At 72.4% G+C, this 43,842-nt stretch carries 39 protein-coding genes; 28 read left to right on the forward strand and 11 right to left on the reverse strand.

The genetic code is table 11. The features are described 5' to 3' along the window. Positions 1 to 150 precede the first annotated feature (150 nt). Positions 151 to 816, reverse strand: coding sequence for a DedA family protein (locus CR470_RS08800; RefSeq protein WP_097867005.1), 666 nt, complete (start codon positions 814 to 816; stop codon positions 151 to 153). A 14-nt stretch (positions 817 to 830) separates the two neighbouring features. Continuing rightward, the gene (locus CR470_RS08805; RefSeq protein WP_097867006.1) at positions 831 to 1,718 is read right to left on the reverse strand and encodes an SIS domain-containing protein; all 888 of its coding nucleotides are present in this window, start codon (positions 1,716 to 1,718) and stop codon (positions 831 to 833) included. A 228-nt stretch (positions 1,719 to 1,946) separates the two neighbouring features. Here CR470_RS08805 and CR470_RS08810 point away from each other — a divergent pair, with 228 nt between their 5' ends. From CR470_RS08810 to CR470_RS08860, 11 genes are all read left to right on the forward strand, one after another. After that, positions 1,947 to 2,744 carry a DeoR/GlpR family DNA-binding transcription regulator gene (locus tag CR470_RS08810; RefSeq protein ID WP_097867007.1) on the forward strand — a complete coding sequence of 266 codons (798 nt, stop codon included), beginning with the start codon at positions 1,947 to 1,949 and terminating at the stop codon, positions 2,742 to 2,744. Between the two features lie 196 nt (positions 2,745 to 2,940). After that, a complete protein-coding gene (locus tag CR470_RS08815; RefSeq protein WP_006128240.1) occupies positions 2,941 to 3,345 on the forward strand; it encodes a cell division protein SepF in 405 nt (134 codons plus the stop codon). 175 nt (positions 3,346 to 3,520) lie between these two features. Beyond that, a complete protein-coding gene (locus CR470_RS08820; protein ID WP_179892187.1) occupies positions 3,521 to 3,880 on the forward strand; it encodes a nucleotide pyrophosphohydrolase in 360 nt (119 codons plus the stop codon). A 124-nt stretch (positions 3,881 to 4,004) separates the two neighbouring features. Continuing rightward, the gene (locus CR470_RS08825; protein ID WP_097867008.1) at positions 4,005 to 4,505 is read left to right on the forward strand and encodes a DUF6099 family protein; all 501 of its coding nucleotides are present in this window, start codon (positions 4,005 to 4,007) and stop codon (positions 4,503 to 4,505) included. Positions 4,506 to 4,695: 190 nt separating this feature from the next. Next, positions 4,696 to 5,619 (forward strand): LLM class F420-dependent oxidoreductase, encoded by a 924-nt coding sequence (locus CR470_RS08830; RefSeq protein ID WP_097867040.1) that lies wholly within the window; start codon positions 4,696 to 4,698, stop codon positions 5,617 to 5,619. Between the two features lie 41 nt (positions 5,620 to 5,660). Beyond that, on the forward strand, positions 5,661 to 6,590 hold the full coding sequence (gene mmuM / locus CR470_RS08835; protein WP_097867009.1) for a homocysteine S-methyltransferase: 930 nt from the start codon (positions 5,661 to 5,663) through the stop codon (positions 6,588 to 6,590). A gap of 95 nt (positions 6,591 to 6,685) precedes the next feature. After that, entirely contained in the window at positions 6,686 to 8,194 is a 1,509-nt protein-coding gene (locus CR470_RS08840) for a 3' terminal RNA ribose 2'-O-methyltransferase Hen1 (RefSeq protein WP_097867010.1), read from the forward strand. Then, positions 8,191 to 10,773, forward strand: a complete 2,583-nt coding sequence (locus CR470_RS08845; RefSeq protein WP_097867011.1) for a polynucleotide kinase-phosphatase — start codon at positions 8,191 to 8,193, stop codon at positions 10,771 to 10,773. The genes CR470_RS08840 and CR470_RS08845 overlap by 4 nt, the downstream gene beginning before the upstream one ends. Before the next feature lie 88 nt (positions 10,774 to 10,861). Further along, positions 10,862 to 12,097 carry an arginine deiminase gene (locus tag CR470_RS08850; protein WP_097867012.1) on the forward strand — a complete coding sequence of 412 codons (1,236 nt, stop codon included), beginning with the start codon at positions 10,862 to 10,864 and terminating at the stop codon, positions 12,095 to 12,097. Between the two features lie 114 nt (positions 12,098 to 12,211). Further along, positions 12,212 to 13,216: an ornithine carbamoyltransferase gene (gene argF, locus CR470_RS08855; protein WP_097867013.1), complete on the forward strand. Its 1,005-nt coding sequence runs from the start codon at positions 12,212 to 12,214 to the stop codon at positions 13,214 to 13,216. A gap of 204 nt (positions 13,217 to 13,420) precedes the next feature. Next, positions 13,421 to 14,908 (forward strand): amino acid permease, encoded by a 1,488-nt coding sequence (locus CR470_RS08860; protein ID WP_097867014.1) that lies wholly within the window; start codon positions 13,421 to 13,423, stop codon positions 14,906 to 14,908. Here CR470_RS08860 and CR470_RS08865 read toward each other — a convergent pair. After that, entirely contained in the window at positions 14,859 to 15,308 is a 450-nt protein-coding gene (locus tag CR470_RS08865; RefSeq protein ID WP_097867015.1) for an ATP-binding protein, read from the reverse strand. The genes CR470_RS08860 and CR470_RS08865 overlap by 50 nt on opposite strands. Before the next feature lie 283 nt (positions 15,309 to 15,591). On the opposite strand from CR470_RS08865, the gene CR470_RS08870 reads away from it, so the two are divergent. Both CR470_RS08870 and CR470_RS08875 read left to right on the forward strand, forming a co-directional pair. Continuing rightward, a complete protein-coding gene (locus CR470_RS08870) occupies positions 15,592 to 16,419 on the forward strand; it encodes an enoyl-CoA hydratase family protein (protein ID WP_097867016.1) in 828 nt (275 codons plus the stop codon). An 80-nt stretch (positions 16,420 to 16,499) separates the two neighbouring features. Beyond that, on the forward strand, positions 16,500 to 18,761 hold the full coding sequence (locus CR470_RS08875) for a bifunctional salicylyl-CoA 5-hydroxylase/oxidoreductase (protein ID WP_097867041.1): 2,262 nt from the start codon (positions 16,500 to 16,502) through the stop codon (positions 18,759 to 18,761). Here the strand turns inward: CR470_RS08875 and CR470_RS08880 are convergent. The 3 genes from CR470_RS08880 to CR470_RS08890 all read right to left on the reverse strand — a co-directional run bounded on the left by CR470_RS08880 (position 18,748) and on the right by CR470_RS08890 (position 21,851). Next, entirely contained in the window at positions 18,748 to 19,206 is a 459-nt protein-coding gene (locus tag CR470_RS08880; RefSeq protein ID WP_097867042.1) for a hypothetical protein, read from the reverse strand. The genes CR470_RS08875 and CR470_RS08880 overlap by 14 nt on opposite strands. Before the next feature lie 125 nt (positions 19,207 to 19,331). Next, complete coding sequence (locus CR470_RS08885) at positions 19,332 to 20,153, reverse strand: PaaX family transcriptional regulator (protein WP_097867017.1); 822 nt, start codon at positions 20,151 to 20,153, stop codon at positions 19,332 to 19,334. A 9-nt stretch (positions 20,154 to 20,162) separates the two neighbouring features. Further along, positions 20,163 to 21,851 carry an AMP-binding protein gene (locus CR470_RS08890; RefSeq protein ID WP_097867018.1) on the reverse strand — a complete coding sequence of 563 codons (1,689 nt, stop codon included), beginning with the start codon at positions 21,849 to 21,851 and terminating at the stop codon, positions 20,163 to 20,165. A 150-nt stretch (positions 21,852 to 22,001) separates the two neighbouring features. Here CR470_RS08890 and CR470_RS08895 point away from each other — a divergent pair, with 150 nt between their 5' ends. The 11 genes from CR470_RS08895 to CR470_RS08945 all read left to right on the forward strand — a co-directional run bounded on the left by CR470_RS08895 (position 22,002) and on the right by CR470_RS08945 (position 32,181). Further along, positions 22,002 to 23,216, forward strand: coding sequence for an acyl-CoA dehydrogenase family protein (locus CR470_RS08895; protein ID WP_097867019.1), 1,215 nt, complete (start codon positions 22,002 to 22,004; stop codon positions 23,214 to 23,216). Continuing rightward, positions 23,213 to 23,614, forward strand: coding sequence for a RidA family protein (locus CR470_RS08900; RefSeq protein ID WP_097867020.1), 402 nt, complete (start codon positions 23,213 to 23,215; stop codon positions 23,612 to 23,614). Before CR470_RS08895 ends, CR470_RS08900 begins: the two co-directional genes overlap by 4 nt. 55 nt (positions 23,615 to 23,669) lie before the next feature. Then, positions 23,670 to 24,128 carry a (4Fe-4S)-binding protein gene (locus CR470_RS08905; protein ID WP_179892188.1) on the forward strand — a complete coding sequence of 153 codons (459 nt, stop codon included), beginning with the start codon at positions 23,670 to 23,672 and terminating at the stop codon, positions 24,126 to 24,128. Positions 24,129 to 24,257: 129 nt separating this feature from the next. Further along, positions 24,258 to 27,161, forward strand: a complete 2,904-nt coding sequence (locus CR470_RS08910; protein ID WP_097867022.1) for a Na+/H+ antiporter subunit A — start codon at positions 24,258 to 24,260, stop codon at positions 27,159 to 27,161. Beyond that, entirely contained in the window at positions 27,158 to 27,775 is a 618-nt protein-coding gene (locus CR470_RS08915) for a Na(+)/H(+) antiporter subunit C (RefSeq protein ID WP_097867023.1), read from the forward strand. The genes CR470_RS08910 and CR470_RS08915 overlap by 4 nt, the downstream gene beginning before the upstream one ends. Next, the gene (locus CR470_RS08920; RefSeq protein WP_097867024.1) at positions 27,772 to 29,424 is read left to right on the forward strand and encodes a Na+/H+ antiporter subunit D; all 1,653 of its coding nucleotides are present in this window, start codon (positions 27,772 to 27,774) and stop codon (positions 29,422 to 29,424) included. The genes CR470_RS08915 and CR470_RS08920 overlap by 4 nt, the downstream gene beginning before the upstream one ends. Beyond that, positions 29,421 to 30,047 carry a Na+/H+ antiporter subunit E gene (locus CR470_RS08925; protein ID WP_097867025.1) on the forward strand — a complete coding sequence of 209 codons (627 nt, stop codon included), beginning with the start codon at positions 29,421 to 29,423 and terminating at the stop codon, positions 30,045 to 30,047. Before CR470_RS08920 ends, CR470_RS08925 begins: the two co-directional genes overlap by 4 nt. Beyond that, a complete protein-coding gene (locus CR470_RS08930; protein ID WP_097867026.1) occupies positions 30,044 to 30,367 on the forward strand; it encodes a monovalent cation/H+ antiporter complex subunit F in 324 nt (107 codons plus the stop codon). Before CR470_RS08925 ends, CR470_RS08930 begins: the two co-directional genes overlap by 4 nt. Further along, positions 30,364 to 30,717, forward strand: a complete 354-nt coding sequence (mnhG, locus tag CR470_RS08935; RefSeq protein WP_097867027.1) for a monovalent cation/H(+) antiporter subunit G — start codon at positions 30,364 to 30,366, stop codon at positions 30,715 to 30,717. The genes CR470_RS08930 and mnhG overlap by 4 nt, the downstream gene beginning before the upstream one ends. A gap of 89 nt (positions 30,718 to 30,806) precedes the next feature. After that, positions 30,807 to 31,352 (forward strand): MOSC domain-containing protein, encoded by a 546-nt coding sequence (locus CR470_RS08940; protein ID WP_097867028.1) that lies wholly within the window; start codon positions 30,807 to 30,809, stop codon positions 31,350 to 31,352. An 88-nt stretch (positions 31,353 to 31,440) separates the two neighbouring features. Beyond that, positions 31,441 to 32,181: a CDP-alcohol phosphatidyltransferase family protein gene (locus CR470_RS08945; protein WP_097867029.1), complete on the forward strand. Its 741-nt coding sequence runs from the start codon at positions 31,441 to 31,443 to the stop codon at positions 32,179 to 32,181. Here CR470_RS08945 and CR470_RS08950 read toward each other — a convergent pair. Then, complete coding sequence (locus CR470_RS08950) at positions 32,150 to 32,599, reverse strand: adenylyltransferase/cytidyltransferase family protein (RefSeq protein WP_097867030.1); 450 nt, start codon at positions 32,597 to 32,599, stop codon at positions 32,150 to 32,152. The genes CR470_RS08945 and CR470_RS08950 overlap by 32 nt on opposite strands. A 150-nt stretch (positions 32,600 to 32,749) precedes the next feature. Here CR470_RS08950 and CR470_RS08955 point away from each other — a divergent pair, with 150 nt between their 5' ends. The 3 genes from CR470_RS08955 to CR470_RS08965 are packed head-to-tail and all read left to right on the forward strand — an operon-like array spanning position 32,750 to position 36,947. Continuing rightward, positions 32,750 to 34,012, forward strand: a complete 1,263-nt coding sequence (locus CR470_RS08955) for a glycosyltransferase (RefSeq protein ID WP_097867031.1) — start codon at positions 32,750 to 32,752, stop codon at positions 34,010 to 34,012. Then, on the forward strand, positions 34,009 to 35,706 hold the full coding sequence (locus tag CR470_RS08960) for a lipopolysaccharide biosynthesis protein (RefSeq protein ID WP_097867032.1): 1,698 nt from the start codon (positions 34,009 to 34,011) through the stop codon (positions 35,704 to 35,706). The genes CR470_RS08955 and CR470_RS08960 overlap by 4 nt, the downstream gene beginning before the upstream one ends. Then, positions 35,703 to 36,947, forward strand: coding sequence for a hypothetical protein (locus CR470_RS08965; RefSeq protein WP_097867033.1), 1,245 nt, complete (start codon positions 35,703 to 35,705; stop codon positions 36,945 to 36,947). Before CR470_RS08960 ends, CR470_RS08965 begins: the two co-directional genes overlap by 4 nt. On the opposite strand, the gene CR470_RS08970 is transcribed toward CR470_RS08965, so the two are convergent. Continuing rightward, the gene (locus CR470_RS08970; RefSeq protein ID WP_097867034.1) at positions 36,916 to 38,424 is read right to left on the reverse strand and encodes a hypothetical protein; all 1,509 of its coding nucleotides are present in this window, start codon (positions 38,422 to 38,424) and stop codon (positions 36,916 to 36,918) included. The two genes, CR470_RS08965 and CR470_RS08970, sit on opposite strands and share 32 nt — an antisense overlap. Positions 38,425 to 38,529: 105 nt before the next feature. On the opposite strand from CR470_RS08970, the gene CR470_RS08975 reads away from it, so the two are divergent. Next, positions 38,530 to 39,693 carry a glycosyltransferase gene (locus CR470_RS08975; RefSeq protein WP_097867035.1) on the forward strand — a complete coding sequence of 388 codons (1,164 nt, stop codon included), beginning with the start codon at positions 38,530 to 38,532 and terminating at the stop codon, positions 39,691 to 39,693. 11 nt (positions 39,694 to 39,704) lie between these two features. Here the strand turns inward: CR470_RS08975 and CR470_RS08980 are convergent, their stop codons facing one another. From CR470_RS08980 to CR470_RS08990, 3 genes are read right to left on the reverse strand one after another with little or no spacing between them, the layout of a single operon-like run. After that, the gene (locus tag CR470_RS08980) at positions 39,705 to 40,544 is read right to left on the reverse strand and encodes a glycosyltransferase family 2 protein (protein WP_097867036.1); all 840 of its coding nucleotides are present in this window, start codon (positions 40,542 to 40,544) and stop codon (positions 39,705 to 39,707) included. Next, the gene (locus tag CR470_RS08985) at positions 40,541 to 41,266 is read right to left on the reverse strand and encodes a hypothetical protein (RefSeq protein ID WP_097867037.1); all 726 of its coding nucleotides are present in this window, start codon (positions 41,264 to 41,266) and stop codon (positions 40,541 to 40,543) included. The genes CR470_RS08980 and CR470_RS08985 overlap by 4 nt, the downstream gene beginning before the upstream one ends. Before the next feature lie 4 nt (positions 41,267 to 41,270). After that, positions 41,271 to 43,529, reverse strand: coding sequence for a LamG domain-containing protein (locus tag CR470_RS08990; RefSeq protein WP_097867038.1), 2,259 nt, complete (start codon positions 43,527 to 43,529; stop codon positions 41,271 to 41,273). Between the last annotated feature and the right edge of the window lie 313 nt (positions 43,530 to 43,842).

Below are 43,842 nucleotides of genomic sequence, written 5' to 3' on the forward strand. Positions count from 1 at the left end.
GGTTCCGGCCGCGCCGCGCGGCGCTGGGGCGCGCGGCGCGGAGTCCTGCCGTACGGGGCCCGCGTCGGGCCGCACGGGGTCGCGTCGCGCAGAGTCGCACCCCTTCGGCTTCCCTTCGTGCCGCGTCGGTCCTTGCCCGGTCGCGCGTCGTCAGGGCCGCCCGCGGCTGCGGCCCCGGACGCGCATCGCGACGTAACCGACCAGGGTGACGGCGGCCAGCGCGAGCACGATCCTGGACACGACGCCGACGTACGCCCCGACCACCTCCCACTGGTCGCCGAGCCAGTATCCGGCCATCACGAGCACGGTGTTCCACACCAGGCTGCCCGCCGTCGTCAGCCCGACGAACACCGGCAGCGGCATGCGCTCCACGCCCGCGGGAACCGAGATCAGGCTCCGGAACACCGGCACCATGCGGCCCAGCAGCACCGCCTTGGTGCCGTGCCGGGCGAACCACTCCTCCGTCCGCACCAGGTCGGAGGCCTTGACCAGGGGGAGCTTCGCCCACCAGGCGTGCATCCGCTCCCGGCCGAACACGGCTCCGATCCCGTACAGGACCACGGCGCCGACGACCGAGCCGAGCGTCGTCCAGAACAGGGCCGAGGCGATGCTGAGCACCCCCTGCGAGGCGGCGAACCCGGTCAGCGGCAGGATGACCTCGCTGGGCAGCGGCGGGAACACGTTCTCCAGCGCGATGGCGGCGCCCGCGCCGGGACCGCCGAACGTCTCGACCAGCCCGGTGGCCCAGCCGACGACGCCCCCCTGCGACTCCGGGGCACCGAGCGGTTCCCGGGCGGCTGACAGGGTCAGGTGCATGTGTCCATGGTCCCTCAGGCGCCGTCGAGCACCACCGAACGGCTCAGGTGGCGCGGCAGGTCCGGGTCGAGTCCCCGCGCGGCCGCACGGGCCAGGGCGAGGCGCTGTACGCGTACGAGGTCGGCCAGCGGGTCGAGGGTGCTGTCCACCCACTGGGCGCCCGTCGCGCGCACCTGCTCGGGCAGGCCCTCGGGGGCCTCGCCGAACATCCAGGTCGCGGTGGAGACGGTGGAGATGCTGATGGGACCGTGGCGGTACTCCATGGCGGGATAGGACTCGGTCCAGGACAGCGACGCCTCCTTCATCTTCAGCGCCGCCTCGTGGGCCAGCCCGACCGTCCACCCCCGGCCGAGGAAGGAGAACTGGGTGCTCCGCAGCAGCCCGTCGGGCAGTGGCTCGGCCAGCGCCGTCTCCGCGTCGGCGACCACGGACTCGGAGTGCAGGCCGAGGTGGGCCCGCAGCAGGGTGAGGGCGGTCGTGGCGAAGCGCGTCTGGACGACGGACCGTTCGTCGGCGAAGTCCAGGACGACGAGATCGTCGGCCGCCGCCCTGACCGGGGTCTGCGGATCCGCCGTGACGGCCACCGTGCGGGTGGTCCCGCGCAGCCGGTTCAGCAGTTCCAGCACCTCGGTCGTGGTCCCCGAGCGGGTCAGTGCGACGACGCGGTCGTAGCCGCGGCCGAAGGGGAACTCGGAGGCGGCGAAGGCGTCCGACTCGCCCTGGCCGGAACCCTCGCGGAGCCCGGCGTAGGCCTGCGCCATGTAGAAGGAGGTACCGCAGCCGACGACCGCGATCCGCTCGCCCGCGACGGGCAGGGCGGCGGCCTCGGGGCCGCCCGCCAGGGCGGCGGCGCGCCGCCAGCAGGCGGGCTGACTGGCTGTCTCGGTCTCGGCATACGACACGTCTGCACTCCACGGGAACGAAAGGGACCACGGGAACGGGGCTGAGCGGCGCTGATCGCCCGCATGTAGAATTCTGCACGCTACATGCAGTTATTGAGCAAAAACAAGCAAGGTGCAGGTGGGTGAAGAGCTCCCGAGCGGCCCTGTGCGACGCTTGCGGCGGTCCGGCCACCGGCGACCGCGTTCCCGCGAAACGCGGTGCCCGCGCCGGACGGTGAGGAGACGCACTTGTCCAGGGACGCCCGGTGGGACGCGCTGCTGGAACTGGTCGGCAAGCACGGCAGGGTGGACGTCGAGGAGGCGGCGACGGCGCTCGATGTCTCGGCCGCGACCATCCGCCGCGACCTGGACCAGCTGGCGGAACAGCACCTGCTCACCCGCACCAGGGGCGGCGCGGTCGCGCACGGGGTCTCCTACGAACTGGCGCTCCGCTACAAGACGGGCCGTCACGCGCCGGAGAAGCAGGCCATCGGCCGCGCCGTGTCCGCTCTCGTGGCCGTCGGCGAAGTCGTCGGCCTGACCGGTGGGACGACCGTGACCGAGGTCGCCAGGGCTCTGGCGGTACGCCCGGACATCGTGGGCGAGACGGCGGCGGCAGGCGGGCAGCCGACGCTGACCGTGGTGACCAACGCCCTCAACATCGCGAGTGAGCTGGCGATCCGGCCGCAGATCAAGATGGTCGTGACCGGCGGGGTCGCGAGGCCCCAGTCGTACGAGCTGACGGGCCCGCTCGCCGTCGGCGTGATGAACGAGATCACCCTGGACGTCGCCGTCCTCGGAGTGAACGCCATCGACATCGAACGCGGTGCGTACGTCCACCACGAGGGCGAGGCCAGCGTCAACCGGCTGCTCGCGGAGCGGGCCCAGCGGGTGGTGGTGGCGGCCGACTCGTCGAAGATCGGCAAGCGGGCGTTCGCCCGGGTCTGCGATCTCGGACTGGTCGACGTTCTGGTCACCGACTCGCACATCTGCGCGGAGGCGAAGGACCGGTTCGGCGATGCGGGCGTCCAGGTCATCACGGTCTGATCCGCGGGGGGCGGCTCACCGCAGTCCGAACGGTGCGGGGCGTAATGAACCGATGTCCGTCGGGTACCGGAAGCGACACGGACGGAGACTTCACCGTGTCGCTGGTACGCCGAACGGGTGAGGGGCGAGAGGATTGCCCGATGAACAGTGAGTGCAGCCGGCGGGAACCCGACCGGCTCGATGACGGGGTGGCCCTGTGAGCAGGTACGACAGGTATGACAGATACGACGCCACCGACGAACAGTGGGAGGGGCTCGCCCAGGTCGTACCGCTGCGCGGCCGCGACGAGTGGCCGTCCCGGATCGACCACCGCACCGTCCCGGACGAGCGCGCGGCCGAACAGCGGCGCCTCGTCGTGCTGCGGGTACAGGTCTTCGCGGACGCGCGCGAGGTCGCCGAGTACTTGGTCGCCCAGGTTCCTGTGCTGCTCGACCTGACGGCGGCGGAAACGGACGTGGCGAAGCGGATTCTCGACTTCAGCAGCGGTGTGGTCTTCGGTCTCGGCAGCGGCATGCACCGCGTCGACCGCAATGTCTTCCTGCTCGCGCCGGTCGGCATGGAGGTCGAGGGGGTCACGCCCGCGGGCCTCGCCCAGTCGTAGGAAGCGGCAGTCGGGGCGGCAGCCGGACCGGACCGCCGCCCCCGGCCGCGCCGCCCCCGTGTTCCGGGCCGGTCTCCGCCTTCCGCGCCGTCCCCGTTCTGCGCGTCGGACCGTCCCCTCGTGCGGAGTGGCGTGCGGGGAGGCGCTGTCGGTGGCCGGTGATAGACCTGAGGCCGTGACAGACATCGATGTGGCAGAACTCCAGCGGCGGCTGGCCGCGTTCGCGGCGGCGCGCGACTGGGGGCGGTATCACACCCCGAAGAACCTGGCGGCCGCGCTCAGCGTCGAGGCCTCCGAACTGCTGGAGATCTTCCAGTGGCTGACGCCCGAACAGTCGGCGCGGGTCATGGAGAACCCCGAATCGGCCCACCGGGTCGCCGACGAGGTGGCGGATGTGCTCGCCTATCTCCTGCAGTTCTGCGCGGTATTGGGCATCGATCCGACGGCGGCGCTGGTGGCCAAGTTGGAGCGGAACGAACAGCGCTTCCCCGTGCCGAGCGCTCCGGAACCTCACGATCGTCACTCTTCGGAGTGAGTGAGATATCCACAGTCGACTTCCTGTCCACAGATTTCCGATTTCCTCTGGCTTTACGGTGCCGTCTACCTCACTGTGGGTAATGAATGAGGTGAGCGGGTTTTCGTACGGACGGGGGAGACACATGGAAGCGGAGCGACTCATCGAGGCGGGACGGCGGGCGCTGGCGGGCAGCCGGGGTGCGCTGGACGTCATGGCGGAGGCCTGGCAGGCACAGGCGGTCGCCCGGGCGATCGGCAGTCGGCTGGCGCTGTACGGCCCGGTGGAGTTACGGAGCGAGGCGCGGGCGCTGGGGGAGATCGGCGCCGGGTGCTCGGCGCTGAATCACCCGACGGTGCTCTCCGGCGGAGCCAGGGCGGCCCAGTTGTCCGGGATCGCCGATGTGCGGCCGGCCTTGGCCGGGCTGGCGCTGCTGCTCGGTGAGGCCGGGATCGCCCTGGTCGGAGTGGCCTGCGACACGGGGGAGGACGGTCTGTACTGGCAGTGCATCGAGGCCATGGACGCGGCCGACGAATCACTGGACCGCGTGCACGGGATGCTGAGACGACTGGCGGAGCGGGAGAGGGAACGCGACGGTCCCTACGGCGGTATACGCGGCCCCGCGGCGTCGGCGGCGGGTCCCTGAGGGAAGGCGGTGGGGCGTCGAGAGGGGGTACGGACAGCTGAGGGGAGGGGGTGGGGCGTCGAGAGAGGGGACGGGCAGCACTGAGGGGAGGCAGCGGCTGGCGGAGGCAGGGGCAGACAGGGGCAGATGCGGGGGAGGTCCGGCCTGGCCGGTGGGCGGGAGCGGGCACCGGAGAGGCAGGATGGAGGGCATGGATCTCCGCATCTTCACCGAGCCCCAGCAAGGGGCCGACTACGACACCCTGCTCACCGTCGCCAAGGCCGCCGAGGACCTGGGCTTCGACGCTTTCTACCGCTCCGACCACTATCTCCGCATGGGCTCCGGCGACGGTCTGCCCGGACCGACGGACGCCTGGATCACCCTGGCCGGACTGGCGCGCGAGACCCGGCGGATCCGGCTCGGCACGCTGATGACCGCCGGCACGTTCCGGCTGCCGGGCGTGCTGGCCATCCAGGTGGCCCAGGTCGACCAGATGTCCGGTGGCCGGGTCGAACTGGGCCTGGGGGCAGGTTGGTTCGAGGAGGAACACAAGGCCTACGGCATTCCGTTCCCGAAGGAGAAGTTCGGCCGCCTGGAGGAGCAGCTCGCGATCATCACGGGCCTGTGGGCGACAGAGGTCGGCAGGACCTTCAGCTATGACGGGACGTACTACCAGCTCACCGATTCGCCCGCGCTGCCCAAGCCCGCCCAGGCCAAGGTGCCCGTCCTGATCGGCGGCCACGGTGCGACGCGCACCCCGCGGCTCGCCGCGCAGTACGCGGACGAGTTCAACATCCCGTTCGCCTCGCTGGAGGACAGTGAGAGGCAGTTCGGTCGGGTCCGGGCCGCCGCGCAAGCGCACGGGCGCGCGCCGGACGACCTCGTGTACTCCAACGCGCTGATCGTCTGCACGGGCAAGGACGACGCGGAGGTCGCCAGGCGCGCGGCGGCCATCGGCCGGGACGTGGAGGAGCTCAAGGCGAACGGGCTGGCGGGATCGCCCGCGGAGGTGGTCGACAAGATCGGCAGCTACGGGGCGATCGGCTCGTCGAGGATCTACCTCCAGGTCCTCGATCTGGACGACCTGGACCATCTGGAACTGATCTCCTCGCAGATCCAGTCCCAGCTGACCTGACCTGACCTGACCTGACCTGACCTGACGAGGAGGAGGCGGCTGTGAGCACCGGCACCACACTTGCCGACGCGCTGGACGCCGGGCCCGTCCTGCTGGACGGCGGGCTGTCCAACCAACTGGAGGCGCAGGGCTGCGATCTGTCCGACGCGCTGTGGTCGGCCCGGTTGCTGACCGACGCGCCGGAACAGATCGAGGCCGCTCACCTCGCCTACCTCCGGGCGGGCGCGCGGGTGCTCATCACGGCCAGCTATCAGGCCACCTTCGAGGGATTCGGGCGGTACGGGCTCGACCGGGCCGGGACAGAGGCCCTGCTCGCCCGCAGCGTGGAGCTGGCCCGGGGCGCCGCCGACGCGGCGCGCCGGGCCGACCCCGGGCGGCAGACCTGGGTCGCCGCGTCGGTCGGACCGTACGGGGCGATGCTCGCGGACGGCAGTGAGTACCGGGGCCGTTACGGGCTGAGCGTCCGGGAGCTGGAGCGCTTCCACCGCCCCCGGGTGGCGGCGCTGGCCGCTGCCGGGCCGGACGTCCTGGCGCTGGAGACGGTGCCGGACCTGGACGAGGCCGAAGCCCTGGTCCGGGTGGCCGAGGAGACCGGACTGCCGTACTGGCTCTCGTACAGCGTGGCGGGCGGCCGGACCCGGGCCGGTCAGCCGCTGGAGGAGGCGTTCGCGGTGGCGGCGGGGCAAGACTCCGCCCTCGCGGTCGGCGTCAACTGCTGCGATCCGGAGGAGGCGCGGGCGGCGGTGGAGCAGGCGGTGGCGGTCACGGGCCGGCCCGCCGTGGTCTACCCGAACAGCGGGGAGGGGTGGGACGCCGGAGCGCGGGGATGGACCGGGTGCGGCACCTTCGACCCCGGGCGGGTGCGGGCCTGGACGCGGGCCGGGGCCAGGCTCGTCGGAGGCTGCTGCCGGGTGGGGCCGGAACTCATCACGGAGCTGGCGGGGAGGCTGGAGAGCCAGGGACCGCCGTAGGGGTGTCGCCGGGGTCGTCCCGGAGGTCATCCCCGTCCCGGGACGGGGATGAAATTACCTGGTGGGGGCGGGGGGCGAGGATCATACTCGGACAGGTGTTCCTGACAATCGGTACGACCGGCACCCTTGAACGTCCCGCCACGGACCTGGGCTTCCTGCTGCACAAGCATCCCGACAAGGCGCAGACGTTCTCCACCTCGCACGGCTCCGCGCACGTCTTCTATCCCGAGGCGTCCCCCGAGCGCTGCACGGCCGCACTCCTGCTGGAGGTGGATCCGGTGGTGCTGGTGCGGCGCGGCAAGGGCAAGGGCCGGGGAGGCGCGCCCGACGCGGCGCTCGCGCAGTACGTCAACGACCGCCCCTACGCGGCGTCCTCGCTGTTGTCGGTCGCCCTCGCAGCCGTGTTCAAGTCCGCGCTGGGCGGTGTCTGCCGGGCCATGCCCGAGCGGGCCGGGGGCCCGTTGCCGCTGCGGATCGAGGTGCCCGCCCTGCCCGCCAGGGGCGGCGCCGAGCTGGTGCGCAAGCTGTTCGCGCCGCTCGGCTGGTCGCGGGTCGACGTCACGGCCGTACCGCTGGACGAGGAGTTCCCCGCGTGGGGCGACTCCCGGTACGTACGGCTGGTGCTGGAGGGCGAGTTGCGGCTCGCCGACGCGCTGCGGCAGCTCTACGTCCTGCTCCCGGTGCTCGACGACGCCAAGCACTACTGGGTCGCGCCCGACGAGGTGGACAAGCTGCTGCGCGCGGGGGAGGGCTGGCTGGCCGACCACCCCGAGCGGCCGCTGATCACCCGGCGTTATCTGTCCCACCGCTGGGGGCTCACCCGCCAGGCCGACCAGGCCCTGGAGCTGGTACGGCTCGCCGAGTCGGATGACCTCGACGTGGGATGCGTCGACAACGCCGTGGACGAGAGCACCGACACCGAGGAGAAGCCTGTTCCGCTCGCCGAGCACCGACGCACCGCGATCCTCGACGCGCTGCGCGCCGCCGGGGCGCGTCGGGTGCTCGACCTCGGCTGCGGACAGGGCCAGTTGGTGCAGGCCCTTCTCAAGGACGTGCGCTTCTCCGAGATCGTGGGCGTCGACGTCTCGATGCGCGCCCTCACCATCGCCTCGCGGCGGCTGAAGCTGGACCGGATGGGGGAGCGCCAGGCCGACCGGGTCACCCTGCGTCAGGGGTCGCTGACCTACACGGACAAGCGGCTGGCGGGATACGACGCCGCCGTGCTCAGCGAGGTCGTCGAGCACCTCGACCTGCCCCGGCTGCCCGCCCTGGAGTACGCGGTGTTCGGCGCGGCGCGGCCTGGGACGGTGCTCGTGACCACGCCGAACGTCGAGTACAACGTCCGCTGGGAGACCCTCCCGGCCGGGCACGTCCGGCACGGGGACCACCGTTTCGAGTGGACCCGGGCCGAATTCCGGGACTGGGCCGGGCAGGTCGCCGAGCGGCACGGATACACCGTCCGCTACGTGCCGGTCGGGCCGGACGACCCCGAGGTGGGGCCGCCGACCCAGATGACCGTGTTCACCCGGACCACGGAAACCACCGGCAGCCGCGACCGGAACACCGAGAAGAAGACCGACACGAGGGAGGCGGAAGCCGCATGAACAGCGACCACAGCACCACCGGCGCGGAAACCGCCACGACCGCCGCCGCGCGCGTCCTGCCGGTGACCGACCTCTCCCTCGTCGTCCTCATCGGCGCCAGCGGATCGGGCAAGTCCACCTTCGCCCACAAGCACTTCAAGCCGACCGAGGTTCTCTCCTCGGACTTCTGCCGGGGCCTGGTCGCCGACGACGAGAACGACCAGAGCGCCAGCCGCGACGCCTTCGACGTGCTGCACTACATCGCCGGCAAGCGCCTGGAGGCCGGGCGGCTCACCGTGATCGACGCCACCAGCGTCCAGTCCGAGAGCCGCAAGCAGCTCGTCCAGCTGGCCCGCAGGTACGACGTCCTGCCCATCGCCATCGTCCTCGACCTCCCCGAAGAGGTCTGCGCCGCCCGCAACGCGGCCCGCCCGGACCGCGCCTCCATGCCGCGCCACGTCATCCAGCGGCACCGCCGCGAGCTGCGGCGTTCCCTGCGCGGCCTGGAGCGCGAGGGCTTCCGCAAGGTGCACGTCCTGCGCACCGAGGAGGAGGCCGAGAGCGCCGAAGTGGTCCTGGAGCGCCGTTACAACGACCTGCGGCACCTCACCGGCCCGTTCGACATCATCGGGGACATCCACGGCTGCCGCTCCGAGCTGGACACCCTGCTCGGCAAGCTCGGTTACGTGGACGGCGCCCACCCCGAAGGACGGACGGCCGTGTTCGTCGGCGACCTCGTCGACCGGGGCCCCGACAGCCCCGGCGTGCTGCGCCGCGTCATGTCCATGGTGTCGGCGGGCACCGCCCTGTGCGTCCCCGGCAACCACGAGAACAAGCTCGGCCGCTACCTCGCGGGCCGCAAGGTCCAGCTCACCCACGGGCTCGCCGAGACCGTCGAGCAGCTGGAGCGCGAGGACGCCGAGCACCCCGAGTTCCGGGCACAGGTGCGCAGGTTCATCGACGGGCTGGTCAGCCACTACGTCCTGGACGACGGCAAGCTGGTGGTCTGCCACGCCGGGCTGCCCGAGAAGTACCACGGCCGCACCTCCGGCCGGGTCCGCTCGCACGCGCTGTACGGGGACACGACGGGGGAGACCGACGAGTTCGGCCTGCCCGTGCGCTACCCGTGGGCCGAGGAGTACCGGGGCCGCGCCACCGTGGTCTACGGCCACACCCCGGTGCCCACCACCTCCTGGATCAACAACACCATCTGCCTGGACACCGGGGCCGTGTTCGGCGGGAGGATGACCGCGCTGCGCTGGCCGGAGCGCGAACTCGTCGACGTACCCGCCGAGAAGGTCTGGTACGAGCCCGTCAAACCGCTGACCACCGAGGCTCCCGGGGGCCGGGAGGGCCGGCCGCTGGACATCGCCGACGTCCAGGGCCGCCGGATCGTGGAGACCCGGCACCTGGGCCGCGTCGCCGTGCGCGAGGAGAACGCCGCCGCCGCGCTCGAAGTGATGAGCCGGTTCGCCGTCGACCCGCAGCTCCTCGCCTACCTCCCGCCCACCATGGCGCCCACCGCCACCTCCCGCGAGGACGGTTTCCTGGAGCACCCGGCCGAGGCCTTCGCGCAGTACGCCGGCGACGGTGTCGAGCGGGTGGTGTGCGAGGAGAAGCACATGGGCTCCCGGGCCGTCGCCCTGGTCTGCAAGGACGCCGGGGCCGCGACCGCGCGGTTCGGCACGGCGGGCCCCACCGGTGCGCTGTACACCCGCACCGGACGCCCGTTCCTGGACGACACGGCCATGACCGAGATGGTCCTGGGCAGGCTCCGCACCGCCGTCACCGCCGCCGGGCTCTGGGAGGAGTGGGACACCGACTGGGTGCTCCTGGACGCCGAACTGATGCCGTGGTCGCTCAAGGCCGGCGGGCTGCTGCGCTCGCAGTACGCCGCCGTCGGCGCCGCGTCCGGCGCGGTCTTCCCGCCGGCCGTCGCCGCCCTGGACCAGGCGGTCGCCCGGGGCGTCGAGGTGGCGGGCCTCGCCGGACTCCAGCGGGCCCGCGCCAGGGACGCGGCCGCGTTCACCGAGGCGTACCGGCGCTACTGCTGGCCCACCGAGGGGCTGGACGGGGTGCGGCTCGCGCCGTTCCAGATCCTCGCCGTCCAGGGCCGCTCCCTGGCCTCCGTGCCGCACGACGAGCAGCTCGCCTGGCTGGACCGGCTCGTGGAGCACGACCCGACCGGGCTCCTCCAGATCACCCGGCGGCTCGTCGTCGACACCGGGGACGAGGCCTCCGTGCGCGCGGGCGTGGACTGGTGGCTGGAGATGACCGGGCGGGGCGGCGAGGGCATGGTCGTCAAGCCGCTCGGCGCCGTTGTCCGGGACGCCAAGGGCCGGCTCGTCCAGCCCGGCGTCAAGGTGCGCGGCCGGGAGTATCTCCGCATCATCTACGGCCCCGAGTACACCCGCCCGGAGAACCTGGAGCGCCTGCGCTCCCGGTTCCTCGGCCACAAGCGCTCGCTGGCGCTGCGGGAGTACGCGCTCGGCCTGGAGGCCCTGGACCGGCTGGCGGAGGGCGAGCCGCTCTGGCGGGTCCACGAGGCGGTGTTCGCCGTCCTCGCCCTGGAGTCGGAGCCGGTGGACCCCCGCCTCTGACCGGCGGAACCCCCCGGCGCGGACAACCACGCCGAACCGGTGGGCGGTTCGCCGGGTGAACGGCGCTCCGCGCGGTGAGGATGAAGGCATGGGATTCCAAGTCGACTCCGAAGCCGGGCGGCTGCGCCGCGTCATACTGCACCGCCCCGATCTGGAGCTGAAGCGGCTCACCCCCAGGAACAAGGACGCGCTCCTGTTCGACGACGTCCTGTGGGTGCGCCGCGCCCGGGAGGAGCACGACGGCTTCGCCGATGTGCTGCGCGACCGAGGTGTCGCCGTGCACCTCTTCGGCGATCTCCTGCGCGAGTCGCTCGACATCCCGGTCGCCCGGCGGATCGTGCTCGACCGGGTCTTCGACGAGAAGGAGTACGGTCCGCTCGCCACCGAGCATCTGCGGGCCGCCTTCGAGGAGTTGTCCTCGGACGAGCTGGCGGAGGCGCTGGTCGGCGGTATGACCAAGCGGGAGTTCCTGGAGCGGCACAACGAGCCGACCTCCGTCCGCTTCCACGTGATGGACCTGGACGACTTCCTGCTCGGCCCGCTGCCCAACCACCTCTTCACCCGGGACACCTCGGCATGGATCTACGACGGGGTCTCCATCAACGCGATGCGCTGGCCCGCCCGGCAGCGCGAGACCGTCCACTTCGAGGCGATCTACCGGCACCATCCCCTGTTCACCGGACCGGAGGCGGGGGTCTTCCACCACTGGTCGGAGGGTCAGGACGACTATCCCTCCACCATCGAGGGTGGTGACGTCCTGGTCATCGGGCAGGGAGCGGTCCTCATCGGGATGAGCGAGCGCACCACACCGCAGGCCGTGGAGATGCTGGCCCGGGGCCTCTTCGACACCGGCTCCGCGCGCACCATCGTGGCGCTCGACATGCCCAAGGCCCGGGCGTTCATGCACCTGGACACGGTGATGACGATGATCGACGGCGACACGTTCACCCAGTACGCCGGTCTCGGCATGCTCCGCTCGTACACCATCGAGCCCGGAAGCGGCCCCCGCGAGCTGAAGGTCACCGACCATCCGCCCGAGCACATGCACCGCGCCATCGCCGCCGCTCTCGGCCTCGACTCCATCCGGGTGCTCACCGCCACCCAGGACGTGCACGCGGCCGAGCGCGAGCAGTGGGACGACGGCTGCAACGTGCTCGCGGTCGAGCCCGGGGTCGTCGTCGCGTATGAGCGCAACGCCACGACCAACACCTACTTGCGCAAGCAGGGCATCGAGGTGATCGAGATCCGGGGCAGCGAGCTGGGCCGGGGACGGGGCGGGCCGCGCTGTATGAGCTGCCCGGTGGAGCGGGACCCGGTGGCCTGAGAGGCGTGCGACCGCTACCCCAGTCTCTGTATAGGGATGCGGGTCATCGTATAGACTTCCGGTTCTGCCCGTGGGCAGTGCGCCGATCCCCGTCCGACCCCAGGAGCAGTCATCATGGCCATAGACCTCACCGGCCGCCACTTCCTCAAGGAGCTGGACTTCACCTCCGAGGAGTTTCTCGGCCTGGTCGCCCTGGCCGCCGAGCTCAAGGCGGCCAAGAAGGCCGGGGTCGAGGTCCAGCGGCTGCGCGGGAAGAACATCGCGCTGATCTTCGAGAAGACCTCGACCCGTACGCGCTGCGCGTTCGAGGTCGCCGCCGCCGACCAGGGCGCCTCCACCACCTACCTCGACCCGTCGGGCTCCCAGATGGGTCACAAAGAGTCAGTGAAGGACACCGCCCGGGTGCTCGGCCGGATGTTCGACGGGATCGAGTACCGGGGCGACAGTCAGCAGGCCGTCGAGGAGCTGGCCGCCTATGGCGGGGTGCCGGTCTTCAACGGGCTCACGGACGACTGGCACCCCACCCAGATGCTCGCCGACGTGCTCACCATGACCGAGTTCCGCGAGGGCCCCGTCATGGGGACGGCCCTCGCCTACCTCGGCGACGCCCGCTTCAACATGGGCAACTCCTACCTGGTCACCGGCGCGCTGCTCGGCCTGGACGTCAGGATCGTCGCCCCCGAGGCGTACTGGCCGGACGAGGCCGTCGTGGCGCGGGCCCGGGAGCTCGCCGAGGTCAGCGGCGCGACGATCACCCTCACCGGCGACGTCGCCGAGGGCGTCCGGGGCGCCGAATTCGTCGCCACCGACGTCTGGGTCTCCATGGGGGAGCCCAAGGAGGTGTGGGCTGAGCGCATCGCCGCCCTCGGGCCCTACGCCGTGACGATGGACGTCCTACGGGCCACCGGCAACCCGGACGTGAGGTTCCTGCACTGCCTGCCCGCCTTCCACGACCTCGGCACCCAGGTGGGCCGGGACATCCACGCCCGGTACGGGCTGACCGAGCTGGAGGTCAGCGACGAGGTCTTCGAGTCCGCGCACTCGGTCGTCTTCGACCAGGCGGAGAACCGGATGCACACGATCAAGGCCGTGCTGGTGGCGACGCTGGCCGGGAAGTAGCCCGGGGCCGGGTTCGGGTGCTTCGCATGCTCATGCACCCGATTGGGTGAACATGCGCGATGGTGGCTACGATGTCGCCTCTTGGTGGGGTTCGGGCTCGCGATGCCCGGGCCCCCTTCCCATGTGCCGCTCGCGGTCCCCACGGCCGCCGTACGCACCGGGAAACGTCCCCCCACTGCACCACCAGAGATGAGAACGTCCCGCATGAGTCCCGGTCTGCCGTATTCCGGCGCCCCGCAGCACCCCGCCCCCTCGAAGCCGGGGCTGCGCCGCAAGAGCCCCGATCAGCTCATCGCCGAGTCCGGCGGCGACCTGGAGGGCCACGGACTCAAGCGCACGATGGGCCTCTTCCAGCTCGTCTGCTTCGGGGTCGGCGCGATCGTCGGCACCGGCATCTTCGTCGGGCTGTCCGACAGCGTCGCCGAGGCCGGCCCCGCCGTCGTGATCTCGTTCGTCCTCGCGGCGATCACCTGCATCTTCACCGCCCTGTCCTTCGCGGAGCTGGGCAGCGCCATCCCGGTCTCCGGAAGCTCGTACTCCTTCGCGTACGCGGCCCTCGGTGAGCGCACCGCCTTCCTCGTCGGCTGGTGCCTGCTGCTGGAGTACGGCGTGTCGGTCTCCGCCGTCGCGGTGGGCTGGAGCCAGTACGTCAACGAGCTGCTGAACAGCGTGATCGGCTGGGAACTCCCCGAGGCCCTGTCCGCCGGTCCGGCCGACGGCGGTGTGGTCAATCTGCCGGCGGTCGTCGTGATCGCCATGGCCGCCGCGCTGCTGGTGCGCGGTGTCCGGGAGAGCGCCGCCGCCACCGCCGCCATGGCGATGCTCAAGATCGGCATCCTGGTCGCGTTCTGCGCCGTGGCGTTCAGCGCGTTCCAGGACGACAACCTCATGCCGTTCGCGACCCACGGGCTCGGCGGCATCACCGCGGGCGCCTCGCTGGCGTTCTTCTCCTACATCGGCTTCGACGCCATCACCACCGCCGGCGAAGAGGTCAAGAACCCCCGGCGGAACATCCCCATCGCCATCCTGATCTGCATCGGCGTCGTCACCCTGCTCTACTGCGCGGTGGCGCTCTCGGCGATCGGCGCGATCGGCTCGGACGCCGTCGCGAACAGGAGCGCGGCCCTCTCGATCGCCGTCAACCAGGTCACCGACTCCACGGTCGGCGGCGGCATCATCGCCTTCGGCGCGGTCGTCGCCATCGCCTCGGTGGTACTCGCCGTGATGTACGGACAGACCCGCATCCTGATGTCGATGTCCCGCGACGGGCTCATCCCGCGCGTCTTCGAGCGGGTCTCGCCCAAGACCCACACCCCGGTCGCCAACACCTGGATCGTCGCCTGCGTCTTCGCGGTCCCGGCCGCGTTCGTCCCGCTCGACGTCGTGGTGAACCTGACGACCATCGGCACGCTCGCCACGATGGTCGCCGTCAATGTGGCGGTGGTGGTGCTCCGGCGGCGCAACCCCGAGCTGAAGCGGACCTTCCGGGTGCCGCTCTACCCGGTGAGCCCGCTGCTGGGCGTCGCCTTCTGCCTGTATCTCATGTACGGGACCGGCTGGACGACCTGGGTCCAGTTCGCGGTCTTCCTCGCCGTCGGCTCGCTGCTGTACGCCGGCTACGGGCGCAAGCGCTCCCGGCTGGTCAGCTCCCCGGGGACGGGCCCGGCTGCGCCGGTATCGCCGGAAGCGTGAACCAGACGGCCTTGCCGTGCTCCGTGGTGCGGTGACCGCAGGCGGAGCTGAGGGTCCGGATCAGCAGCAGGCCGCGGCCGTGCTCCTGCCAGGGATCGACCTCACAGCCCGGCTGCGGCCGCGACAGGTCGCCCGGCGGGGCGGGGTCGCGGTCGTGCACCTCGACCTGGCAGCCGGTGGGCAGCAGCTCCACGACCAGCTCGATGGGCTCACCGCCCAGCGTGTGCTCGACGGCGTTGGCCACCAGTTCGGCGGTCAGCAGCTCGGCGGTGTCGCTGTCGGCCGGGGCGTCGATGTCCGACAGCGCCGTACGGATGAGAGCGCGGGCGATCGGCACGGCCGCCGTGGAGTGCGGCAGGGCGATGCGCCAGGAAGCGGGGACGGGGACGTCGGGCGGCACGGCGGGGTTTCCGTTCGGGAGCGGGTCTTCCTCGAAGCGGGAGGTCTCGACTTCTGGGGTTCACGCGGTACTCGTGCCGAGACTTCCTGGTTTCCACCTTACGAACCGCTCCGGGCCGGCCATAGAGGCGGTCGGTCGGAGCAAAGGGGACTTTCGCCACAACGGTCTCATGGAAGCTGTATTGCGATCTCGTGACGGCAGTCACGTAAGAGTGATAACTTCGAAGGCGGAACGCGACCCGCGCACGGCCGACGCCGGCCCGATCGCTGAAGGGGACCCCTCCATGAGCCCGTTTCCCAGCTCGGCCCCGAGTACCGAGGAATGGCGTCATCTGCGGCTGACCCGGGACGACGGTGTGGCCACTGTCACATTCGCCCGCCCCGAGAAACTCAACGCGCTCACCTTCGGCGCCTACGCGGACCTGCGCGACCTCCTCGCCGAGCTCTCCCGGGAACGTTCCGTCCGCGCCCTGGTCCTCGCCGGCGAGGGGCGCGGCTTCTGCTCCGGCGGCGACGTCGACGAGATCATCGGCGCCACCCTGGCCATGGACACCGCGCAGCTCCTCGACTTCAACCGGATGACCGGCCAGGTCGTCCGGGCCCTGCGGGAGTGCCCCTTCCCGGTCGTCGCCGCCGTCCAGGGCGTCGCCGCCGGAGCCGGAGCCGTGCTGGCCCTGGCGGCGGACTTCCGGATCGCCGACCCGTCGGCCCGCTTCTCCTTCCTCTTCACCCGGGTCGGCCTCTCCGGCGGCGACATGGGCGCGGCCTACCTGCTGCCCCGGGTCGTCGGCCTCGGCCACGCCACCCGGCTCCTGATGCTCGGGGACGCCGTCCGCGCCCCCGAGGCGGAGCGGATCGGGCTGATCAGCGAACTGGCCGAGGAGGGCAGGGCCGACGAACGCGCCGCCGAGCTGGCCCGCCGCCTCGCCGACGGCCCCGCCCTCGCCCTCGCCCAGACCAAGGCCCTGCTCACCGCCGAACTGGACATGCCGCTGGCCGCCTCCGTCGAGCTGGACGCCAACACCCAGGCGCTCCTGATGCACGGCGAGGACTACGCCGAGTTCCACGCCGCCTTCACCGAGAAGCGGCCCCCGAAGTGGCAGGGGAGGTAGCCGCCGTGCCGGCCCCCGAAGCCAACCGGCGCCCGGACACGGCGACCGCCCCGCGCCGGGGCCCCTCGTCCGCGCGCCGGATCGCGGTCATCGGCGGCGGCCCCGGCGGTCTCTACGCCGCGGCCCTCCTCAAGCGGCTCGACCCGGACCGCACGGTCACCGTCTTCGAGCGCAACGCCCCCGACGACACCTTCGGCTTCGGCGTCGTCCTCTCCGACGAGACCCTCGGCTCCATCGAACACGCCGACCCCGAGGTGTACCGGGAGCTGAGCCGCGCGTTCGTCCGCTGGGACACGATCGACATCGTCCACCGGGGCCGGACCCACACCTCCGGCGGCCACGGCTTCGCCGCCCTCGGCCGCCGCCGGCTCCTGGAGATCCTGCGCGCGCGCTGCGCGGGCCTCGGCGTCGACCTCCGCTTCCGCTCCCCGGCCCCGCCCGCCGCCGCGCTCGCCGCGCACCACGACCTGGTCATCGCCGCCGACGGGGTGCACAGCGCCACCCGCGGGGCCCACGCCGACGCCTTCGGCCCGAGCATCACCGAACACCGCAACCGCTACATCTGGCTCGCCGCCGACTTCGCGTTCGACGCCTTCCGCTTCGAGATCGCCGAAACCCCCTACGGCGTCATGCAGTTGCACGGATACCCGTACGCCGCGGACGCCTCAACCGTGATCGTCGAGATGCGCGAGGAGGTGTGGCGCGCCGCCGGGCTCGACGCCTGCGACACGGACGAATCCACCGCCCGCTGCGCCAAGTTCTTCTCCGAAGCCCTGGACGGCCGTCCGCTGCGCGGCAACCGGTCCTCCTGGCTCGCCTTCCGTACGGTCACCAACTCCCGCTGGTCCCACGGCAACACCGTGCTCATCGGCGACGCCGCCCACACCGCCCACTTCTCCATCGGCTCCGGCACCAAGCTCGCCGTCGAGGACGCCCTGGCGCTGGCCGCCTGCGTCGAGGAGCAGCCGGACCTGCCCGGCGCCCTGGCCGCGTACGAGGCCGAGCGCCGCCCCGTCGTCGCCTCCACCCAGCGCGCCGCCGCCGCCAGTCTGCGCTGGTTCGAGGAGCTGGCCACCTACCTGGACCAGCCGCCCCGGCGCTTCGCGTTCAACCTGCTCACCCGCAGCCGCCGGGTCACCCACGACAACCTCCGGCTGCGCGACGGCTCGTTCACCGCCGCCGTCGAGGAGGAGTTCGGCTGCCCGCCGGGCACCCCGCCGATGTTCGCTCCGCTGCGCCTGCGCGGCCTCGAACTGCGCAACCGCGTCGTCGTCTCACCCATGGACATGTATTCCGCCGTCGACGGGCTGCCCGCCGACTTCCACCTCGTTCACCTCGGGGCCCGCGCACTCGGCGGCGCCGGACTCACCATGACCGAGATGGTCTGCGTCAGCCCCGAGGGTCGCATCACCCCCGGCTGCACCGGCCTGTGGAACGACGAACAGGCCGACGCCTGGCGGCGGATCACCGACTTCGTCCACGCCTCGGCCCCCGGCGCCGCCATCGGCGTGCAGCTCGGACACTCCGGCCGCAAGGGCTCCACGAAGCTGATGTGGGAAGGCATCGACCAGCCCCTGGAGACCGGCAACTGGCCGCTGACGGCCGCCTCCCCGCTCCCGTACGAGCCCGGCCTCAGCCAGGTCCCGACGGAGCTGGACCGAGCCGGAATGCTCGCCGTGCGCGAGCAGTTCGTGGCGGCCGCCCGGCGCGCCGCCGACAGCGGCTTCGATCTACTCGAACTCCACTGCGCTCACGGCTACTTGCTCTCCGGCTTCCTCTCCCCGCTCACCAACCGCCGCACCGACGCCCACGGCGGATCACCGGAGGCGAGACTCCGCTTCCCCCTCGAGGTCTTCGACGCCGTACGCGAAGTCTGGCCGCGGGAAAGGCCGATGACCGTGCGGGTCTCCGCCACCGACTGGGCCGAGGGCGGCACCGACGCCGAGGACGCCGTCACGATCGCCCGCGCCTTCGCCGACCATGGGGCCGACGCCATCGACGTGTCCACCGGCCAGGTCGTGGCCGAGGAGCGCCCCGAGTACGGCCGCTCCTACCAGACCCCGTACGCCGACCGGATCCGCAACACCGTCGGCGTCCCCGTCATCGCGGTCGGTGCGATCTCCTCCTGGGACGACGTCAACTCCCTGCTCCTGGCGGGCCGAGCCGATCTCTGCGCCCTGGCCCGCCCCCATCTGTACGACCCGCACTGGACCCTGCACGCGGCGGCCGAACAGGGCTACACCGGTCCCGGCGCTCCCTGGCCCCTTCCGTACGGCGCGGGCAGCCGCCCCCCGCCCACCGGCCGCACCGACGGACCGAAGCCCCGGCTCAGGCTGGGCTGAGGCAGTCGTGACAGCGGCACGGAACGGGGTGCGGCGCACCGCGCCAGCGCTCCTCGCGGTACCGCGGGGCCAGGCGCCCGAGCAGCGCGGCCAGTTCCTCGGCGTGCTCCCGCGTGGCCCAGGACCCGTCGACGCCCACCGCTGTCACGCGGCGCAACACCGCCGGGCTGTACACCGCGACGGGCCGGAAGGTGTGGAGATTGCGGGTCGCCATGTCGATGGTGATGTACGCACCGGTGTGCCGGCCGCGCCCGATGGTGGTCAACTGCTCGTGCCCCATGCCCCCATAGGTGCCGACGACGTGCACCTTCGACCCGCCCCGGTACGACTTGGTCCCGGGCCGCAGCTCCTGCCCGCCGTCCCCGTACCGCCGCCACCGCACCACGTTCGCGGCGACGAGCCACAGCGGCTCCGGGGTCTCCGGTTGCTCGCTCCCGGGTTCCATGATCACGGGCTCCGCCGTCACGGGCTCCTCCTCAACAGCAGCCTGTCCGCGTGGAGGTCCAGGCCATGCCTCATCCTGCCCGCGGGCAGGGGTCCGGGGCATCTGGATTTCACCCCCGGCGGGGGTCACGGCCGCACATAGCGCTCCCCGGCGTCGCGCAGCCGCTCGTGCAGCCGGCCGAACACCTCCGCCGACCGGCCGCCCGGCCAGTCCCCGGGCAGCAGTTCCGACGGCAGACCCGGGTCCGCGTACGGGAGTTGACGCCACGAGTCCAGGGCCAGCAGATAGTCCCGGTAGGCGGTCTGCGGGCGGGCTGCGCCATCGGTGTCCCCGGACGTCTCCCAGTCCCGCAGCACCGGCTCGTGCAGTTCCAGGAACTCGTGGTGCAGGCGCGCCACCGCCGCCAGGTCCCACCAGCGGGCCACCGCCTCGCGGGTGGCGGCGAAACCGAGGTGCTCGCCGCGGAACAGGTCCACGTACGGGGTGAGTCCGAGCCGCTCCAAGGTGTGCCGGGTCTCCTCGTACAGGCCGGCCGGCGCGATCCACACCCCGGGCGCGGCCGTGCCGAAGCCCAGCCGGGCCAGCCGGGAGCGCAGCAGATGGCGCTTGCTGCGCTCCGCCTCGGGCACGGAGAACACCGCGAGCACCCAGCCGTCGGAAAGTCGCGGTGCGGGCCGCCCGTAGATCCTCCGGTCCCCGTCGTCCAGCAGTTGCCGGGCGTCCGGCGACAGCGCGTACCCCGCCGAGCCGTCGGCCGCACGGGCGGCCACCAGGAGCCCGCGCCGCTTCAGCCGCGAGACGCAGGAGCGTACGGAGGGGGCGTCGACGCCGACGGCGTGCAGCAGACGGATCAGCTCCGACACCGCGAACGGGGCGCCGTCCGGCGGGCGGCCGTAGGCGCCGTAGAGCGTGACGATCAGGGAACGGGGGGTGCGCAACTCGGCCACGTGATCACTCTAGGGGTGCTGGTCCCGTAGCAGGAACCGCTGGAGTTTGCCGGTGGCCGTACGTGGCAGGGACTCCCGGAAGACGAAGACCCGCGGGCACTTGTGCGGCGCCAGATTGGCCTTCATATGGGCGCGCAGTGAGTCCGCGGTCTGCTCCGAGCCCTCCCGCAGCACCACGTGCGCCACCACGACCTCGCCGCGCAGTTCGTCCGCCCGGCCCACCACGGCGGCCTCCGCGACCTCCGGATGGCGCAGCAGGGCGTCCTCCACCTCGGGGCCCGCGATGTTGTAACCGGAGGAGATGATCATGTCGTCGGCGCGGGCCACGTAGCGGAAGTAGCCGTCCGGTTCGCGGACGAAGGTGTCGCCGGTCATGTTCCAGCCGTTCTGGACGTACTCCGTCTGCCGCGGGTCGGAGAGATAGCGGCAGCCGACCGGGCCGCGCACGGCCAGCAGCCCCGCCTCGCCGTCGGGCAGTTCGTCCCCGCGCTCGTCCACCACGCGGGCCTGCCAGCCCGGCACGGGCACCCCCGTCGTGCCCGGCCGGATCGCGTCGTCGGCGGCGGAGATGAAGATGTGGAGCAGTTCGGTGGCCCCGATGCCGTTGATGACGCGCAAGCCCGTCGCCTCGTACCAGGCCCGCCAGGTCGCCGCCGGGAGGTTCTCCCCGGCCGACACGCAGCGTCGCAGCGCCGAGAGGTCGTGGCCGTCCAGCTGCCCGAGCATCGTGCGGTAGGCCGTCGGCGCGGTGAACAGCACCGAGACCCGGTGCCGGACCAGGGCGGGCAGCAGCTGCCGTGGGCCCGCCTGCTCCAGCAGCAGCGTCGAGGCCCCGGCCCGCAGCGGGAAGACCAGCAGCCCGCCCAGGCCGAACGTGAAGCCCAGCGGTGGACTGCCCGCGAACACGTCGTCGGCCGAGGGGCGCAGCACGTGCCGGGAGAAGGTGTCGGCGATGGCCAGGAGGTCCCGGTGCAGATGCATGCAGCCCTTGGGGCGGCCGGTGGTCCCCGAGGTGAACGCGATGAGCGCGACTTCGTCGGCGGCCGTGTCCACCGCGCGGTACGGCCCGGTCCTGGACGCGGCCAGCCGGGTCAGGTCCCCGGGCGCGTCCTCGCCAAACAGGGTGGTCCGCAGGCCGTCCACGTCCGCCTCGGCCAGATCCCGTACCGAACGGGCGTCGCACAGCGCGTGGCTGATCCGCGCCAGTGAGCAGATGGTGGCCAGCTCCGCCGCGCGCGCCTGCGCCAGTACGGTGACGGCGACCGCGCCCGCCTTCATGACGGCGAGCCAGCAGGCGGCCAGCCAGGGAGTCGTCGGCCCGCGCAGCAGTACCCGGTTGCCCGGCACGACGCCCAGGTCCTCCGTCAGCACATGGGCGATGCGGTCCACCGTCTCCCGCAGCTCGCCGTAGCTCCAGACGCTTCCGTCGCCGGAGCGCAGCGCCGGGCGGTCGGCGCCCCGTACCTCGACGGTGCGGTCCAGCAGTTCGTGCCCGCAGTTCAGCCGGTCGGGGTAGCGCGGCGCGGGGGCCTCCAGGAGGAGCTCCGGCCACTGCTCCGGCGGTGGGAGGTGGTCGCGCGTGAAGGTGTCGGTGTGGGCGCCCGCGGCGGGCCCGGACGGCTCGGGATGCGCGCCGGGGACGCGTACGGACGCGTCGGCGGCGGCTGTGGGCGTGTTCGGCGAGGAATTCGGCTCCATGAAGGATCGCCCCCTTGTCGCCTTTGGAGCGTATCGTTTGGGTGACGGTAGTCAACGGTCCGCGATAAGACATGACGTGCGATGCGATGCGACGAGATGTCACGCGACGCGACAGGGCACGCGACACGACGCGACAAGAGAGGCGCCGCCATGACGGCATTCTCCCTCGAACCGGAACAAACCGCCTGGTGCGAAGAGCTGCGCACCCTCGCCGCACAGGAGCTGCGCCCGCTGGCGGAGAAGGGAGAGCCCGGGCGCGTCAACCGCCCGCTGCTGGCCGCTCTCGGCGAGCTGGGCCTCCTCGGCCGGATGCTGGGCTCCGGGGCGCTGGACCTGTGCCTGCTGCGCGAGTCCCTGGCCCGGGGCTGCACCGAGGCCGAGACCGCCCTCGCCCTCCAGGGGCTCGGCACCACCCCGATCGTCCAGGCGGGCACCCCCGCCCACCGCGAGCGCTGGCTCCCCGAGGTCCGGGCAGGGCGGGCCGTCGCGGCGTTCGCCCTGAGCGAGCCGGGTGCGGGCTCCGACGCGGCGGCCCTGGGCCTGGCCGCCGAGCACACCCCGGCCGGCTGGGCGCTCACCGGCGAGAAGTGCTGGATCTCCAACGCCCCCGAGGCCGATTTCGCCGTGGTCTTCGCCCGCACGACCCCCGGCGCCGGATCCCGCGGCATCACCGCGTTCCTGGTCCCGTCCGACCGCCCCGGGCTCACCGGCTCCCCGCTCGACATGCTCTCCCCGCACCCCATCGGCACCCTGGAGTTCGACGGCGTACCGGTCACCGCCGACGATGTGCTCGGCGAGCCCGACCGGGGCTTCGGCGTCGCCATGAACACCCTCAACCTCTTCCGGCCCAGTGTCGGGGCCTTCGCCGTCGGGATGGCCCGTGCCGCCCTGGACTCGACGCTGGAGCACACGGCCCGGCGCACCGCGTTCGGCGGCCCGCTGAGCCGCCTTCAGGCCGTCGCGCACCAGGTCGCCGAGATGGCCACCCGCACCGAGGCCGCCCGGCTCCTGGTGTACGCGGCGGCCGCCGCGTACGACGCGGGGGAGAGCGGAGTGCCGCGCCGGGCGGCGATCGCCAAGCTGTACGCCACCGAGACCGCGCAGTACGTCGTCGACGCCGCCGTCCAACTGCACGGCGCCCGAGCCCTGCGCCGGGGCCATCTGCTCGAACACCTCTACCGCGAGGTCCGCGCGCCGCGGATCTACGAGGGCGCGAGCGAGGTGCAGCGCACCATCATCGCCAAGGAGCTGTACGCGAACGGCGCCCAGCGGTCCGAGCCCGCCGCCCAGCAGCCCGCCGCCCAGCAGCCCGCCGCCCAGGAGCCCGTGGAGCCCGCGGGCCTCACCCAGGAGCCGCCCGCATGAGTCCGTCCCACCGGATCAACCCGGCCGAACTCTCCCCGCCCACCGGCTTCAGCCACGCGGTCGTCGCCACCGGCGGCCACCTGGTCTTCCTCGCCGGGCAGACCGCACTCGACCCGGACGGCAAGGTCGTGGGGGACACCCTGCCCGACCAGTTCGCCGTGGCGCTGGGCAATCTGCTCACCGCTCTCCACGCGGCCGGCGGCGCCCCCGCCGACCTCGCCCGGGTCACCGTCTACGCCACCGACATCGCCGACTACCGCTCCCACGCCCCCGAACTGGGCCGGATCTGGCGCAGGCTCGCGGGGCGCGACTACCCGGCGATGGCCGTCATCGGGGTGGCCCGGCTCTGGGACGAGCAGGCGATGGTCGAGATCGACGGGGTCGCGGTCCTGCCGTGAGGGCGGCGTCCGAGTAGCGGCGAGGCGACGGCGGGGCGAGGCTGAAGGAGCCAGGATGCCGAGCCGACCAGGAGAGCCAGCGGTGACCAGCCAGCCGCCCCCGCGCCCCGCCGCCCGCTCCTACGACGGCGAGGGCATCGTCGTCGGCTTCGACGCGCACCGCTGCCTGCACGCGGCCGAGTGCGTGCGCGGGCTCCCCGCCGTCTTCGACGTCGGCCGCCGCCCGTGGATCCAGCCGGACAGCGCCCCCGCCGACGAGGTCGCCGACGTCATCCACCGCTGCCCGAGCGGCGCGCTCCAGTACCACCGCACCGACGGGATGCCCGACGAGGTCCCGGATGTTCCCACCCATGTCTCCCTGGGCGCCGACGGGGTGCTGCACGTACGCGGGGATCTCGAAGTCGCCACCCCCTACGGGCCGCGCCACGAGACCCGGGTGATGCTCTGCGGCTGCGGCGCCACCGGCAACGCGCCGTACTGCGACCACAGCGGACCCTGCGCCGGACACGGCTGAGGCGCCCCTCCCGGAGACAGCGGCCGATAGGCGCGCGGCGCGCCGGTCGAGTGAATCAGCCTGAGGGATATATCTGTATCTAGTGCCTTTTATTCCGGATGCTCCGTCGCCTACACCGGACACCCGTCTGTGATCGCGCTCATCGTCGCCCACTTCGCCCTGGCTGCCTGTGCGGGCCCGCTGGTGCACCGGCTCGGCCGACGGGCCTTCGTCGTGCTGGCCCTGCCCCCGGCGGCGGCCACCGTCTGGGCCCTCACCCGCTGGAGCACCGCCGCGTCCGGAGGCGCGGACACCTGGTCCTGGCAGTGGATCCCCGACTACGGCGTCGCCCTCGACCTGCGCCTGGACGCGCTGGCCGAACTGATGGTGCTGCTCGCCGCCGGGGTCGGCGCGCTCGTCCTGCTCTACTGCGCCTCCTACTTCACCGACGACACCCCGCAGCTGGGCCGCTTCGCCGGGAACCTCCTCGCCTTCGCGGGCGCGATGCTCGCCCTCGTCCTCGCCGACGACCTGATCACGCTCTATGTGTTCTGGGAACTGACCACGGTCTTCTCCTACCTGCTGATCGGCCACGGCAGCGAACACCGGCACAGCCGCCGCTCCGCCCTCCAGGCCCTCGTCGTCACCACGTTCGGCGGCCTCGCCATGCTCGTCGGCTTCCTGATCCTCGGTCAGGCCGCCGGCACCTACCGGATCTCCGCGATCGTCGCCGACCCGCCCGAGACGACCCTCGCCGTGTCCGTCGCCGTCGTCCTCGTGCTGTGCGGGGCCCTGTCGAAGTCCGCGATCTGGCCGTTCTCCATGTGGCTGCCGAACGCCATGGCCGCGCCGACCCCCGTCAGCGCCTATCTGCACGCCGCCGCCATGGTCAAGGCCGGCGTCTACCTGGTCGCCCGGCTCGCCCCCGCCTTCGCCGACGTCCCCGTCTGGAAACCCGTCGTGCTCGTCCTCGGCGGCGCGACCATGCTGCTCGGCGGCTGGCGGGCGCTGCGCCTGAACGACCTCAAGCTCGTCCTCGCCTACGGGACCGTCAGCCAGCTCGGCTTCCTCACCCTGCTCGCCGGGACCGGCAACCGCGACGCGGCGCTCGCCGCCGCCGCGATGATCCTCGGACACGCCCTCTTCAAGGCCCCGCTCTTCCTCGTCACCGGCATCGTCGACCACGCCGCCGGCACCCGCGACCTGCGCGAACTGTCCGGGGTCGGCCGCTCCCTGCCGTACGTCGCCGGCGTCGCCGTGCTCGCCGCCGCCTCCATGGCCGCCCTTCCGCCGCTGCTCGGCTTCGCCGCGAAGGAGGCCGCGTTCGAGGCGCTGCTGCACGGCTCCGCCGCCGACCGGTGGGCGCTGGCCGTCGTCGTCGCGGGCTCCGCGCTCACCACCGCGTACACCCTGCGCTTCGTCTGGGGCGCGTTCGCCCGCAAACCCGGCGTCCCCGACACCCCCGTCCACCGCGTCGGGTGGCTCTTCCTCGCCCCGCCCGCCCTGCTCGCCGTCCTCGGCCTGGCCCTCGGCCCCGGCGTCGGCTGGACCGACCGGCTGCTGGGCGCGTACGCCGACACGTTCCCGGCCGAGGCGAAGCCGTACCACCTCGCCCTCTGGCACGGACTCGGCCCCGCCCTGCTCCTGTCGGCCCTCGCCTGGGCCGTGGGCGCCGTGCTCTTCCTCGGCCGCGCACGCGTCACCCGGCTCTCCCGCCGGATCGCCTGGCCCACCGCCGACAGCGTCTTCGGCCATCTGCTGCTCGGGCAGGAACGTCTCGCCCTCCAGGTCACCGGCTTCATCCAGCGCGGCTCCCTCTCCGTGTACCTGGCCACCACCCTGCTCGTCATGCTCGGCGGACAGCTCGCCGTCCTCATGGTCGACACCCCCTGGGACGGGGCGGTGCGACCCCGGCTCTGGGACAACCCGCTCCAGGGCGCGGTCGCCGCCCTCACCTGTGCCGCCGCCCTGCTGTGCCTGACGGTGCGACGGCGTATGAAAGCCGTCGTCCTGGCCGGCCTCACCGGATACGGCACCGCGCTGCTCTTCGTCGTCCAGGGAGCACCCGACCTGGCGCTCACCCAGTTCTGCGTCGAGACCGTCTCGATGATCGTCTTCGTGCTGGTGCTGCGCCGGATGCCCGTCCACTTCCACGAGACCGTCAGCACCTGGCGGCGGGCCACCCGTGTCCCGATGGCTCTCGCGGCGGCCGCCACCGTCGGCGTCGGGATGTGGGTCGCCGCCGCCGCGCGCACCGCCGAACCGGCGGGCGCCGCCATGGTCAGGGAGGTCGCCGACCACGGGCTCAAGGACGTCGTGGCCACCATCCTCGTCGACCTGCGTGCCTGGGACACGATGGGGGAGTCCGCCGTGCTCGCCGCCGCCGCGATCGGCGTCACCAGCCTCATCTACCTGCACCGCCGCAGCGAGGGCACCATGGTCCAGGAGGAGTTGCGGGGCCGTACCGCCTGGTCCCTCTCGGCGCACCACGCCTCCAGACTGCCGCAGGGCGACGACGCGGCCCCCGAACGCGGCTGGCTGGCCGCCGGAGCCACCCTCGCCCCCGAGCACCGCTCGATCGTCTTCGAAGTGGTGGCCCGGCTGCTGTTCCACCCGATCCTCGTGCTCTCGGTCTATCTGCTGTTCTGCGCCGAGTCCCTGCCCGGCGGCGGGTTCGTCGCCGGACTCGTCGCCGGACTCGCCCTGATCACCCGCTACCTGGCGGGCGGCCGCTTCGAACTCGCCGAGGCCGCCCCCCTGCAACCAGGACTCTTCACCGGACTCGGCCTCTTCATCTCCACCGGCGTGGGCCTCCTCGGACTCGCCGACGGCACCGTCCTGCACGCCTTCACGTACTACGGAGAGCTGCCGGTCTTCGGCGAATACCACCTGAGCACCTCGGTCCTCTTCGACTTCGGCGTCTACCTGCTGGTCCTCGGCGTCGTCCTGGACATCGTGCGGGCCCTCGGCGCCAAGATCGACCGGCAGATCGAACGGGCGGCGGGCGTCCTCACCCCCGAAGGCGGCCCCGAGGCGGGAGGGTCCCCCCGATGATCGTCAGCGCCTCGCTCCTCGCCACCGCCGTCGTGCTCTGCGCCGTCGGCGGCATCCTCATGCTCACCCGCCCGCTGACCCGCATCCTGCTCGGCGCCGTCATCCTCGGCAACGGCATCAACCTGCTGGTCCTCTCCTCCACCGGCCGGGCCGGAGCGGCGCCCCTGCTCTACGGGGTGTCCCTGAGCCGGATCACCGACCCGCTGCCCCAGGCCATCGCGCTGACCGCCATCGTCATCACCCTGGCCACCACCGCCTTCCTGCTGGCCATGGCCTACCGCAGCCACCAGATCACCGGCACCGACGAGGTCCACGACGACCTGGAGGACCGCCGCGTCGTGTTGCGCGCCGAAGTCCTCGGCGAGCGCGCCCAGTTGCGCGAGGAGTTCCGGTCGGGGGCCGAGCCCACCGCCGAGGAGCGCGAACGCTACCGGGAGGAGCGCCGCCGGCTCCGCGACCGGCTCCGCGCCGACCGCGCCCGCCAGGCCCGGGGCCGCGACGCCTCCGGCAACCTGTGGAACGACGTGCTGGGCGCGGACCCGGAGGACTACGCACGCGACGGCGACGCCAAGGCGGACGACCGCTACCCCCGCGACCGAGGAGCCGACGGATGAACGCGCTCGTCCCGCTGCCGGTGCTGCTGCCCCTGTGCGCCACCGGCCTCAGCCTCGCCTTCGGCACCCGCCTGGGGCGCTTCCAGCGCTTCATCAGCGTCGCCGTGCTGACCGCCGTACTCGCGCTCTCGGTGATCCTCATGATCGCCGCGGACCGGCAGGGCCCGCTCTCCGTCCACCTCGGCGACTTCGCCCCGCCGCTCGGCATCACCCTGGTCGCCGACCGGCTGTCCGGGCTGATGCTCACCGTCTCCTCGGCCGTCACGCTCTGCGTGCTCGTCTACTCCCTCGGCCAGGGCATGACCGACCGGGACAAGGAGACCCCGCTCGCCGTCTTCCACCCCGCCTATCTGATCCTCGTCGCCGGGGTGTCCTGCACCTTCCTCGCCGGCGACCTCGTCAACCTCTACGTCGGCTTCGAGATCATGCTGGTCGCCAGCTTCGTCCTGCTCACCCTCGGCGGCACCGGACCCCGGATGCGGGCGGGCTCCACCTACGTGATCATCTCGCTGTTCTCCTCGATGCTCTTCCTCACCGCCATCGCCATGACGTACGCGGCGACCGGCACCGCGAACTTCGCCCAGCTCGCGGGGCGCCTGGCCGACCTCCCCATCGGCGTACAGACCCTGATCCAGGCGCTGCTGCTGACCGTCTTCGCGATCAAGGCGGCCGTCTTCCCGCTCGCCGCCTGGCTCCCCGACTCCTACCCGACCGCCCCGGCCCCCGTGACCGCCGTCTTCGCCGGACTGCTCACCAAGGTCGGCGTCTACTGCATGCTGCGCACCGAGACCCTGCTCTTCCCCGGCAACCGTCTCGGCGACCTCCTGATGGCCATCGCACTGGCCTCGATGGTCATCGGCATCCTCGGCGCGGTCGCCCAGACCGACCTGAAGCGGCTGCTCTCCTTCACCCTGATCAGCCACATCGGCTACATGGTCTTCGGGATCGGCCTCGCCACCCGCGAGGCGTACGGCGGGGCCATCGTGTACGTCGCCCACCACATCACCGTCCAGACGACCCTGTTCCTCGTGGCCGGGCTCATCGAACGCCGGGGCGGCACCACGGAGTTGACCCGGCTCGGCGGTCTGGCCAGGGCCGCGCCGATGCTCGCCGTGCTGTTCTTCGTCCCCGCGATGAACCTTGCCGGGATCCCCCCGCTGTCCGGCTTCATCGGCAAGCTCGGCCTGATGCGCGCCGGCGTCGCCGACGGCGGCGGCTGGGCCTGGCTGCTGGTCGCGGGCTCGGCCGCCACCAGCCTGCTGACGCTGTACGTGGTCGCCAAGGTCTGGAACCTGGCCTTCTGGCGCGCCGCCCCACCCGGCCAGGCCGCCGCCGGAACGGTCCTGGAGTCCGGCGACGACAGCGACGACGACCCGGACGCGGGCCCCGACCGGATCCGCGGCACCGGTGACGAGGGCATCGCACCGGCCCACCGCCCGGCAGGACAGGCCGTAGCCGCGACCCTGCACGGACGGGCCGTCATCACCACCAGCCGACTGCCCCACCCGATGACCGCGGCCACCGCGGCGACCATCGCGATCGGTCTCGCCTTCACGGTGTTCGCCGGCCCGCTCACCGCCTTCACCGACCGCACGGCCGCCGAGATCCTCCGGCGGACCCCTTACGTCCAGGAGGTGCTGGGCCGGTGAAACGCATCCTGCGGCTCTCGTTCCGCAACGCCGATCTGCCGCCGCTGAGCTGCGAGTTCGGCACCCGCCGCCGCGTGCTGGACCTGCCGCTGATCGCCTGGCTCACCGTCATCTGGGTCCTGCTCTGGTCCACCCTCACCTGGGCCAACGTCCTCACCGGCCTGGTCGTCTCGGTCGCCGTCTGCCTCGCCTTCCCGCTGCCCCGGGTCGACCTCGGACTGCGGCTCCACCTCTGGGGCATCCTGCGGCTGGTCGGCTACCTCTTCTGCGACATGTACACCTCCGGGGTGAAGGTCACCCGGCAGACCTTCTTGGGCCTGCCGCACCGGGCCGCCGTGATCGGGGTGCCCCTGCGCTGCCGCAGCGACCTGATGCTCGCGGCCACCGCCGTCGCCGTCTCCAACGTCCCGGGCGGCTCCATCATCGAGGTGCGCCGGGCCACCGCCACCGTCTTCCTGCACGTCCTGGACGCCGACCGGCCCGAGGAGCTCGAAGCCGCCCGGCGCCAGGTGTGGCGGATCGAGGAACTGACCGTACGGGCCTTCGGCACCCCCGACGAGATCGCCCGGGTCGCCGAACCCCCGCCACCGCCCCAGCTCGCCGCAGGGAGGCCCGCACCATGACCGCGCCCGAACAGGTCGACCGCATCCTGCTGACCGCCGCCGTCGTCCTGATCCTCCTCGCCGGGGCCCTGCTGCTGGCCCGGATCTGGCGGGGCCCCTCCATGCTGGACCGGGCGATCTCGCTGGACGTCTGCGCCGCCCTGATCATCGCCGGGCTCGCCGCCAAATCGGCGTTCGCCCGGGATCCGTTCTACTTCCCGATCATGCTGGTCCTGGCGTTCCTCGGGTTCACCGGCTCGGTGGGCATCGCCCGCTTCATCGCCGTACGCGACCGGCCCCGCCCCCCGCGCTCCGACGACACCGAGGAGGGCCCGCGATGAGCGTCTGGCACCAGATCGCCGACACGGCCGGCGCCGCACTGCTCCTCGTCGGCGCCGCGATCTGTCTGCTCGGGGTGATCGGCATGATCCGCCTCCCGGACGTCCTCTCCCGCAGCCACGCGGCGACCAAGCCGCAGACCCTCGGCATGATCCTGGTCCTGGCCGGGGTCGCGCTACGGCTGCGCGGCGGCATGGAACTCGCCACCCTCGGCCTCATCGCCTTCTTCCAGATGCTCACCGGCCCGGTGGCCTCGCACCTGGTGGCCCGTTCCGCGTACCGCACCGGCCAGGTCGAACACGGCGATCTGCTCTTCGACGAACTCGACGAGCAGCTCACCGACGGCAGGTGACCGCCGGACCCGGACCGGGGCGTGGTACCCGCCGGGCGTAGGGTCGCAAGAGATCGCGCATCGCGCATGTCGAGCGGGGGCAGGGAGCCATGACGTACGGAACGGTCACGACGGTCAGCAGCAGCGGCGGGCACACGTTCGGCAAGGTGAGCCGGGACAGCGTGACGCTGCTCGCCGGACTCGGGGTCGAGGGGGACGCCCACGCGGGCGAGCGGGTCAAGCACCGCTCCCGGGTCGCGCAGGACCCCACCCAGCCCAATCTGCGGCAGGTCCACCTGATCCACGAGGAGCTGTTCACGGAGCTGGCCGACGCCGGTTTCACCGTGGCTCCCGGAGAGCTGGGCGAGAACCTCACCACCCGGGGCATCGACCTGCTGGGCCTCCCCACCGGCACGCTGCTGAGGATCGGCGACGACGCGGTCGTCGAGGTCACCGGCCTGCGCAACCCCTGCCTCCAGATCGAGGCCTTTCAGGAAGGGCTGCTGAAGCAGGTCGTCGGCCGGGACGCTACGGGCGCGGTCGTGCGCAAGGCCGGTGTCATGAGCGTGGTCCGCTGGGGCGGTGTGATCCGCCCCGGCGACACGATCGCCGCCGAACTCCCCGCGGGCCCGCACCGCCCGCTGGAACGCGTCTGAATCTCCTCACCGCCCTGTCCCCGTCAAAGCGCCCGCGGGCCGGTGTCCGCATGCCATGATGCGGGCAATGCCGGACGCTGGGGGGCGTATGGGAAGCACGGGCACAGTGCTGCGCGAATTGCGCGGCGCACAGAAGAGCGCCAAGGGTGTCTCGCTCTACTCGCGGTACGTGAACCGGCCCGCCGGGCGGATGCTCGCGGCCGGAGCGTACCGGGCGGACATGACACCCAACCAGGTCACCCTGACCAGTGCGCTGTTCACCTACGGCGCGCTCGCGGCGGTCGCGCTCGTCGAGCCGTCCTGGACGCTCGGCGTCCTGGTCTGGGCGGCCCTCGCGGTCGGCTTCGCCTTCGACTCCGCCGACGGGCAGCTCGCCCGGCTCACCGGCCGGGGAGGCCCCGACGGGGAGTGGCTGGACCATGTCGTGGACTGCGGCAAGCTGCTGCTCGTCCACACCGCCGTCCTGATCTCCTTCTACCGCTTCGGCGAACTGCCTTCGCAGGCATGGCTGTTGCTTCCCCTGGGGTTCCAGCTGGCGGCGGTGGTGACCTTCTGCGCGGGGCTGCTGCGCGAACAGCTCGGCAAGGCGGCGGCGAGTGCCCGGGGCCCGTCCTGGGCGGTGCCGGCTTCGGCGTCGAACGTCTCGCGGGTGCGGGCCGTGGCGCTGCTGCCCGCCGACTACGGGGTGTTCTGCCTGGTGTTCCTGCTGCTCGGCGCACCCGGGGCCTTCCGCGCCGGGTACGCCGTGCTCGCGGTGGTGCACACGCTGTTCCTGGTGGCTTTCCTCGCCAAGTGGTTCAGGGAGCTGAAAGTGCTCCGGACCGGCTGACGAGCACGTCCAGCACCCGGCGCAGCTGGGTGCTGGACGTATGCACGGTGTAGGGGAAGTAGACGACCTCCACGCCCACTTCGGCGAAGTCGCGTTCCAGCTTCTCCCCCTTCTCCGTGCCCCGCCAGTCGTCTCCCTTGAAGATCACGTCGAACCGGACCTGCTGCCAGGTCTCGACCTTGTCCGGCACGGTCTCCACGAACGCGGCGTCCACGAATCGGACACTGCGGACGATCTCCAGTCGTTCGCGGAGTGGGATCATCGGTGTGTGGCCCTTGGCGAGGGCGGCCATCTCGTCCGACACGACCCCCGCGACCAGGTAGTCGCACTGACTGCGGGCGTGCCGCAGGATGTTGAGGTGCCCGACGTGGAACAGGTCGTACACCCCGGGTGCGTAACCCACCCTGTGCTGCACCATCCGTATCTCTCCCCCCACGGTGAACGTGATCCGGTGATGTTCCAACGACCTTACTGTGAAGAACACTTGTGCAAGCCGTGAACGGATAAGCTCGACAGGGGCTGTCCCCCGGTGGGGACAGCGGTTGTCGTGGGGGAAGGCGATCGTCCGATGTTCGAAGCGTCAAGGCCCGGCCCGCCGCGAGGCCGCAGACTTCTGGTGGTTTCGACCAACTACGCGCCGGAGCTCACGGGCATAGGCCCGTACGCCACCCAACTGGCGGAGCACTGGGCCGCGTCCGGAGCCCGGGTCCGGGCGCTCACCGGCATGCCGCACTACCCCTCCTGGCGACTGGAGGAGGGGTACCGGGGCGTCTGGCGGACCGTGGAGATACGCGGCGGCGTCGGCGTGCACCGGCGCCGCCACTACGTGCCGCACCGTCAGACAGCGCTCAAACGTGCCGCGTTCGAGGCGAGCGTGCTCGCGACCGGACTGTTCGCCCCGCCGCCCGGACGCCCCGACGCCGTGATCTCCCAGATGCCCAGCCTCGCCGGCGGCGTCATCGGAGCCCGGCTCGCCCGGCGCCACGGCGTCCCCCACCTCCCCGTCGTCCAGGACCTGATGGGCGCCGCCGCCGCGCAGAGCGGTATCCGGGGCGGAGGCAGGGCCGCCACCGTCGCCGCCGCCGCCGAGCGGTACGCGCTGCGCGGGGCCGCCCTTGTCGGCGTCATCCACGAGAGCTTCGTCCCCGGCGTCACCGCGCTCGGCGTCGACCCCGGCCGCATCCGCCTCGTCCCCAACTGGACCCATGTGCGGGGGCCCTCCGCCGACCGGGGCGCGACCCGCGCCCGGCTCGGCTGGCCCGAGGACACCCCGGTCGTCCTGCACTCCGGCAACATGGGCCTCAAGCAGGGACTGGACGTCCTGGTGGACACCGCCCGCCTCGCCCCCGACATCCGGATCGTCCTGATGGGCGACGGCAACCAGCGCGACGCCCTGCGCGCCCGCGCCGACGGGCTGCCCAACGTCGAGTTCCTGGAGCCCGCGCGGGCCGAGGAGTTCACGGACGTGCTCGCCGCCGCCGACGTCCTCGCGGTCACCCAGCGCGCCTCGGTCCTCGACATGAGCGTCCCCTCCAAGCTCACCTCCTACTTCACCTCCGGACGCCCCGTGATCGCCTCCGTCGCCGACGAGGGCGGCACCGCAGACGAGGTCCGCCGCTCGGGGGCCGGGGTCCTCGTCGCTCCCGAGGACCCGGCCGCCCTGCTCGCAGCGTTGCGGAAGCTGGCCGCCGATCCGGCCGCCGCCGAGACCCTCGGGGCCGAGGGCCCGCGCTACGTCGCCCGCCACCTGAGCCGGGAGGCGGGCCTCGCCCGGTTCGACGCCCTGCTCGCCGAGGTCCTGCCGGACGCACAAGGGAGCCTTCGCCGATGACGCCACATCACCGCGCCCCGGACGACCAGGACGACCAGGACGAGCCGGCGCTCCTGCGCGACCAGTTCCGCCAACTCCTGCGCTACCGTTCCCTGCTGGCCTGCGGAGTCGTCGTCGGTCTGCTCGGCGGCGGCTATCTCGCCCTCGGCGGCGAGGACGCCTACACCGCCACCGGCGAGGTACTCGTCCGCTCCGCGATCTCCGACCCCTTCGCCGCCGGGTCCACCGCGGACAAGGGCATCAACATCGGCTCCGAGCGCCAGACCGCCGTCAGCGACACGGTGGGCACCCTGGCCGCCGGGACCCTGGTCAAGGCGGGCGACGACGTCCCCGCCCGCAAGCTGCTCACCGGCCTCCAGGTCACCAATCCGCCCAACACCCTCACCCTCCGCTTCTCCTACACGGCCGCCACCCCCGAGCAGGCCCGCGCCCGCGCCGAAGCCCTCGCCGGGGCCTATCTGGCCCACCGCAAGGCGCGCACCGAGGAGAGCATCCAGAACATGTCCGACGGCTACCGGGCCCAGCTCCGTCCGCTGGAGGAGAAGCGCGACCTGCTGGAGGACCAGGCGGGGGCGGGCGCGGAGGACGACGTCAGCAGCGCCCGCGCCAACATCATCGTCGCCATCTCCGAGCTGAGCCGGAAGATCTCCGAGCTGAAGGCCCTGGACACCACCCCCGGCTACCTCAACAAGAAGCCGGTCGCCCCCACGTCGCCCACCGGCCCCGGACTGCCCCTGCTCCTCGGGCTCGGCGGCGTCGTCGGTCTCGCGCTGGGGCTGCTGCTCTCCTGGGTGCGCCTCGTCTTCGACCCCGCCGTACGCTCCACCCGCGAGCTGGTCCACTCGCTCGGCGCACCCCTGCTCGGCACCCTGCCCCGGGAACGCGCCGCCGCGGGCAGCCTGCTCGCCATCGGGCGCGGCACCTCCCGGCTGGCCGAGGAGTACCGCGCCGTCGCCTTCCGGCTCGCCTACGACCCGTCGTTCGCCGAGAGCCGCCGCCTGCTGGTCACCGCCCCGCGCGGCGACAGCACGGCGGCCGCCGCCGCTGCCGCCAACCTGGCCGCCGCCTTCGCCGAGATGGGCCGTGACGTCCTGCTCGTCGAGGCCGACCTGCGCACCCCCTCGCTCGCCCGCGTCCTGGGCTCCGCCGCCCACGAGGTGCGCCCGCCGCGCTGGGTCGCCGAGGAGGGCGGCGGTGGCTGGCCCACCGGCCGCCGCACCCATGTGGACGTGCCCGGGTCCGGGGCCTTCGCCCTGGTGCCCGGGGCCACCGTCGACAACGTCCCGCGCGCCCTGACCTCCCCGCCCGTCGGCCGCATCGTCGCCGAGGCCGAGAGGACCGGCAACGTCGTCATCGTCCTCGCCCCGCCCGTCCTGTCCTACGCGGACGCGGTCGCCCTGGTCGACCGGGTGGAGGGCGTGATGATCGTCTGCGACCCGCGCGAGGTGCACCGCAGCGACCTGGAGCGCATCCGCGAGATCATCGGAGCCTCCGGAGGCTCCGTGCTCGGCGCGTTGCTCCACCCGGGCCGGGGCCGGCTGCGCCGCGCGCGGCGAGGGCCGAAGCCGCCCCGACGACGGGGCGGTGGCGGTGGGCTCGCCCCCACCGCCGAGCCGGACACTCCCGGGATCACCGGCGATCCCGCCGACACTCTCGGTCTGCGAACCTTCACCCTGCCGGCCTCCCGCCGGTGAGAGCCCGCACCGCCGTCCTCTGCTCGGTCGCGGACCAAGGAGTGGCGGCGCTCACCAACATCCTGGTGCTTCTCGCCGCCGCCCGGCTCTCCACCCTCACCGACTTCGCCCGCTTCTCCGCGGTGTATCTGGTCTTCACGGTGCTCCTCGGCGTCTCGGGCGCGTACACCGGGCAGCCCCTCGTCCTCAGGCGCGGCACGGGGGAGGAGACCCGGTCCGCCTGCCGGTCCGCCGTCGCCTTCACCGTCCTCGCCTCGGCCGCCCTCGGCGCGCCGCTCGCGGCCGTCTGCGTCCTCGTCCCCGGCGACACCGCCCGCGCGCTGCTGATGCTCGGCCTCGTGCTCCCCGTGGTGCTGGGGCAGGACGCCGGACGGTACGCCTTCTCCACTCTCCAGCGGCCCCAGCTGGCCCTCACGGCAGACCTGGTGCGGCTGGCCTGCGTGCTGGGGGCGCTCGCGGTACAGGACTACGGCGCGTCCCCCGCGCGCCTGATCGCCGTCTGGGGCCTCTCCGCCCTGCCCGCCCTGCTCGTGTCCGCCGCCCTCCTCCACCGGGTCACGGCGCGGGCCCCGCTGCGGCTGCGCCCGATGCTGCGGCGCGGCCATCTCGGGCAGCGCTTCACCGTCGAGTTCGGCGTGGGCAACGCGACCGGTCAGCTGTCCGTGCTCGGCCTCGGCGCGGTCGGCAACCCGCTCCTCGTCGGCGCGCTGCGCGGGGCGACCACCCTCTTCGGACCGCTCAACGTGCTCTACACCTCGGCCACTTCCTTCGGGCCCCCGCTGCTCGGCCGCATCGGCGAGGAGCGCCGCCGGGTCCGGGCCACCGCCGCCCTCGCCGCCGTCCTCGCGGCGACCGCCGGGCTCTGGGCCACCGTGCTCGTCCTGCTGCCCGAGCGCGCCGGACGCGAACTGCTCGGCGACACCTGGCCCACGGCCGCCGCCCTGCTCCCCGCCACGGGAAGCCAGTACGCGGCGATGGCCGTCGGCACCTGCGGGCTGCTCGCCCTGCGCATGCTCGACCCGCGCACCACGCTCGGCATCCAGGTCGTCTTCTCGCTCACCGCCGTGGCGTTCCTCGCGGGCGGCTACGGCATCGGGGGCGTCCCGGGAGCCGCCTGGGGGCTGGCCCTGGGGTCGCTCTGCAAGGCGGCCGCGACCTGGACCGCAGTGGCCCGGCTGCGCCGCCGGGGACCGACGCCCGTGGAGCCGGTCAGCGCCGACGCCCTGCCCTCCGCTCCCTGAACGTGGTGATCAGCACCAGGCACAGGGCCGCTATGGCGAGCTTTCCCGCAGCCTGGAGCAGCGGGCCGCGCAGCAGGATGAAGGTGTACCCGGCGATCAGCGGCGCGGCGATGGCCAGCACGCTCCCGGCGCCGGGCCCCGCCCGGGTGACGGCGAGCGCGTACCGGCGGTCGGTGCGGGCCGCCGCGTAGCCGATCAGCGCCAGACCGCCCGCCATCCCGGCCGGGCCGAAATCGACCCAGAACTCCGTCCACAGCGGGGCCGAGAGGTTGGTCATCCGCAGCCCCATCCACTGCCCGACCCGGACCCCGGTGTCCTCCGGCTTCCCCTTCCACACCGCGCGCGGCACGAAGAACAGCGCGGTGCCCGCCAGTTGACGGCCATAGGTGTGACCCCGGGTGTCGACCCACGAGATGGTGTTGGCGAACATCACCATCTGGTCGTAGTCCTTGGTCACGAGCGGGTCGAAGACCGAGGCCGACTGCACGGCCCGCTGCCCCCCTTCCTCGTACCGGAACCTGTCCGCGTACGGGAACACCACCAGTGCCCCGACCACCCCCGCCGTCAGCACCGTGCGGTAGAACGCCGCACTGCTCGGGAACGCGGTGAACACGAAGGCCATCAGCACCGTCAGGAACCAGTAACGGGCATTGGAGATCGGGTTGTTCACCACGAGGTTCAGCGCCGCCAGCGCCACCCACACCAGCACCGTCGAGGGGGTGCGCCGGGCGCGGTGGGAGGTCGCCAGGCGGCGGGTGTAGAACAGCAGCGCCAGCAGCGCCGGGACCTGGCCGAACCCCTTGACGAACGCCGAGCCCACCTGGGACCCCTCCGCCGCCACCCCGCTCGCTGCGACGGTCTCGTTGATCTCCTGCCGGCTGGAGAAGAAGACCGCGGGCCCGCCCAGCTTCAGTACGTAGAACGCGCTCGCCGCGAACGCCAGCAGCACCAGCAGCCGCAGCCGCAGCGGATGCGCCAGGGCCGGCTTCCTCCCGCCCGGGCCCCGTGCGGAGGGCGCCCGGCGCCGCAGTGGCCGCCGCGATGCCAGCAGCGCACCCAGGTCGTAGGCGGCACACCCCACCAGGATCATCGCGATCGCGGTCACCAGGTCCTGGCGCGGACCCACCATCGGCGTCGGCGTCTGCCCGATCACCACCTGGGCGAACGGCGCCACGCCCATCGCGATGTACACGAACATCCAGAAGACGCCCTGGAGCAGCCGCCGCCGGGTCGAGAGGATCATCGTCGCCAGCCGGGCCCCCGCATAGCAGGTCAGCACCAGCTGGAGCCAGTACGCCGTGTCCCGGACCCCGCTGCCGGGCTGGGCGGCGATCACCGCCGGCAGAAAGCACACCAGTCCCAGGACCAGCGGCACGGACAGGGCCCGCGACAGCATGGCCCACGCGATCGGCCGCGCGGGCGCGTCGGCGGGCTTCCCCCGGGTCGGCGTGGCCGCCGACGTGTGCACCGACGTCATGCGCCCCCCGATCAGTGAACCGCTGAACACTCTAACGAATCAGCCCACTTGAGGGGGTGTGATGACTAGGCTGTGAACGGTCGGCCGAGGTTGAGGGGAACTCTCGTGAAAATCCTGCATGTTGTCACGCTCCACACTCCGGACCACGCCTTCGGCGGTCCGACCCGGGTGGCTTTCAACCTGTCCAGGGTCCAGCGGGCCGCCGGGGACGACGCCCGCGTCATGGCCCTCGGCGACGGTTTCCCCGACGGTGAACTGCCCCGAAGTGTCGAGGGAGTTCCGGTCCATCTCTTCCAGGCGCGGCACCTGCTCCCGATGTTCGAGGTCAGCGGCATCACCTCCGCCGCGCTGCTGCGCACCGCACGCCGCATGATGCGCGGCGCCGACCTCGTACACGTCCATCTGATGCGGGACCTGGTGACCCTGCCCGCCGCGCTCCTCGCGCTCGCGTCCCGGACGCCCCTGGTCGTCCAGACCCACGGCATGATCGACCCCACCGAGAAGAAGGTCGCCCAGCTCACCGACCTGCTCGGGGTCCGCAAGGTGCTCCGTGAGGCCGATGCCGTCCTGCACCTCACCGAGATGGAGCGGATCGACGTGAACGCCGTCGCCGCCCCCGTCCCGCTCACTCGCACCGTACGGCTGGTCAACGGGGTCCGCCCGCAGGAGCGCAAGCCTGCCCGCGACCCCGGCCGCCCGCCCACCGTGCTCTTCCTCGCCCGGATCCAGGAGCGCAAGCGGCCCGAGGACTTCGTCGCCGCGATGCCGTACGTCCTCGCCCGCCACCCGGACGCCCGCTTCGTGCTGGCCGGGCCGGACACCGGCGCGCTGTCCGGCACCCTCGCCCTCGCGCGGAAGCTGGGCGTGGCCGATTCCCTCGACCATGTGGGTCCGTTGGAACACGATGACGTCCTGGCCGCCGACCGCGAGGCCGATGTGTACGTGCTGCCCGCGATCGAGGAGCCGTTCCCGGTCTCGGTGCTGGAGGCGATGTCGGTCGGCACCCCTGTCATCATCACCCGCACCTGCGGACAGGCCCCCGATGTGGCGGGGGCGGGCTCGGGCCGGGTCATCGACAGCCGCGTCGGCGAGGACGCGGCCAACGCCCGCAAGGTCGCCGACGCGATCCTGGAGCTGCTGGAGCCGGAGGCCGCCGAACAGGCGGGCAAGGCCGCCTGGGAGCTGGTGAACGGGCAGTTCACCATCGAGGCCGTCACCGCCACCCTCCGGCGGACCTACGAGGACGTGGTCCGCCGGAGGCGCGGGTGAAGCCGTACCCGTCAACGTAGGGGCTGCTCCCTGGATTTGAGGGCGATCTGCCAGCGGTAGAAGCTCATCGCCAGCGCGAAGTCGAAGCCCGCGCGGCCGTCCAGGAATCCCCGCTTGTAGAGATACATGTAGGCGAAGGACACCACCGGCTTGAACGGCGCCTTGTGGAACAACTGCCCCTGGCGCGACTTGACCTGGCGCACCTGCTCCTTGACCTCGGGGTGGTGCTCCAGCCAGGCCTCCCAGTCCGAGTAGCGGTTGTGCCGCTCGAACCAGGCGGTCACCGGGTCGAGGTCCTGGTGCTCGATGGGCTGGGTGAGTGTGCCCACGCTCGCAGCGACCGGTTGGTAGTGGCCCTCCACCTCACCGATGCCCGGCGCGTCCAGGTCCCCGACCTCCGGGTAGTGGGAGCGGGTCCGGTCGGTCAACGACCGCTTGCGGATGGTGTATCCGTGGCGCAGCCGCTTCCCGGAGAACCAGTAGCCGAGCGGTATGTCGTACGCGGCCGGCTTCGGGGCCGCCGGGTCCCGGAAGGTCTCCCGCAGTTCGGCCAGCAGCCCGGGGCTGAGCCGTTCGTCGCCGTCGAGCAGCAGGATCCAGTCCAGATCGGTGCGGACGTTCTCCAGGCACCACTGCTTCTTGCGCGGGTGGCCCCCGTCCCAGGTGTACGTGACCACCTCGGCCCCGCACTCCTCGGCGATCTTGACGGTGTCGTCGGTGCTGTGGGAGTCCACCACCACGACCGCCTCGAAGTGGCCGAGCACCGATTTCACCGCCTCCGCGATGTTCAGGCCCTCGTTCTTCGTGGGGATCGCCACGGCTATCGGCAGCTTCGGCGTTCCTGCGGTCATCCCTCGGCTCCTTCGGGCAGCCAGGCGTAGCAGCCTGTGGAGGTGAACGTGCGCGCGGACTTCGGGATCGTGATCTTCCGGGAGACGCCGGTGTCGGAGGAGCCCGAGGACAGTTCCCTGCCGTCGGCCCCGGTGATCTGCCAGGAGCAGGCCGCGGTGGGGGAGGCGGACCGGTAGGCGCCCGGCCGCAGCTTCTTCCCGGTGTGTCTGCCGTCCGGATAGGCGTACGCCGCCTCGTCCACCAGGTCCTGGTGCCGGGGGCAGAGCCCGGCGACCGCGTCCGCCGCGTCCGGGATCTCGTCCGTCGCGATGGCGCCGACGGCGGTGTCCCGGTCGGCCTTGACCAGATAGCGGAGCTTGTCGCAGGTCTCCTGGCCGGTCTGGAGCACGGCGGCCGGGTCCATGCCCTTCGGCACCCGGTCCTCCAGGTACTCCTTCTGCTTCTTCGTGAACGTCCCGGTGGCCGGGGTGATCGCGTCGGACGGCGTGTTCGGGCCCGTGGCGGGAGCGGAAGGGCCGGCTGTCGGCTCCTCGGGCTCCGGGGCGGAGGGCGTGGCGGGCGGGGTGGGCGTGGGGGCGGACGGGCCGGGGACGGTGGGCCCGGAGGCCGCGGGACGCTGGGCGCCCGCGGCCTCCGGACCGTTCCCGTCGGCGGACGAGCCGCAGGCGGCCAGCGCCGCCGTCATGACGACGACGGCGCCGGCCAGGAACGGGTTCCTCATCGGATCAGCCGTTCCTCAGGGCGTAGTGCGCGCTGACCTGCGAAGCGCTCAGCGCGGTCGGGTAGACGGCGGTCTCGTCGATCTGCCCGGCGAAGTAGTTGCTGGTCGGACGGTTCGGCCAGCCGGACAGGTTGTCACCGCCGACCCGCCAGTAGCCGGGGCGGTCGTCGTTGTTGGAGACCAGGATGTTCGACGCGCGCAGCTGCCCGTCGACGTACAGCGCCATGCCCTGCCCCAGGGGGCCCTGGGTGGCGACGACGTGGTGCCACTGGCCGTCGTTGTAGGAGGCCGGGGTGGCGACGGTCCGTGCCCCACCGCTCTGGACGCCGAACACGAGCCGTCCGTCGTTGCGCATGTAGACGTTCTTGTCCTGACGGGTGCTGTTCTGCTGCGTCTTGTTCCCGAAGCCGATGATCTTCCCGCCCCGGGTGGTGGTGGTCCTGATCCAGGTCTCCACCGTGAAGCGGGCCGGTGCGGCGTGCTGCCGGTTGCTGTACGCGTACTCATCGGTGCCGTTGAAGCCGATCGCCGTCGAGGGCCCGGCGACCGCCGCCGGGGTCTGCCGGTAGGCGGGGCCGTTGCGCAGGAAGCCGTTGTTGAGGTTGTCGCTGCTGTCGTGGGCGAACGTGGAGGCGCCCTCGTCGTAGCGCCAGTAGAGGCCCGCACCGTCGGCTCTGATCCGGGCCGGATACGCCTCCGTCGCGCTTGCCGCGGTCGCGGACTGGGCCGGGGACTTGGTGCTGGTGTTGACGCCGTCGCTCGCGGTGATCCGGTACGAGTGGGTCTCGCCCGGCTCGACGTCGGTGTCCGTCCAGGTCAGCTGCGGTCGGTCCCAGAAGACCGAGTAGCCGGTCGTCGTGTGGACCGGGGTGTTCGAGCCGTCCTTGTAGATCCGGTAGGTCAGCTCCCCGTCGTCGGTGTCGAAGCTGGTCTGCCAGTTCACGTCGATCCGCCCCGGGGTCAGCGTGGACAGGCTGACGTTGGGCACCCAGGGCGTGCCCGTGTCCGGGCCGTCCGCGAACCGGGTCAGCCCCTGCTGCGGCCTGCTGTTGACGGTGGTGAACTCGCCGCCCACCCACAGGTAGTGGCCCCCGCCGCTGCTCGCTTGGGCCATCACGCGCGGTCCGACCGGCTCGCCGATGCCGTCGTTGGTGTCCGGGAACCAGGGGAGCAGCTTCGGGTCGTCGACCGACTGGGCCAGCAGATGCTTGCGCGACTGGTCGGGGAAGGCGCCCATGCTGGAACAGTCATGGGCGTGGCTGCCGCTGTACAGCACGCCCGAGTGCACCAGCACCGCCTGGGTCGCGCCCAGGCAGGTGTCCCGCCAGCGCTGCTGGAAGTCGCCCAGGTTCAGAGCGATCCGGCCGTCGAACACCCCGCCGCCGGTGCCCTCGTTGCCGGTGTAGAAGCCGGTCGCGTCGGTGGTGATGTCCTGCACGGTGGAGTTGTTGTGAATGAACCCCGGGTAGGAATTCGTGAGTTGTCCGGTGGTCGCGTCGACCACGGCCAGGGCGTGGGTGGTCGTGCCGTTGATGCGGAAGAAGTCTCCGCCGAGCAGCACGTGCTGCCCGTCCGGGGTCACCTCGACGGCCCTGGCCACCTCGTCGGCGTTGGCCGTGAAGGGCAGCAGTGAGGCTCCGGTCGTGACGGCTGCGAAGTGGTTCCTGGTCTGCCCGCCGACCGTGGTGAAGTCGCCCGCCAGATAGACCGTGTCGTCGGTGACGGCGAGCCCCCGCACGGTTGCCGAGACCCCGATCTTGAAGGTGTTGCGGACGGTGCAGGACTCGGTGTCGATCGCTGCGATGTTGCTCACGCCGACACCGTTCACCGCCCCGAACCGGCCACCCGCGTAGAGGGTTTCGCCGTCCGGGGAGAGAGCGAGGGACCGGACCGTGGCGGTCCCCGAGGAGATGGTGAAGGACAGCGAGCAGTCGGTGGGCGCCCCGGTCGCCGCGTCGAACGCGGCGAAGTTCACCGCGGGCTGTTCGCCCGTTCCGGGAGCGGCGGTGGGGGGCCGCAGGGTGGAGAAGGTGCCGCCCGCGTAGACGACGCCGTCGCCGGCGGCCATCGACCAGACGATGCCGTTGGTCTGCCAGGTGGTGAGGTCGTCCGCGGTGATGGCGACCGGTGGTGTCAGTGCCGCCGCCGGAGAGGTCCCGGCCGCGGTCGCGGTCAGGGCTCCGGCCAGCAGGCCGAGAGCGGCGGAAGCGGCCCGCACACGGCCGCGTCCTCCGGTTCTCTGCCCCGTACTTCCGTTCATCATTCAGCTCCGAAGGTGAGATTCGAGCTGCGGCCGGGAGGCCGCGGATCCTGCCTCGCCCGACCGGGCGCGCGGACTGACTGTCCGTCCGGCTGCCGGCCGGGGCGAGTGAGTAGGCGGAGCCGAGGGCCCCGCCCGGTGTCGGCGCGGAGAGCTCCACCGGATGATCGGCGGAGACGGCGGTCGCGCCGGTGACCGTCCCGAGCGCGGGCGCGACCGGCGCCGGCCGGGAGTTGTGGGTGACCGACCTGTCCGTCCGGCTCCGGTGGCCGGCGCCCGGTGGTGGCCGTCGGTCGAGTCGGCCCCGGGCCGGACG

This window comes from Streptomyces sp. rh34, assembly GCF_002551245.1.
Taxonomy (GTDB): domain Bacteria; phylum Actinomycetota; class Actinomycetes; order Streptomycetales; family Streptomycetaceae; genus Streptomyces.

What these genes read in the sequence shown, in the direction of transcription:
- CR470_RS08860 (WP_097867014.1), top strand. Translation starts at nt 13,421, where the DNA reads ATGAGTCCCGGTCTGCCGTATTCCGGCGCCCCGCAGCACCCCGCCCCC.
- CR470_RS08960 (WP_097867032.1), top strand. Translation starts at nt 34,009, where the DNA reads ATGACGCCACATCACCGCGCCCCGGACGACCAGGACGACCAGGACGAG.
- CR470_RS08800 (WP_097867005.1), bottom strand. Translation starts at nt 816, where the DNA reads ATGCACCTGACCCTGTCAGCCGCCCGGGAACCGCTCGGTGCCCCGGAG.
- CR470_RS08980 (WP_097867036.1), bottom strand. Translation starts at nt 40,544, where the DNA reads ATGACCGCAGGAACGCCGAAGCTGCCGATAGCCGTGGCGATCCCCACG.
- CR470_RS08915 (WP_097867023.1), top strand. Translation starts at nt 27,158, where the DNA reads ATGATCGTCAGCGCCTCGCTCCTCGCCACCGCCGTCGTGCTCTGCGCC.
- CR470_RS08950 (WP_097867030.1), bottom strand. Translation starts at nt 32,599, where the DNA reads ATGGTGCAGCACAGGGTGGGTTACGCACCCGGGGTGTACGACCTGTTC.
- CR470_RS08845 (WP_097867011.1), top strand. Translation starts at nt 8,191, where the DNA reads ATGAACAGCGACCACAGCACCACCGGCGCGGAAACCGCCACGACCGCC.
- CR470_RS08880 (WP_097867042.1), bottom strand. Translation starts at nt 19,206, where the DNA reads ATGGAACCCGGGAGCGAGCAACCGGAGACCCCGGAGCCGCTGTGGCTC.
- CR470_RS08900 (WP_097867020.1), top strand. Translation starts at nt 23,213, where the DNA reads ATGAGTCCGTCCCACCGGATCAACCCGGCCGAACTCTCCCCGCCCACC.
- CR470_RS08945 (WP_097867029.1), top strand. Translation starts at nt 31,441, where the DNA reads ATGGGAAGCACGGGCACAGTGCTGCGCGAATTGCGCGGCGCACAGAAG.
- mnhG (WP_097867027.1), top strand. Translation starts at nt 30,364, where the DNA reads ATGAGCGTCTGGCACCAGATCGCCGACACGGCCGGCGCCGCACTGCTC.
- CR470_RS08955 (WP_097867031.1), top strand. Translation starts at nt 32,750, where the DNA reads ATGTTCGAAGCGTCAAGGCCCGGCCCGCCGCGAGGCCGCAGACTTCTG.
- CR470_RS08920 (WP_097867024.1), top strand. Translation starts at nt 27,772, where the DNA reads ATGAACGCGCTCGTCCCGCTGCCGGTGCTGCTGCCCCTGTGCGCCACC.
- CR470_RS08850 (WP_097867012.1), top strand. Translation starts at nt 10,862, where the DNA reads ATGGGATTCCAAGTCGACTCCGAAGCCGGGCGGCTGCGCCGCGTCATA.
- CR470_RS08870 (WP_097867016.1), top strand. Translation starts at nt 15,592, where the DNA reads ATGAGCCCGTTTCCCAGCTCGGCCCCGAGTACCGAGGAATGGCGTCAT.
- CR470_RS08985 (WP_097867037.1), bottom strand. Translation starts at nt 41,266, where the DNA reads ATGAGGAACCCGTTCCTGGCCGGCGCCGTCGTCGTCATGACGGCGGCG.
- CR470_RS08990 (WP_097867038.1), bottom strand. Translation starts at nt 43,529, where the DNA reads ATGATGAACGGAAGTACGGGGCAGAGAACCGGAGGACGCGGCCGTGTG.
- CR470_RS08890 (WP_097867018.1), bottom strand. Translation starts at nt 21,851, where the DNA reads ATGGAGCCGAATTCCTCGCCGAACACGCCCACAGCCGCCGCCGACGCG.
- CR470_RS08940 (WP_097867028.1), top strand. Translation starts at nt 30,807, where the DNA reads ATGACGTACGGAACGGTCACGACGGTCAGCAGCAGCGGCGGGCACACG.
- CR470_RS08905 (WP_179892188.1), top strand. Translation starts at nt 23,670, where the DNA reads ATGCCGAGCCGACCAGGAGAGCCAGCGGTGACCAGCCAGCCGCCCCCG.
- CR470_RS08930 (WP_097867026.1), top strand. Translation starts at nt 30,044, where the DNA reads ATGACCGCGCCCGAACAGGTCGACCGCATCCTGCTGACCGCCGCCGTC.
- CR470_RS08830 (WP_097867040.1), top strand. Translation starts at nt 4,696, where the DNA reads ATGGATCTCCGCATCTTCACCGAGCCCCAGCAAGGGGCCGACTACGAC.
- argF (WP_097867013.1), top strand. Translation starts at nt 12,212, where the DNA reads ATGGCCATAGACCTCACCGGCCGCCACTTCCTCAAGGAGCTGGACTTC.
- CR470_RS08895 (WP_097867019.1), top strand. Translation starts at nt 22,002, where the DNA reads ATGACGGCATTCTCCCTCGAACCGGAACAAACCGCCTGGTGCGAAGAG.
- CR470_RS08825 (WP_097867008.1), top strand. Translation starts at nt 4,005, where the DNA reads ATGGAAGCGGAGCGACTCATCGAGGCGGGACGGCGGGCGCTGGCGGGC.
- CR470_RS08970 (WP_097867034.1), bottom strand. Translation starts at nt 38,424, where the DNA reads ATGACGTCGGTGCACACGTCGGCGGCCACGCCGACCCGGGGGAAGCCC.